This window comes from Candidatus Enterococcus leclercqii (genome assembly GCF_009933135.1).
Classification (GTDB): Bacteria; Bacillota; Bacilli; order Lactobacillales; family Enterococcaceae; genus Enterococcus_C; species Enterococcus_C leclercqii.
Genome location: NZ_MAEH01000012.1, coordinates 57,672 through 115,342, shown reverse-complemented (window position 1 = coordinate 115,342; position 57,671 = coordinate 57,672). Strand labels below are relative to the sequence as shown.

The 57,671-nt window shown below is 43.9% G+C and carries 53 protein-coding genes, 1 tRNA gene, 1 CRISPR repeat array and 1 other annotated feature (2 of these 56 cut by a window edge); of the genes, 42 read left to right on the top strand and 12 right to left on the bottom strand.

The window, feature by feature from the left end:
* The 6 genes in view from cas5c to cas2 are tightly spaced (at most 9 nt apart) and all read left to right on the top strand, a layout consistent with a single transcriptional unit that may run on beyond the window.
* Nucleotides 1-107: the 3' portion of a type I-C CRISPR-associated protein Cas5c gene (gene cas5c / locus BAU14_RS05930; RefSeq protein ID WP_161899167.1), read on the top strand. Its footprint begins 619 nt before the window's first position; the window shows 107 of its 726 coding nt (coding positions 620-726); its start codon lies beyond the left edge, outside the window; its stop codon occupies nt 105-107.
* Complete coding sequence (gene cas8c / locus BAU14_RS05925; RefSeq protein WP_161899166.1) at nt 104-1,996, top strand: type I-C CRISPR-associated protein Cas8c/Csd1; 1,893 nt, start codon at nt 104-106, stop codon at nt 1,994-1,996. The genes cas5c and cas8c overlap by 4 nt, the downstream gene beginning before the upstream one ends.
* 1 nt (nt 1,997) lies before the next feature.
* Complete coding sequence (gene cas7c, locus BAU14_RS05920) at nt 1,998-2,855, top strand: type I-C CRISPR-associated protein Cas7/Csd2 (protein ID WP_161899165.1); 858 nt, start codon at nt 1,998-2,000, stop codon at nt 2,853-2,855.
* A gap of 2 nt (nt 2,856-2,857) precedes the next feature.
* Nucleotides 2,858-3,511 (top strand): CRISPR-associated protein Cas4, encoded by a 654-nt coding sequence (gene cas4 / locus BAU14_RS05915; protein ID WP_161899164.1) that lies wholly within the window; start codon nt 2,858-2,860, stop codon nt 3,509-3,511.
* Nucleotides 3,508-4,542: a type I-C CRISPR-associated endonuclease Cas1c gene (cas1c, locus tag BAU14_RS05910; protein WP_161899163.1), complete on the top strand. Its 1,035-nt coding sequence runs from the start codon at nt 3,508-3,510 to the stop codon at nt 4,540-4,542. Before cas4 ends, cas1c begins: the two co-directional genes overlap by 4 nt.
* Nucleotides 4,543-4,551: 9 nt before the next feature.
* Complete coding sequence (gene cas2, locus BAU14_RS05905) at nt 4,552-4,842, top strand: CRISPR-associated endonuclease Cas2 (RefSeq protein WP_161899162.1); 291 nt, start codon at nt 4,552-4,554, stop codon at nt 4,840-4,842.
* A gap of 167 nt (nt 4,843-5,009) precedes the next feature.
* Nucleotides 5,010-7,752: a CRISPR direct-repeat array (repeat unit 33 nt; unit sequence GTCGCTCCCTGTATTGGGAGCGTGGATTGAAAT).
* Nucleotides 7,753-7,912: 160 nt separating this feature from the next.
* On the opposite strand, the gene BAU14_RS05900 is transcribed toward cas2, so the two are convergent.
* On the bottom strand, nt 7,913-8,491 hold the full coding sequence (locus BAU14_RS05900) for an ECF transporter S component (RefSeq protein ID WP_237580426.1): 579 nt from the start codon (nt 8,489-8,491) through the stop codon (nt 7,913-7,915).
* Between the two features lie 282 nt (nt 8,492-8,773).
* Here BAU14_RS05900 and BAU14_RS05895 point away from each other — a divergent pair, with 282 nt between their 5' ends.
* Genes BAU14_RS05895 through BAU14_RS05880 form a run of 4 tightly spaced genes read left to right on the top strand, consistent with a single transcriptional unit; the run spans nt 8,774 to nt 13,900 of the window.
* The gene (locus BAU14_RS05895) at nt 8,774-9,652 is read left to right on the top strand and encodes a methylenetetrahydrofolate reductase (protein WP_161899161.1); all 879 of its coding nucleotides are present in this window, start codon (nt 8,774-8,776) and stop codon (nt 9,650-9,652) included.
* Nucleotides 9,649-10,380: a vitamin B12 dependent-methionine synthase activation domain-containing protein gene (locus BAU14_RS05890; protein WP_161899160.1), complete on the top strand. Its 732-nt coding sequence runs from the start codon at nt 9,649-9,651 to the stop codon at nt 10,378-10,380. Before BAU14_RS05895 ends, BAU14_RS05890 begins: the two co-directional genes overlap by 4 nt.
* The gene (locus BAU14_RS05885) at nt 10,380-12,875 is read left to right on the top strand and encodes a homocysteine S-methyltransferase family protein (protein ID WP_161899159.1); all 2,496 of its coding nucleotides are present in this window, start codon (nt 10,380-10,382) and stop codon (nt 12,873-12,875) included. The genes BAU14_RS05890 and BAU14_RS05885 overlap by 1 nt, the downstream gene beginning before the upstream one ends.
* A gap of 50 nt (nt 12,876-12,925) precedes the next feature.
* The gene (locus BAU14_RS05880; protein WP_161899158.1) at nt 12,926-13,900 is read left to right on the top strand and encodes an aldo/keto reductase; all 975 of its coding nucleotides are present in this window, start codon (nt 12,926-12,928) and stop codon (nt 13,898-13,900) included.
* Nucleotides 13,901-14,356: 456 nt separating this feature from the next.
* On the opposite strand, the gene BAU14_RS05875 is transcribed toward BAU14_RS05880, so the two are convergent.
* Nucleotides 14,357-15,013: a Crp/Fnr family transcriptional regulator gene (locus BAU14_RS05875; protein WP_161899157.1), complete on the bottom strand. Its 657-nt coding sequence runs from the start codon at nt 15,011-15,013 to the stop codon at nt 14,357-14,359.
* Nucleotides 15,014-15,432: 419 nt separating this feature from the next.
* On the opposite strand from BAU14_RS05875, the gene BAU14_RS05870 reads away from it, so the two are divergent.
* Entirely contained in the window at nt 15,433-16,698 is a 1,266-nt protein-coding gene (locus tag BAU14_RS05870) for an MFS transporter (RefSeq protein WP_161899156.1), read from the top strand.
* 105 nt (nt 16,699-16,803) lie between these two features.
* Entirely contained in the window at nt 16,804-16,980 is a 177-nt protein-coding gene (locus BAU14_RS05865) for a hypothetical protein (RefSeq protein WP_161899155.1), read from the top strand.
* Nucleotides 16,981-17,125: 145 nt separating this feature from the next.
* Here BAU14_RS05865 and BAU14_RS05860 read toward each other — a convergent pair whose 3' ends face one another.
* On the bottom strand, nt 17,126-17,425 hold the full coding sequence (locus tag BAU14_RS05860; RefSeq protein ID WP_161899154.1) for a bacteriocin immunity protein: 300 nt from the start codon (nt 17,423-17,425) through the stop codon (nt 17,126-17,128).
* 832 nt (nt 17,426-18,257) lie between these two features.
* On the opposite strand from BAU14_RS05860, the gene BAU14_RS05855 reads away from it, so the two are divergent.
* On the top strand, nt 18,258-19,286 hold the full coding sequence (locus BAU14_RS05855; protein ID WP_161899153.1) for a 3-deoxy-7-phosphoheptulonate synthase: 1,029 nt from the start codon (nt 18,258-18,260) through the stop codon (nt 19,284-19,286).
* Between the two features lie 125 nt (nt 19,287-19,411).
* On the opposite strand, the gene BAU14_RS05850 is transcribed toward BAU14_RS05855, so the two are convergent.
* Nucleotides 19,412-19,984, bottom strand: a complete 573-nt coding sequence (locus BAU14_RS05850) for a hypothetical protein (protein ID WP_161899152.1) — start codon at nt 19,982-19,984, stop codon at nt 19,412-19,414.
* Between the two features lie 509 nt (nt 19,985-20,493).
* Here BAU14_RS05850 and BAU14_RS05845 point away from each other — a divergent pair.
* The 14 genes from BAU14_RS05845 to BAU14_RS05780 all read left to right on the top strand — a co-directional run bounded on the left by BAU14_RS05845 (nt 20,494) and on the right by BAU14_RS05780 (nt 33,843).
* Nucleotides 20,494-21,381 (top strand): ROK family protein, encoded by an 888-nt coding sequence (locus BAU14_RS05845; RefSeq protein ID WP_161899151.1) that lies wholly within the window; start codon nt 20,494-20,496, stop codon nt 21,379-21,381.
* A gap of 575 nt (nt 21,382-21,956) precedes the next feature.
* Nucleotides 21,957-23,201: a serine hydroxymethyltransferase gene (glyA, locus tag BAU14_RS05840; RefSeq protein ID WP_161899150.1), complete on the top strand. Its 1,245-nt coding sequence runs from the start codon at nt 21,957-21,959 to the stop codon at nt 23,199-23,201.
* A gap of 189 nt (nt 23,202-23,390) precedes the next feature.
* The gene (locus BAU14_RS05835; RefSeq protein ID WP_161899149.1) at nt 23,391-24,155 is read left to right on the top strand and encodes an ABC transporter ATP-binding protein; all 765 of its coding nucleotides are present in this window, start codon (nt 23,391-23,393) and stop codon (nt 24,153-24,155) included.
* A complete protein-coding gene (locus BAU14_RS05830; RefSeq protein ID WP_237580425.1) occupies nt 24,148-25,821 on the top strand; it encodes an ABC-2 transporter permease in 1,674 nt (557 codons plus the stop codon). Before BAU14_RS05835 ends, BAU14_RS05830 begins: the two co-directional genes overlap by 8 nt.
* Before the next feature lie 205 nt (nt 25,822-26,026).
* Entirely contained in the window at nt 26,027-26,656 is a 630-nt protein-coding gene (gene upp, locus BAU14_RS05825) for a uracil phosphoribosyltransferase (RefSeq protein ID WP_161899147.1), read from the top strand.
* Between the two features lie 165 nt (nt 26,657-26,821).
* Nucleotides 26,822-27,619, top strand: a complete 798-nt coding sequence (locus BAU14_RS05820) for an alpha/beta fold hydrolase (protein ID WP_161899146.1) — start codon at nt 26,822-26,824, stop codon at nt 27,617-27,619.
* Between the two features lie 80 nt (nt 27,620-27,699).
* Nucleotides 27,700-27,772, top strand: a tRNA-Thr gene (locus BAU14_RS05815).
* Nucleotides 27,773-28,015: 243 nt separating this feature from the next.
* Nucleotides 28,016-28,252 (top strand): hypothetical protein, encoded by a 237-nt coding sequence (locus BAU14_RS05810; protein WP_161899145.1) that lies wholly within the window; start codon nt 28,016-28,018, stop codon nt 28,250-28,252.
* A gap of 397 nt (nt 28,253-28,649) precedes the next feature.
* Nucleotides 28,650-29,852, top strand: a complete 1,203-nt coding sequence (locus tag BAU14_RS05805) for an FtsW/RodA/SpoVE family cell cycle protein (RefSeq protein ID WP_161899144.1) — start codon at nt 28,650-28,652, stop codon at nt 29,850-29,852.
* Nucleotides 29,853-29,888: 36 nt separating this feature from the next.
* Entirely contained in the window at nt 29,889-30,245 is a 357-nt protein-coding gene (locus BAU14_RS05800) for an arsenate reductase family protein (protein WP_161899143.1), read from the top strand.
* A gap of 2 nt (nt 30,246-30,247) precedes the next feature.
* On the top strand, nt 30,248-30,586 hold the full coding sequence (locus BAU14_RS05795) for a glycine cleavage system protein H (RefSeq protein ID WP_161899142.1): 339 nt from the start codon (nt 30,248-30,250) through the stop codon (nt 30,584-30,586).
* 158 nt (nt 30,587-30,744) lie between these two features.
* Nucleotides 30,745-31,021, top strand: a binding site (T-box leader).
* A 132-nt stretch (nt 31,022-31,153) separates the two neighbouring features.
* Entirely contained in the window at nt 31,154-32,188 is a 1,035-nt protein-coding gene (locus BAU14_RS05790; RefSeq protein WP_161899141.1) for a methionine ABC transporter ATP-binding protein, read from the top strand.
* On the top strand, nt 32,181-32,867 hold the full coding sequence (locus tag BAU14_RS05785; RefSeq protein ID WP_161899140.1) for a methionine ABC transporter permease: 687 nt from the start codon (nt 32,181-32,183) through the stop codon (nt 32,865-32,867). The genes BAU14_RS05790 and BAU14_RS05785 overlap by 8 nt, the downstream gene beginning before the upstream one ends.
* A gap of 121 nt (nt 32,868-32,988) precedes the next feature.
* The gene (locus BAU14_RS05780) at nt 32,989-33,843 is read left to right on the top strand and encodes a MetQ/NlpA family ABC transporter substrate-binding protein (RefSeq protein WP_161899139.1); all 855 of its coding nucleotides are present in this window, start codon (nt 32,989-32,991) and stop codon (nt 33,841-33,843) included.
* A gap of 237 nt (nt 33,844-34,080) precedes the next feature.
* Here the strand turns inward: BAU14_RS05780 and BAU14_RS05775 are convergent, their stop codons facing one another.
* Entirely contained in the window at nt 34,081-34,776 is a 696-nt protein-coding gene (locus tag BAU14_RS05775) for an SDR family NAD(P)-dependent oxidoreductase (RefSeq protein ID WP_161899138.1), read from the bottom strand.
* A gap of 159 nt (nt 34,777-34,935) precedes the next feature.
* Nucleotides 34,936-36,042 carry a HesA/MoeB/ThiF family protein gene (locus BAU14_RS05770; RefSeq protein WP_161899137.1) on the bottom strand — a complete coding sequence of 369 codons (1,107 nt, stop codon included), beginning with the start codon at nt 36,040-36,042 and terminating at the stop codon, nt 34,936-34,938.
* Between the two features lie 116 nt (nt 36,043-36,158).
* Here BAU14_RS05770 and moaC point away from each other — a divergent pair, with 116 nt between their 5' ends.
* From moaC to BAU14_RS05730, 8 genes are all read left to right on the top strand, one after another.
* Nucleotides 36,159-36,635, top strand: a complete 477-nt coding sequence (moaC, locus tag BAU14_RS05765) for a cyclic pyranopterin monophosphate synthase MoaC (protein WP_161899136.1) — start codon at nt 36,159-36,161, stop codon at nt 36,633-36,635.
* 302 nt (nt 36,636-36,937) lie between these two features.
* Nucleotides 36,938-37,360 carry a molybdenum cofactor biosynthesis protein MoaE gene (locus BAU14_RS05760; protein ID WP_161899135.1) on the top strand — a complete coding sequence of 141 codons (423 nt, stop codon included), beginning with the start codon at nt 36,938-36,940 and terminating at the stop codon, nt 37,358-37,360.
* The gene (locus BAU14_RS05755; protein ID WP_161899134.1) at nt 37,347-37,592 is read left to right on the top strand and encodes a MoaD/ThiS family protein; all 246 of its coding nucleotides are present in this window, start codon (nt 37,347-37,349) and stop codon (nt 37,590-37,592) included. The genes BAU14_RS05760 and BAU14_RS05755 overlap by 14 nt, the downstream gene beginning before the upstream one ends.
* A gap of 4 nt (nt 37,593-37,596) precedes the next feature.
* Entirely contained in the window at nt 37,597-38,724 is a 1,128-nt protein-coding gene (gene moaA / locus BAU14_RS05750; RefSeq protein ID WP_237580424.1) for a GTP 3',8-cyclase MoaA, read from the top strand.
* A gap of 709 nt (nt 38,725-39,433) precedes the next feature.
* On the top strand, nt 39,434-40,387 hold the full coding sequence (locus BAU14_RS05745) for a homoserine O-succinyltransferase (protein ID WP_161899133.1): 954 nt from the start codon (nt 39,434-39,436) through the stop codon (nt 40,385-40,387).
* Between the two features lie 242 nt (nt 40,388-40,629).
* Nucleotides 40,630-41,850, top strand: coding sequence for a MalY/PatB family protein (locus BAU14_RS05740; RefSeq protein WP_161899132.1), 1,221 nt, complete (start codon nt 40,630-40,632; stop codon nt 41,848-41,850).
* A 134-nt stretch (nt 41,851-41,984) separates the two neighbouring features.
* Complete coding sequence (locus BAU14_RS05735; protein ID WP_161899131.1) at nt 41,985-43,103, top strand: PLP-dependent transferase; 1,119 nt, start codon at nt 41,985-41,987, stop codon at nt 43,101-43,103.
* A gap of 216 nt (nt 43,104-43,319) precedes the next feature.
* On the top strand, nt 43,320-44,021 hold the full coding sequence (locus tag BAU14_RS05730; RefSeq protein WP_161899130.1) for a glucosamine-6-phosphate deaminase: 702 nt from the start codon (nt 43,320-43,322) through the stop codon (nt 44,019-44,021).
* Between the two features lie 91 nt (nt 44,022-44,112).
* Here the strand turns inward: BAU14_RS05730 and BAU14_RS05725 are convergent, their stop codons facing one another.
* The 4 genes from BAU14_RS05725 to nrdH all read right to left on the bottom strand — a co-directional run bounded on the left by BAU14_RS05725 (nt 44,113) and on the right by nrdH (nt 48,938).
* Entirely contained in the window at nt 44,113-44,970 is an 858-nt protein-coding gene (locus BAU14_RS05725) for a DUF92 domain-containing protein (RefSeq protein ID WP_161899129.1), read from the bottom strand.
* 354 nt (nt 44,971-45,324) lie between these two features.
* On the bottom strand, nt 45,325-46,287 hold the full coding sequence (nrdF, locus tag BAU14_RS05720) for a class 1b ribonucleoside-diphosphate reductase subunit beta (protein WP_161899128.1): 963 nt from the start codon (nt 46,285-46,287) through the stop codon (nt 45,325-45,327).
* Between the two features lie 135 nt (nt 46,288-46,422).
* Complete coding sequence (gene nrdE, locus BAU14_RS05715) at nt 46,423-48,585, bottom strand: class 1b ribonucleoside-diphosphate reductase subunit alpha (RefSeq protein ID WP_161899127.1); 2,163 nt, start codon at nt 48,583-48,585, stop codon at nt 46,423-46,425.
* 128 nt (nt 48,586-48,713) lie between these two features.
* Complete coding sequence (gene nrdH / locus BAU14_RS05710) at nt 48,714-48,938, bottom strand: glutaredoxin-like protein NrdH (RefSeq protein ID WP_161899126.1); 225 nt, start codon at nt 48,936-48,938, stop codon at nt 48,714-48,716.
* A gap of 622 nt (nt 48,939-49,560) precedes the next feature.
* Between nrdH and BAU14_RS05705 the strand changes: the two genes are divergently transcribed.
* Genes BAU14_RS05705 through BAU14_RS05695 form a run of 3 tightly spaced genes read left to right on the top strand, consistent with a single transcriptional unit; the run spans nt 49,561 to nt 52,371 of the window.
* The gene (locus tag BAU14_RS05705; RefSeq protein ID WP_161899125.1) at nt 49,561-50,034 is read left to right on the top strand and encodes a FeoA family protein; all 474 of its coding nucleotides are present in this window, start codon (nt 49,561-49,563) and stop codon (nt 50,032-50,034) included.
* Nucleotides 50,034-52,208: a ferrous iron transport protein B gene (gene feoB / locus BAU14_RS05700; RefSeq protein WP_161899246.1), complete on the top strand. Its 2,175-nt coding sequence runs from the start codon at nt 50,034-50,036 to the stop codon at nt 52,206-52,208. Before BAU14_RS05705 ends, feoB begins: the two co-directional genes overlap by 1 nt.
* A 1-nt stretch (nt 52,209) precedes the next feature.
* Complete coding sequence (locus BAU14_RS05695) at nt 52,210-52,371, top strand: FeoB-associated Cys-rich membrane protein (protein WP_161899124.1); 162 nt, start codon at nt 52,210-52,212, stop codon at nt 52,369-52,371.
* A gap of 228 nt (nt 52,372-52,599) precedes the next feature.
* Here the strand turns inward: BAU14_RS05695 and BAU14_RS05690 are convergent, their stop codons facing one another.
* Together BAU14_RS05690 and BAU14_RS05685 are read right to left on the bottom strand one after the other, a co-directional pair.
* Complete coding sequence (locus tag BAU14_RS05690) at nt 52,600-53,283, bottom strand: hypothetical protein (RefSeq protein WP_161899123.1); 684 nt, start codon at nt 53,281-53,283, stop codon at nt 52,600-52,602.
* 33 nt (nt 53,284-53,316) lie between these two features.
* Nucleotides 53,317-53,814, bottom strand: coding sequence for a helix-turn-helix transcriptional regulator (locus BAU14_RS05685; RefSeq protein ID WP_161899122.1), 498 nt, complete (start codon nt 53,812-53,814; stop codon nt 53,317-53,319).
* 304 nt (nt 53,815-54,118) lie between these two features.
* On the opposite strand from BAU14_RS05685, the gene BAU14_RS05680 reads away from it, so the two are divergent.
* The 4 genes from BAU14_RS05680 to BAU14_RS05665 all read left to right on the top strand — a co-directional run.
* Nucleotides 54,119-54,688: a UbiX family flavin prenyltransferase gene (locus tag BAU14_RS05680; RefSeq protein WP_161899121.1), complete on the top strand. Its 570-nt coding sequence runs from the start codon at nt 54,119-54,121 to the stop codon at nt 54,686-54,688.
* A complete protein-coding gene (locus BAU14_RS05675) occupies nt 54,685-55,155 on the top strand; it encodes an amino acid decarboxylase (RefSeq protein WP_237580423.1) in 471 nt (156 codons plus the stop codon). The genes BAU14_RS05680 and BAU14_RS05675 overlap by 4 nt, the downstream gene beginning before the upstream one ends.
* Before the next feature lie 427 nt (nt 55,156-55,582).
* Nucleotides 55,583-57,028 carry a menaquinone biosynthesis decarboxylase gene (locus tag BAU14_RS05670; RefSeq protein ID WP_161899120.1) on the top strand — a complete coding sequence of 482 codons (1,446 nt, stop codon included), beginning with the start codon at nt 55,583-55,585 and terminating at the stop codon, nt 57,026-57,028.
* A protein-coding gene (locus tag BAU14_RS05665) for a 4-hydroxybenzoate octaprenyltransferase (RefSeq protein WP_161899119.1) crosses the window boundary here: on the top strand, nt 57,015-57,671 show its 5' portion. Its footprint extends 216 nt past the window's final position; 657 of the gene's 873 nt are visible here — the first part of the coding sequence; the start codon lies at nt 57,015-57,017; the stop codon falls past the right edge of the window. The genes BAU14_RS05670 and BAU14_RS05665 overlap by 14 nt, the downstream gene beginning before the upstream one ends.

Here is a 57,671-nt window from a genome sequence, read left to right as displayed (position 1 = left end):
GTCACCTTGTTCGTACCGTGAAAAAGATGAAGGCTAAAGAATTTACGCTGTCAGACATTCAATCAGCAGAAGTCTTGTTTCAGGAGTTGGAGGTGGAGAAATCGTGACTTGGATTGCAGACTTATATGAAACCTATGAAGCAAATCAAGACCAAATTGGCCAAATTTTGATAAGAAGAAACCAACAGTTTTCTCTACTTCCAGTGGGTCATGCCTATAGAAATGTACAAATTGAGATGCAGATTACGCCAGATGGGGAATGCTTTGATGCTCGAGTTTTGAGTAAAGAAGAGATGCCGACTATCATTCCGGTAACTGAAGCATCTGGGGGAAGGACCAGCAGTCCCGTTCCGCATCCGCTCCATGATGGGCTGAAATATGTTGCAGGAGATTTTGACCAATATGTAGACGCAAAAAAGAAAAAACCGACACCTCATGAAATGTATATGGAACAGTTACGGCGTTGGTCTGATCATGACCCACGCTTGATGGGAGTATACCGCTATCTGCAAAAAAATCGATTAATCAAGGATTTGGTAGAAAAAAAGATTTTGTTCCTTGATGACAATGGCAAATTACTACCAAAATGGTCGAAAGAAATGACGGATAAACTAGGGTACAAACCGGCAATCTTTGATGTATTGGCAGGAAGTCAGGATTCAGCGATGATTCGTTTTACGATTCATGATCCACGAGGGAATAAAAATGAGCTCTTGTTATGGGAAAATCCTGAAATTGTAAAATCAGCAACTAAAGAATTCATTGGAGGACAAGAGGGTATCGATTATGTAACTGGAAAACCGATGCCTGTGACAGAATCACATGCCTCTGGATTACGCTATGGCGGCGATATGGCTAAACTGATTTCAGCTAATGACGCGACTAACTTCACTTATCGGGGCAGATTTACAGATAAAACACAAGTTGCCGGTGTCGGTTATGAAGTGTCACAAAAAGCACATAACGCGCTAAAATGGCTGATTTCTAAGCAAGGTATTATTCGTGATGGACGCGTTTATCTAGTTTGGGGAAAATCACTTCCAGAACGTTTTACACCGATGGCGGGAGGTCTTGATTTTTTTGATGAGGATGACGATCTGGAAGAAGATTCTGGAATACCTCAAACACAAGAAGAATTCGCAAAATTGCTAAAGAGTGCAATATACGGAAAAAATGAAAATTTGGCCATTGATGACAGAGTAAATATTATGATTTTAGACAATGCAACTCCGGGACGAATTGGTATTTTGTATTATAACTCTACCGATCAAAAACAATATTTAACACGTATCGAACTGTGGCAACAGCAAGCAGCTTGGCGTCATACGTATTTTGTGAACAAACAGCCGCGACATTATTATGGAGCGCCCAATTTGTATGACATCGCCAAAGCTGCTTTTGGTGAAAACGCCAATGATAGAGTCTTGAATAATGCGACAACGGCTTTATTTACCTGTGTAGTTGAAAATAAAAAGGTTCCTTACGATCTGATGTCCAAATTGGCTCATCGGGTTTCAAACCCAGCAAGTTTTGAACAAAATTGGCAGTGGCGTAAAGCTTTAGAAATTTCTTGTTCCATGGTAAATAATTACTTTTTCCGTGATAAAGGAGGATGCTCAGTGAGTCTCGATAAAGAAAGAAATGAGCGTAATTACTTGTTTGGACGCTTGTTGGCTGTTAGTCATGTACTTGAAAATGAAGTTTTGAAAAATCAGGGAGCATCTGGACGATCTACTAGCGCTGAACGTTATATGAATGCGTTTAGTATGCATCCGGTAAAAACCTGGATGATCATTCGGAAAAATTTGCAACCTTATATTGATCGTTTGCGCCCAAACCAAAAAGTTTTTTATGACAAGTTATTTTCTGAAATTATGGATCAATTTAATCCAGGAACGTATATAGATAAGTCATTAGATGGGCGTTATCTGTTAGGGTACTATAGTCAAGAATATGCAATTTATCATAAACAACCGGTCAAAGAGGAGGAAGAATAAGATGAGCTTGCAGAACAAATACGATTTCAAGGTGATTTTTTCAGTGAAAAATGCGAATCCAAATGGCGATCCATTGAACGGAAATCGGCCGCGGCAGGATTTTGAAGGGTTTGGCGAAGTCTCTGATGTTGCTATCAAACGGAAAATTCGCAATCGACTACAAGATCTTGGTGAACGCATCTTTATCCAATCAAATGACCGTGCAGATGATGGTTTTACTAACCTCAAAGATCGTGCCGAAAGCGTAGAATCTCTGAAAAAGATTCTTGGGGACAAGAAAAAAGCGGACGCTGATGCTTTTGCTAAGGTTGCTTGTGAGAACTGGTTTGATGTTCGAGCTTTTGGGCAAGTTTTTGCTTTTTCAGGAACGCAAGTATCAGTAGGTGTACGAGGGCCCGTTTCCGTTCAATTAGCCGAAAGTGTAGAACCGGTAGAAATTACTTCTATGCAGATTACTAAAAGTGTCAACTCAGTTCCTGGTGATGGGAAAGGCTCTGACACCATGGGAACGAAGCATTTCGTGAGTAGCGGTCTTTATACCTTTAATGGAAGTATTAATCCTCAATTAGCTGAAAAAACGGGCTTTACTGATGCTGATGCTGAAAAATTTTTGGAAGCTTTAAAATCTTTATTTGAAAATGATGCGTCAGCTGCTAGACCTGAGGGATCAATGACAGTGGAAAAAGTTTACTGGTGGAAACATCCGAGTAAAGCAGGCGCTTATCCCTCCGCAAAGGTTCATCGTTCCGTTAAGCTGATTAAAAAGGGTGGTGTTGATGTACCACGCTCTATTGAAGATTACGATATTGAAGTGGCTTCTTTAGAAAAATTGCCGGTTCAGGAATTTGATGGTATCTGAGCATGTATCAAGAAGAAGATTTCTTGATGATTTCGGGAATTCAGCATTTTGTTTTTTGTAAACGACAATGGGCGCTGATTCATATTGAACAACAGTGGGCAGAAAATACGCTGACTGTAGAAGGCAGCCACCTGCACGAAAAAGCAGATCAGCCTTTTATTCGAGAAAAGCGTAATGATCAATTGATTGTTCGAGCCCTCCCCATCCATTCGCGAGAGTTAGGAATAAGTGGTATTTGTGATGTAGTGGAATTCATCCGTGATGATAGCGGAGTAATGATTCCCAAGTACCAGGATCGTTTTCGCATCAACCCTGTGGAATACAAGCGTGGAAAGCAGAAGCCGGATCTCAGTGATGAAATGCAGTTGACAGCACAAGCTTTCTGTTTGAACGAAATGTTAGTTGCTGAAATCAAAAGTGGCGAACTATTTTATTTTGAAACCCGTAATCGACTGACCGTAGAAATCACTAGAGAGAAATTAGAAAAATTGCAGGAAATTACGGCTGAGATGCATGAATATTGGCGTAAGCGGTGGACGCCGACTGTGAAAATCACGAAAAAATGTGAACGGTGCTCCTTAAAAAATGTGTGTTTGCCAGTCCTTTCCAAAAAAGAATCAGTAGCATCCTACATGAAGCGGAGGTTGGCAGAATGAGAAAACTCCTAAATACAGTTTTTATTACAACTCCTGATTTATACCTTCGCTTGGATGGTGCGAATTTAGTAGTTTGGAACCAAGATGAGCGAGTGGGGCGGATACCGCTTCATAACCTAGAAGGAATCATAACCAATAACTATGTGGGGATGAGCCCCGCGTTGATGAGTGAGTGTATGAAACGAAATATCGCCATTACATTTTTGACCGCTGGCGGTAAATTTCAGTGTCGTGTTGTGGGGCCAACTTTTGGCAATGTACTTTTGCGTAAGAAACAGTATCTGATGTCGGAATCTGAACCAGAAAGCTTGACCATTGCCAAAAATTTTATTATAGGTAAACTATACAATCAACGTTGGATGTTAGAGCGTTTTACTCGAGACCATGGGTTGAGGATCAATCAAGAGTTGTTTAAGCAGGTTTCAGCTGAATTGAAAGATGGTATTGGAATAATTCGCTCTCAAGTAACTGAATTGGATACATTACGAGGAATTGAAGGGCAGCTGGCTAGCCGATATTTCTTTGTATTTGATCAGATGATTTTGCAACAAAAAGAGACCTTTCAATTTAGCAACCGCAGCAGGCGACCGCCACTCGATCCAGTCAATGCACTATTATCTCTCTCCTATTCATTGTTGACCCACGATTGTGCAGCAGCATTAGAGTCAGTTGGTTTGGATCCGTATGTTGGCTTCATGCATCAGGACCGACCAGGTAGACTATCTTTAGCGTTGGATTTATTGGAAGAACTCCGAGGAGTCTATGCGGATCGTTTCTGTCTGGGATTGGTCAATCGTAAAGTATTGACTAAAAAACATTTTCTGGAAAAAGAGAGTGGAGCCGTCTTATTGACAGACGATGGACGAAAAATATTTTTTGATGCCTGGCAGTCAAAGAAAAATGAAAAGCTGCAGCATCCTTTCCTAGGAGAACAGATTCAATGGGGCCTGGTTCCTTATGTTCAAGCCTTGCTACTTGCGAGATACTTGCGGGGTGATCTGGATGAATATCCGCCCTTTCTTTGGAAGTAGGTGCTCAAAATGATGATATTGGTAACCTATGATGTTTCAACCCTCGATCGTAAAGGTAGCAGGAGACTTCGGAAAATTGCAAAAATCTGTCAAGATTATGGAGTCCGTGTACAAAATTCAGTCTTTGAGTGCGTTGTAGATCAAACGGAATATACACAGCTAAAAATCAAACTCTTACAAACAATCGATGAGAGTGAAGATTCATTACGTATATATCGCTTGGGTAAGCAATACAAGTCTAAGGTTGAACATTTTGGTATTAAAGAAGCGATTCAAGTTGAAGATACACTGATCTTCTAAGTAACGAATGGTGCGAACCAGAGGCAAACATCTTTTTCCTATAGGTTTCGCACCTGATTTTTTTTGAAATCTTTTTTATTTGTGGAAATATCCATATGGTTGTATGCATATATTAATCATATGCACAGAAATAAACAAAAATGAGACGATATTTACTTATTTTTGCAGTCGCTCCCTGTATTGGGAGCGTGGATTGAAATTCGTTGCCAGTGTCATCTCCATTAAACATGTAGGTCGCTCCCTGTATTGGGAGCGTGGATTGAAATCGTTAAAAACTTTGATGATTTCCAGGAAGCTATTTGTCGCTCCCTGTATTGGGAGCGTGGATTGAAATGATGTTAACAGTGAAGAAGCTGAAGCTACTGGCGCGTCGCTCCCTGTATTGGGAGCGTGGATTGAAATAGAGCACGGTGGTCAATTTACGCAGGAAGAAGCTCGTCGCTCCCTGTATTGGGAGCGTGGATTGAAATACCCAACCGTGACCATACTGGCGAGTATTTGGTGTCGCTCCCTGTATTGGGAGCGTGGATTGAAATCTGTTTTCTAACGACGTGCCGCGTGCGACGCTGAACGGTCGCTCCCTGTATTGGGAGCGTGGATTGAAATCAAAAGGCATGGCAAGACGATTCAAGCAGCGCGGTCGCTCCCTGTATTGGGAGCGTGGATTGAAATAATGCGCTGGCCAAGCAAATGCTGGACTGCGGGATGTCGCTCCCTGTATTGGGAGCGTGGATTGAAATTGCAGATCAAAGTAATCCTTGTGATGCTGAGATAGTGTCGCTCCCTGTATTGGGAGCGTGGATTGAAATGGCGATTAGCTGTTCAAGTTCATGTAAATCATCCGTCGCTCCCTGTATTGGGAGCGTGGATTGAAATGCAACGGCAATCAAACAAGCTTCCATGTTGGAATCGGTCGCTCCCTGTATTGGGAGCGTGGATTGAAATTGATCTAATCCATAAGCTTGTTAGCGGCATTGCGTGTCGCTCCCTGTATTGGGAGCGTGGATTGAAATTGGCATGATACGTTGTGGTTTATGTGGAGCTGGGGTCGCTCCCTGTATTGGGAGCGTGGATTGAAATACAGATCTCGATGAATCAATCACGATTGATAGCGAGTCGCTCCCTGTATTGGGAGCGTGGATTGAAATAATTAGATAAACGCCGGTATAATAGCATTTTGAGAGGTCGCTCCCTGTATTGGGAGCGTGGATTGAAATGCCGTCAACTTGTATATATTCTTTAATCATGTTTGTCGCTCCCTGTATTGGGAGCGTGGATTGAAATACGTGAAACATTGTAAAGCAAATCATTAATAACGGTCGCTCCCTGTATTGGGAGCGTGGATTGAAATAAAACATTTAGGTATGTTTTTGAGAAAGTGCAATGTGTCGCTCCCTGTATTGGGAGCGTGGATTGAAATAAAAACTAGAATTATTGAAATTTATAACGACTTAAAGTCGCTCCCTGTATTGGGAGCGTGGATTGAAATAATTGACCATTCTTGTTGATTTGGCGCGATATTGTCGCTCCCTGTATTGGGAGCGTGGATTGAAATTTAGGCTTGGCGTTGTGGCAAGCCCAGTGTGCAAGGTCGCTCCCTGTATTGGGAGCGTGGATTGAAATAATTTGGTTTCGCTCGCCATCGATGTAAGCGAGGGTCGCTCCCTGTATTGGGAGCGTGGATTGAAATGAGAATTGCATCTAAAAGATTTCCGGCCGCTTTTTTGTCGCTCCCTGTATTGGGAGCGTGGATTGAAATTCCTCGGTAGTTGCAATCAATCGTACCCTCTTGGTCGCTCCCTGTATTGGGAGCGTGGATTGAAATAGCAATTACCACCAGTCGACATGGTAGAAATGGATTGGTCGCTCCCTGTATTGGGAGCGTGGATTGAAATTGATCGGACTTTAGTTCGGCGATATCGTCTCGGTGTCGCTCCCTGTATTGGGAGCGTGGATTGAAATAGGAATCAGAGTATATAATGTTTGACTATAAAAGTCGCTCCCTGTATTGGGAGCGTGGATTGAAATATCATTGGGAAACGGCGCAACGGGTGGGAATTCCCGTCGCTCCCTGTATTGGGAGCGTGGATTGAAATGTTTTCCGAACGAAAGACCGGTTCAAGGGGGCAGTCGCTCCCTGTATTGGGAGCGTGGATTGAAATGCGAAGGAAATGGACGACTATTGTGTCAATATTTTGTCGCTCCCTGTATTGGGAGCGTGGATTGAAATACGGTGCTTTGACTGTCCACGGCGGCATTGTCAACGTCGCTCCCTGTATTGGGAGCGTGGATTGAAATTCCAATGGATAAGCTGGCACCAAAGCTGATTCGTCGGTCGCTCCCTGTATTGGGAGCGTGGATTGAAATTCTTGCAGTGCAGCAACTTTTTCCATCGTATCCACGGTCGCTCCCTGTATTGGGAGCGTGGATTGAAATAAAATCAATGTCCTTCCATTCTAACCCGCAGACTTCGGTCGCTCCCTGTATTGGGAGCGTGGATTGAAATAAATACAAGGCTACAATCAATGACTAAGTCTACCGTCGCTCCCTGTATTGGGAGCGTGGATTGAAATACTTTGTCGGCCGAAGTGACCAATCCAGAAGTCTAGTCGCTCCCTGTATTGGGAGCGTGGATTGAAATCAGAGTTGCTGACTGTCAAAGTGGAAACAGATGAAGTCGCTCCCTGTATTGGGAGCGTGGATTGAAATGATAGCGGCTTTAGTAGCGTCAACGTCAACGACTTGTCGCTCCCTGTATTGGGAGCGTGGATTGAAATAGCAGCCCGGTACTCATCTTTCCAGACTTAAGATGTCGCTTCCTGTATTGGGAGCGTGGATTGAAATAAAAGTAAGTCTCCTTGTGGGTAGCCATTGCCAGTCGCTCCCTGTATTGGGAGCGTGGATTGAAATAATGACTATATTTCTTCAATGATTACCGGAAACGGGGCGCTCCCTGGATTGAGATACAGCCAATAGCAAACTAAGTTCTTTTTGCTGTCGCTTCCTGTATTAGGTGCGATTCAATTGAAATAAATATTTCTTTGCTCGTTATTTTAAGTAGTGATAGCAATCATGATCCCCTCTTCACGATAACTCTGTTTAATATTGGCCAGAGAATTAGGTAGAAGCTAATATTGCCCAAGGCGTGTAAGGCATCAAAGCTCAGACCGCTGATCCAGTAGGGCCAAAATACGGTCATTCCCATAAGAAAGTAATTAAAAATAGAGTAAATAAATCCGTAAACAAATCCTAGAAGACCGGAAATCACGGCTTGGAACCATAATTTGGAACCAAAAACTGGAAGACGAGTGAGTAGATAGAAAATCAGTAGGATGCCAGTGTAACTGATAAATTGTCCGATAGTCCAAATTCCAAAGCCTAAAAATAAATTCGTGATTACCAGGGATAAACCAGTAACTAATAGAGCTTCAGGAAGACTCAAAATGAGAGTCAGCATTAACAAAATTGCTGTCATAGGTTGGACGTTTGGAAGAAAGGTGAACAAAAATCGGCCTACTACACAGGCGGCAGTGAGCAAAGCCAAAAAAGCAATGCGGCGGGCTGTGAAAAAGGCAGATATGTGGTGTTTTGAAGGGTTCCGATCATTAATTAGATGATCGGTTTTTTTTTCGTGAGATAACTTATTCATCAGGAATTCTCCAGTTCGCTTTTTTTGAAGTTCGTTCAACAGGCAACGGACTCAGAGCCTGTCTTTTTATTATCAATATCGATTAGAACTCGTAAAAAACAGTCAGGTTGTGGACTGTGTGCAGTACAACTTTATCATATCTTGTGGAAGGGTGGAATATTCTGAAAATTATTTCTAATTTTTCCAAATGATAGGATAAGCATGATAAAATGTGTACAAAGTAGAACTGGTTCCTAACAACTGGTGAATCACGTTCCACAAGATGGAGGGATGTACCCAAACATGAAAATTTCAAAATTATTTGAACCAAATAAGACAGTTCTTTCTCTTGAGGTTTTTCCACCTAAGAAAGAGAGCGGATTAGGAACGATTTATGAAACGCTCCATGAATTGCAAGGGGTACGTCCGGATTTTGTGAGTGTGACATATGGGGCTGGTGGCAATGAAAGTTCCAATAAGACACTGGAAATCGCTGCGACTATCAAAAACAGATACGGAATTGAAGCGTTGCATCACCTGACTTGTGTAAACAATACCCAAAAAGAGATTCAGGCTATTCTCAAAGCGATGAAAATAGCAAAAATTGAAAATGTGTTAGCCTTGCGGGGAGATTTTCCTGAAGACAGTAAAGGACAAATGCAGGCTCAGGATTTTACCTATGCCAAAGATCTAATCTCAGAAATTGTGGTTGATCCTTCCTTTTGTGTGGCGGCGGCTTGCTATCCGGAGGGGCACATTAGCCAAGCTTTAGACGAGGAAAATTACAGTCATCTTTTGGAAAAAGAACAGGCGGGAGCAGAATTTTTCATTTCTCAGCTCTTTTTTGACAATGAATGCTTTTATCGTATGGTTGAAGGGGCACGACAGATTGGGGTGACTAAGCCGCTGGTGGCTGGAATTATGCCAATTTTATCGCAGGCCCAGGTTCAGAAAATGATTTTCATGTGTGGGTCTAGTCTGCCATCAAAATTGATAAAGCTGATTTATCGCTATGGTAATGACCCCATCGAATTGCGCAAAGCAAGTCTGGAGTATGCTTGGCAGCAAATGGATGATCTAATTCATCATGGTGTCGATGGGGTACATCTTTATACTATGAACCGATCAGAGATTGCAATCAAGACTTTTGCCCATCTACGCAAGGAGGAGAGCAGTAAATGAAGAAAGGTCTAATCCCTTTAAATAAAAAGGAAGTGCTTCGTTACTTAGGCTATAAGCGAGGGCAGGAACTTACTGGTGATATCAATGCAATTGTGGAAGAGATGATGGTCGAAGTTCAAAAAGTATCCAATGCACGATATCTCTACCAAATTTTTGATATTGAAGCTGATAATGAGGAAGAGATAATTCGTGTGTTAGATACAGAACTAGAGTTAACTGGCAAGGCTATCTGGCGGCATCTTCACAAAGCTCAGAAGGTAGCCCTTTTAGGATGTACACTCGGTATTGAAGTTGAGCAGGCTATCCGTCGCTTTGAAATCACTGATTTGACCCGGGCTTTAGTGTTAGATTGTGCTTGTACAGAATACATTGAAAAAGTCTGTGATCTTGCGGAATGTGATATCGCTGAGGCGGCATCTATGATGAGCTTTAGCGATATTTCCCAGACGCAGAAAGCTTGTCCGAACTATACATTGAACCAACGTTTTTCTCCAGGCTATGGGGATTTGCCGCTAACGATTCAGCCGACCTTTATTCAGACAATCCAGGCGGATACTAAACTTGGAATTACATTGACAGAAACGAATTTAATGATCCCCAGGAAGTCTGTTACTGCTATTATTGGTTTATTTACTGACCCCGCGGCTGCCAAACCGAGAAGAAGGGACAGTTACTGCCGAGAGTGCGATTTTAGAAAATGTGATTTCCGAATTGGAGGACAAAGATAATGAAGCGAAGCGGGCAAACGAGCTTTATCAAAAAGAAAAAGGAACAATGTGAAAATATCCCAGTCTTAAAGGCTTTACATGAAGGTTTTTTGTTGATTGATGGCGCTATGGGAACGATGTTGCAAAAAAATGGTCTGCCAACTGGGATGCAGCCAGAATTTTTCAACTTGACGCATCCTGAGGTAGTTGCAAAAATTCATGAAGAGTATGTTTTAGCTGGTGCGGATATTATTACTGCTAATACTTTTCAAGCAAACCGACACAAGATTGCAGCAGAAAAATTACCGGAGATTATTACGACAGCAGTTCAATTAGCTAGATCTAGTAACCCACGTTTTGTCGCCTATGATATAGGTCCCATCGGTACTTTGATGGCTCCTTATGGTACGTTGTCTTTTGAAGAAGCCTACGCTATTTTCAAAGAGCAGGTCGTGTTGGCAGAAGCAGCTGGTGCAGATTTAGTGATTTTGGAGACAATGAGTGATTTATTGGAGACAAAAGCAGCATTGTTAGCTGTCAAAGAAAATACCTCACTACCGGTTTTTGTGACGATGACTTACCAGGCTGACGGTCGAACTTTTGTTGGGACGGACCCGTTGACTGCGACATTGACATTACAGGCACTGGGGGCAGACGCCATTGGTCTAAACTGCTCCTTAGGTCCTAAAGAACTACTGCCGCTGGTAGATACAATCCTTGACTATGCCAAAGTTCCGGTAGTGGTACAAGCAAATGCCGGGTTGCCAGAAATGGAGGAGGGGAAGACTGTTTATCGGATTACCGTGCCGGAATATATAGAGCATGCGACAAAAATGTTGACTAAAGGAGTACGGGTAATCGGAGGATGCTGTGGCACCACCCCTGATTTTATTGCCGCACTACGGCACATTTTAGATGAAAAATTTGGTGGCCAACCACGATTGACGACACCTAAAAGTGTGACTGCTGTGACATCTGGCTCACAAACAGTAATACTGAATCACCATCTGTCTTTGATTGGTGAACGATTGAATCCTACTGGGAAAAAACGCTTAAAAGAGGCGATTCGGCAGGAAGACTTCGCTTATATCTTGAGAGAAGCAATTGACCAAGTACAGGCGGGTGCTGATATTCTTGATGTCAATATGGGATTACCTGAAATTGATGAGGCTGCAATGATGGTAAAAGCTATCGGGGAATTGCAAGGCGTGGTGAACGTGCCGCTACAGATTGACAGTTCGTCCATTCGCGCTATTGAAGCTGGGGCCAGAGTTTACAATGGTCGGCCGCTAATCAATTCTGTTAACGGCAAAGCAGAAACTATGGCTGAAATTTTTCCAATTGCAAAAAAGTATGGAGGAGTAGTACTAGGGTTAGCGCTGGATGAATCCGGTATCCCTGAAACAGCGGCTGGTCGGTTGGTAATCGCCCAACGAATTGTCGAGACAGCGGCGTCTTATGGAATTGCAAAAGAAGACGTGCTGATTGATCCGTTAGTGTTGACAGCTTCCGCGCAGCAAGACCAAGTACAAGTGACGCTCGATACATTGAAATTGTTAAAATCAGAGCTAGGTGTTCAAACGGTGGCAGGAATTAGCAACGTTTCATTTGGATTGCCAAATCGCCCACTTCTAAATACGACGTTTTTAGCAGCTTGTGTAGGAGCAGGGCTAGATGCGCCAATTATGAATCCTTTGAGTGAGCAAATGATGGCTGCTGTTCACAGCCTGCGAGTAATCAATCATCAGGATCGAGAGGCCACTACTTATATTGAAAAAAACCAAAACGTAACTCTAAATGCCATTGGAGGAGATAATAAACTTGCGGCCGTTGAGGTGAACAAAGCTGTCAATAAAGAAAAAATAATTGCTTCTGCGGAGGATTCATTAAGAACTATGATTTTGCAAGGACGAAAAGATGAGACGCCAATAAAGACCGCTCAATTATTGGAAACGACCTCACCGTTGGAAATTGTGAATCAAGAGTTCATTCCAGCGTTGGATGAAGTAGGTGCAAAATTTGAATCAGGGCAATTATTTCTACCTCAACTGATGCAAAGTGCAGATGCGGTGAAAAGAGCGCAGGCTGTTTTGAAAGACTATTTAAGTAAACACGACCAGCAAGTAGATAAGCAGGGGAAAATTCTTTTAGCTACAGTCGAAGGCGATATTCATGATATCGGCAAAAATATCGTCAAAATGATTTTGGAAAACTATGGTTTTGACGTGGTTGATTTGGGAAAGGATGTTCCGATTCAGAAAGTCGTGGATAGTATTCGCGAACAAGATATCAAATTGGTGGGATTATCGGCGTTGATGACCACCACTGTTCAAAATATGAAGGCCACCATCACTGCTGTGAAAGAGGCAGGGCTCAACTGCAGTTTTATGGTAGGAGGGGCTGTACTAAATGAGGAATATCGCGCATTCGTAGGCGCAGACTACTATGCAAAAGATGCTTTGGAATCGGTGACAATCGCACAAGCTTTTTTTAATAAACATCCTGAATATAAATGATTGGAAAAGCTGACGCATAATACAAAGCGGTGGAGTGAGGAGAAGAGACAGTGAAAGAACAGTGGCTGCAATTAAAAGGAGAAAGGCGAACATTACCAAAGCTGATCTTGGGGACAGCAAACTTTGGTGATCCGAGTCGGGAAGACCTTGCTCAAGAGGTATTTGATGCGTATGAAGAGTTGGGAGGACGCGTTTTCGACACTGCTCGAGCTTACGGTAACGGAGAAAAGGCGCTAAAACGTTGGTTGACCACAATCAACCCTGACAGTGGTCGCTCTCGCATGGCACAGCGAAATCAGTATACGATTATCACCAAATGCTGCCACCCTAAATCAGGAAGTAGTAGCCCTCGCGTGACTCCTAAGGCTGTCCGGGAAGATTTAAATGCAAGCCTGAGAACATTAGGGGTGGATTACGTTGAAGTTTTACTGTTTCATCGGGATGATGAAACCATGGCAGTGGGTCCCCTGATGGAGGTAATGGCAGAATTGTTAGCAGAAGGAAAGATTGGCGGGTTTGGTTTTTCTAATTGGAGTCAAAAACGTATAACGCAAGCTATTGCTTATTGTCGAAAAAATGGTTTGGCTACTCCAATCGCAAATAGCCCTAACTATTCGTTAGCACAAGTCAACGGGCAACGATGGCCAGGATGCCTAACAGCGGATGAAGAGATGCTTCGTTGGCATACGCAAAACCAGCTGCCACTTTTAGCGTGGTCACCGCAGGCAGAAGGTTTTTTTGTACCCCGCTATGAGTCAGAAAATGGCAAAAATCATGCGCCAACAGACTATGTAGCCGCCTATTTCAATACTGTCAATTGGCGACGCTTGGCTGCCGTAGAAAAGAAGGCTACTGAAAAGCAATTAGCACCTACACAGCTTGCACTGGCTTACGTCATGCAACGACCGGACTTTCCGGTGGCCGCCATTGTAGGGACCTCGTCTGTTACTCACCTGAAAGAGGCTTGGGAGGCACAGACCATCAGTTTGACGAATTCTGAATTGCAACAACTAGCATGTGACTAAATTTTTCTGTACCCATTATCCTACAATTGAAGCAGCGGTAACATAAGTTAGCTTGACTTACTGGTGAATGCAAGCTTCGATGAAACGTATCTTTACAGGACCGCTTTTCTTATATAAATGACTGAAATAGCTGCTTTTTCAAAGTAAAAGAATGCTGTGACAGTCGTCTAGTCACCTACCTTCGAAGCGAGCACTATCAAATATGAGCCATAATGAAAAACCAAGTCACTTCCATTAAAAAAATAGTGGGAGTGGCTTGGTTTTTCATTGTTGAAAATTTCAAACGCGAACTTTCCATGATTTTAGGAAGGAAAGTTACCGTCATCTGTACTTAGATCTAACGACGCCAAAGAAAGTCTTTCTTTTTTTGAAACCAGAAACAATGCCGAGTACATGGAACCTATTGATAGTGATAAGAGATGCCTTAAAAGAGGTTTTCTGAAAAGCAACTCTCAGTTAGAAGATAATATTGTCTTTAATCATTTCTAAGTCGTGGATTAGGATTTTTCGCTCTTTCATGCAAATCGCTCCCATCTCGCGGAGCTGTTGCAGCATGCGGCTGACTGAAGAAGCTGTTGTTATTCCACAGAAATGTGCGATTTCTTCGTTGGTAACGATAAAATCAATCAAGATTCCTTCATCAGTTGGGACGCCGAATTTCTCTTGCAGTTCAAACAGTTGGGTACAGACTGCTCCAAATTTTCCGTTCATCAACATTTGTTGTAGTTTTTTCATATTGTGAAGTAGGCGCACACGATAATAATCCTTGACATACTGCTGCAGGTCATGACTTTGATTGATATCTTTCCAAAACTGGACGCGATCAATTCGATAAAGCTCTGCGACTGGCGATTCAATACGGATGTTGAAGGGTGCGTCGATAAATTGGGAGTACTCATCTTTCAAAAGAGACACAATCTCTAGTTGATTGATGTAGCGCAGATTGAACTCGCGGCCATCCTTTGAGATGACGCTGGTTTTGATAACGCCGCTTTTCAAAATGTAAGCATAGCTGTCTTGCAAACCTTCATAAGTCAGGTATTTTTTGCGGGTCTTTTTTACGATAGGAAATTGGTGGGCAGTGAGATATTCCTGTAAGACGTGATTGTCCATCCGGTTGGGCTCCTTTGGTCTTTTCAGCTGCCAACTGTCGTAATTTTGAGGGCAATACTTGTTGGCTGATACGACAATTTAGTTAAGCTTGAAACTGTACAATTATTTTCTGAAAAGATAGTTGCCTCTATTAAAAACCTGCTGACGGCAAAAAGCAATAACAAATGTTAATAAAAAATGTTTTCAGCACATGTTGATAGCAAACTCGATTTTCCTTGATGAAAATTTTCTGTAAACTATCGCCATTAAGTATTAGCTGCCGTGAAAATCTATTAAAGGGCGCCTTGATAGATTTTTCGCAGTGAAAATATTGAAGCCGCAGCTGCTGGTGAAGGATTGCATCAGTTGGAATCAGCTGGTAATTCAGCAGTTTTTCACTTTGCTGACTGCACACAGTGGACTTATTTCAGGAGGAACCTATGGAAAATCAAGAGAAATTATTTAACAAAGGGTTTGTCAGTATCACGTTGATCAATTTTGTCGTGTACTTGGTGTATTACCTGTTGATGGTAATCATTGCAGTGATTGCCCAAGACAATTTGCATGCCACTCTCAGTCAAGCAGGGTTGGCGTCGGGAATTTATATTATCGGAACGCTGATTGCTCGCCTGCTGATGGGGAAAAAATTGGAATTGTATGGAAGAAAAGCGGTCTTGCGCTATGGCGCGTTGTTCTATTTGGCAACGACGATTGCCTATTTGTTCATACCAGGAATTGGCGTACTTTATGGGGTTCGCCTGCTGAACGGTTTTGCCTATGGGACTGTTTCTACTGCTACGAATGCCATTGTCACCGCCTATATTCCACGTTCTAAAAATGGCGAGGGAATTAATTATTATGGACTGTCTACCAGTTTAGCGGCAGCCATTGGTCCTTTTATTGGGATGATTCTGTTAAATCTCACCAATTTTTATACAATCATCATTTTCTCAGTCGTATTAATCGCTGCGACAACAATTGCTTGCTGGGTTTTCCCAGTGAAAAATATCACCTTAACACCAGAACACAGAGCTGCTTTGGACAGTCGCAGTCTCGATAGCTTTATTGAGAAAAAGGCGCTGTTTATCACTTTCATCGCTTTTTGGATGGGCTTAGCCTACTCCAGTGTGCTATCTTTCTTATCTTCTTACGCACAGGTTATCCATTTAGTCGATGCGGCTAGCTTTTTCTTTGTTGTCTACGCTTTAGTAATTACCGCCACACGACCAATGTCTGGTCGAATCTTTGATGCAAAAGGTGAAAACTATGTAATGTATCCCAGCTATCTTTTCTTAGCCGCTGGATTAGCAGCGTTGAGTTTCACTACTAGCAGCTGGATGCTTTTAGTATCTGGTGCCTTGGTGGGACTTGGCTATGGCACCTTTATGTCAAATGGGCAAGCCGTTTGTTTGAAAACTGCAGATAGCCACCGGATTGGTATTGCGTTGTCTACTTATTTTGTAGGACTCGATCTTGGTTTGGGGGTTGGACCTTACCTTTTTGGCATGTTGCGTAGCCACATGAGCTTCCAGAATATGTATTTGGCTGCCGCTATTTTGCCGATTGCTTGTGCTGTAGTCTATCGACTGTTCTATCGCCAAGCAGATGCAATGGAAGATGCTGTAGAAGAAGTGGTGGAAGAAGTTAGCGCTAAAGCAAAATCAATTGTTAAACCACTAAACTCAGCAGATGATACAGTCAAATAACTAGTTATTTGGATTGTTGTTGAAAGTATACCGTCCAACACTGACAGCTTAGTTGTCCGTAGACGGTGAAAAAATAAACGCCTTAAGGCAGGAGGTGTCCCGTGCATGGACAAGGATATGGTAAAGATCATGCAACAGACATTGAACAAACTAGACGAAATCGCCCATAAATTGGAGCATATCGAGGTCAACACTCATCATCTAGACGACCAGCAACAAAGCTTAGAAGGTGCGATGAAGCAGTTGAAACAAGTCGTTCAAAATGATAATTTTATCGGCTAATTACGGCTAAACGCTTCGATTGCAACGAAATAGGGAGAGTTCGTTTCGCACTCAGAAACAAGCAACTAAAAAACTGCTGAAAGAATCTAAAAAGGATCCTTTCAGCAGTTTTTTTACCAGCTAAGAAAAATGTGAGTAGCGATTATCAAAACCACACCGGTAGCATCATAGCGCTGATTGCCACACCTTTGTAAGCTTCGGCCTCTTTTTTGAGTTGATAAAACAAGGTCAATAGTGCTTTGGGGAAGTGGTCTTTGTTTTCCAGATAACGCATTGGAATCTCACTGCAAATACGAGCAGCGATCAGCTTTGGATTTTGGGTCTTTTCCAGTTCAGATGCGGCTTCCAAGACAAAATCCTGCAGCTCAGAAATAGCCGCTACTTCTGGATCTGAGTAAGCGGTACTCAATTGCGCCATCATGGTTGTTACTCTGTTTTCAGTCATCTCATCATCTCCCAAATCCTACTATACGCTTCCTCTAAAGGGTGTAAAGTGGGAGCCATTGAGCTTACGGTTTTGATAGTTGGTTGATGCGAAAAAGGCAATGATGAATTTTCAGAAAACTCTTGACAATTGTCGTTTAGCGCTTTATCATGTAAAAAAGCACAAAAGAAAAGCGATGATAAGAATCAGTACACTTGAGACGAAGGACAGAAAGCAGCCGGTAGATGAGAGGCGCACGAAGTCAAAAGTGGAATTCCTCTTGGAGCTTCCCGTTGAAGAGCAGTAGGCGGTGACGGATGTGGCCTTCGTTAACAGGCCGGGGTATCAGTAGGCAGCATTCTCAGTTTCAGTCTGAGTTTGAGATGGCCGACAGCGTACCTGTCAAGGTGTACGGTGTGAGCCGGACACAAAAAAAGGTGGTAACACGAGCATATAGCTTCGTCCTTTCCCAGATTGGGAAGAGGGCGGAGTTTTTTTATTTTATCGTTCTTGGAGGAATAGCGGTTGCTGCTATTTGTGCCAAGAAGGCAGGTGTGAATGTACTCAAGGATAGGAATTTTCCAAAATGAAAGTACCGAAAAACAAGTTTTGAGGCCAGGTGTCTAAACAAGATCCGCGCCGTCACTCAAAGCAGATGTTTTCAAGAGTCCTTTTTGAAAACAGAAAATCTACACTAAAAACTAAAGCACCGAAAAACAAGTTTTGAGGCCAGGTGTCTAAACAAGATCCGCGCCGTCACTCAAAGCGGACGTTTTCAAAAGTTCTTTTTGAAAACAGAAAATCTACACTAAAAACTAAAGCACCGAAAAACTTCAAATTGGGGGAATTTAAAATGAGTTTCAAACAATTGAGTCAGCGTATCAATACAGAGACGGTAAAGGCGGTTACAAAATTGGATCCGGAGGTGGCTGCCAAAAAGGCTGCCCGGGATGCCGAATTGGAGAAAATTATCACGGGTGAGGACCAGCGTATCCTTTTGGTGATTGGGCCGTGTTCTGCCCACGATGAAGAAGCTGTGATGGAATATGTCCGTCGTTTGGCCCAATTACAGACGGAAGTCGCTGATAAGGTCTTCATGGTTCCTCGTATTTATACCAACAAGCCGCGGACCAACGGCGATGGGTACAAAGGATTGTTGCATCAGCAAAAGTTGGATGAAGGGTCCAATCTGATTCGAGGCATTCTGGCTGTTCGTAAATTGCATAAAAGAGTCATTACCGAAACGGGGCTGACAACTGCTGATGAAATGCTTTACCCGGAAAATCTGGAGCTGGTGGAAGATCTGGTGAGTTATGTGGCGGTGGGGGCACGTTCGGTGGAGGATCAACAACACCGGTTTGTAGCTTCAGGCATCGATCAGCCAACAGGGATGAAAAATCCAACCAGCGGCAATTTGACAGTGATGTTCAATTCGCTATATGCGGCACAACAAAAGCAGGAGTTCATCTACAATGGCGCCGAAGTGGAGTCTAGTTCGAATCCACTGGCTCATGTAGTCTTGCGGGGAGCATTGAACGAGGCGGGAAAAAATGTACCCAACTACCATTATGAAGATTTGATGGCCGTTGCTGACATGTATAAGAAGGGGACTTTCAAAAATCCTTTCATCGTTGTCGATACCAACCATGACAATTCTGGAAAACAATGGGAGCAACAGGTTCGAATTGTCAAAGAAACGATGAACAATCGCGACTGTCAAGCTGACTTAAAGACTATGGTCCGCGGATTCATGATTGAAAGCTACTTGGAAGATGGCCGTCAAGAACCAGATGGACAAGTCTTCGGACAATCCATTACCGACCCTTGCTTAGGTTGGGAGAAAACAGAACAACTGGTCCGCTGGATTCACGCCAACGCTTAGAGAAATGATTTTTGATAAGCTATTAATGAAGCTTCTTTCTTTTAGAAAACGCGAAAAGTAACTAAAAAAACCGATAAACCCAAATCTCAATGAGTCGGGTTTATCGATTTTTTTAGTTAAGCTAGTTATTGCAGCAATGAACGAAAGCGGGGTTCTTGCAGCTCGTGTCCTAGATAGCGATAGACAGGATAGTTCTCTCCATTTGGCAACTGGAGAAGTTTGACTCTAAAACTGTAAAGAATCGTTGGCAAAGTGTTGCAGTGCTGCTGTACATAAGAAATCACTCGGTGGTCCCAATCACAAGCAACAGTAAATGTATCTTTGAAGACCCGTTCATCTAAAGCTTTCGTGATCCTTTGAACCAACGCCGGCTGATCGTTTTCCGAGGTATGCTGCCGGAGATCATAAAGCAGCTGATTTTTATTGGGAATTCGACAAAAATTGTTGCGATGGAGGGTCACTTCCTCCCAATACTCTTGTTGGTAGTGCTGTAGCTTATTCAGTATAGTGAGCAGGTCCGACTGCTGACTGCTGTATTGGTGTAGATCTTCCAAAAGAGCAATGGGTAGTTCATTGACCGGCGTATGAGCCTGCCTCCATTCAAGAATCAGCGCTTCGTTCCAGCGGGTCTCGTGATAAAAGTGGGTCGCAGAAACTGTCAAATTATGTTCGATGAAGCGTTGGATCGGATATTTCATGATATTCCTTCTTTTGCACAGCAGCAGATAGCGTAAATGGCAACAATCACAGATGGATTTCACATTATCGGAGAATAAGAAAAAGAGACAAAGGCAAACTAGAAGTTTCTTTCTATCTTCTAATGATAGCACAATCGAAATGAAAGCGTAATCAAAAAGTAAGATAGTTCACAAAGCTTTTGAAAGCATATGATCTTTTGAATTCTTGGATTTGGTTGTGATGACTCTGTAAGAGGAAAAACGCCTGTTAGATTCCCTAAGAAGCTCCAAAAGAGTTTGTACATCAATCATTAGATAAATTTGTTATTTTTCCCATGATAAGGTGGCTTCATTTTCGGCTAAAAAGTGATACAATAAGAACAAGGTCTAGACCTGTAAGCGTTTTGCTGAAGGCAGGCAAAAGGCAGCGGCAGGCTTCGAAACAATCCATAAGAGGGAAGCAACTTCCTCTAGCATAAAACGTTTTCGAGGCAAACTGGCTGCTCAACCAATCTCTAGGAGGAAATACTATGAAATTAGCAGTATTTGATATCGGCGGCTCAGCTGTAAAATATGGATTATGGGAAAATCGTGAAATTAGTCACACTGACAAATTTACAACACCTGCCAGTTTCGATGAGATGAAGGCAGAAATGAAAAAAGTAGTCGCTGGCTTTGGCGAGGGAATTGAAGGCGTGGCAATCAGTGCACCGGGGGCAGTCAACGTACCTGCTCGCCGGATTGATGGTATCAGTGCCGTGGAATATATCCATGGTCGACCTATTTACGATCAGTTGGAAGAACATTTGGGATTGCCTGTGACTATCGAAAATGATGCCAACTGTGCCGGCATCGCCGAAGTTCAGATGGGGGCCGGAAAGGATGCTGAGAATGCTGTCTTTGTAGTAATCGGTACCGGTGTGGGAGGTGCGATCTTCATCGACCGCAAACTTTACAAAGCCTCTCACCTTTTCGGAGGTGAATTCGGTTTGATGAAACCGCGCGGCGATCGGACCTTGAGTCAAGTGGGAACTGGGGTCAAAGCCGCACTACAGTATGAACAAATCACTAAAAAAGAAATTGATGGCAAGGCGCTCTTTGAACTTCAAGAAGCCGGTGATAAGACTGCAGATCTGGTTTTGAAGGAAATGTATGACAATATCGCAGCTGTTTTGTACAATATTCAGGTTTCCATTGATCCAGACGTCGTAATTATCGGTGGTGGCATCTCTGCCCGCGCTGAATTACCGGAAGAGTTGGGTAGTCGTTTGTACAAAACATTGGCAGAAGAACGGGTCGAAGAAATCATGCCCGTGATTCGCAATTGTGAATTCCAAAATGACGCCAACTTACTAGGAGCCGCCTTGAACTTTGAATTATTGCACAAAGAGCTGCAAGACAAAACCTTGCGGGACTAATTGTCGATTGGCAATCGTTAATCACTGGTAACAAATCAGAATAAGGTGCTCTGGTGTCAAAAAAGATACCGGAGCACCAATCAGACGGATAGTCGGTAAAACGCCGAGCAGTAAAGACAATGGGGACTAAAAAACGGTACTTTGCCTAACAAGGCAGCTGCGTTCAAAAAGGCTGTTACCAAGAAACAGTTGTTGAAGGTGGCTTAAAACGCAACTACCGTAAAGAAAGCAGCTGACATTCCCCCTCCCCCAGTTCTTTTGCCTGCAAGGTATTTTGCCGCTTTTTTATATTGCAGAGCTTCTGAGTGGCTGGACTTAAAAAGTCAAATTATTTTGAAAGTTCACAGAAAATATACGGCTATTTGTGTTACAATGCCATTAAATAGTAGAAGAATCGCCATAATGTTCGGCTTTGAAGGAAAGAACAGTGGCTCACAAGCGGTTGGGTTGCGGAGTTTTCCTGCTTCTGCTACTCTCAAATTGGCATTGCGGCTTTTTCGTAGGCAAAAGACGAAGAATCGCAGCAAGCTGAAAAATGTTTTAGAGCTATAAATAAGGCGAAGGGGTGTTTTTGTATGACGTATCGTGATTTTGATCCGGATCTATGGCGTGCTGTGGATCTCGAGCTGAACCGGCAGCAAAATAATTTGGAGCTGATTGCTTCTGAGAATATCGTTTCTGAAGCGGTCATGGCAGCACAGGGCAGTGTCTTGACCAATAAATATGCTGAAGGCTATCCGGGGCGCCGCTATTATGGTGGTTGTGAATTTATTGATGTAGTAGAAAACCTAGCGATTGATCGTGCCAAGGAACTTTTTGGTGCCAAATATGTCAATGTTCAGCCTCATTCCGGCTCTCAAGCGAATACAGCGGCTTATCTGGCTTTAATCGAAGCAGGAGACGTTGTGTTGGGGATGGATCTTTCCGCTGGCGGACACCTGACGCATGGTTCACCGGTGAACTTTTCTGGTAAAACCTATCACTTTGTCAGCTATGGGGTCGATCCTACCACTGAAGTTATCGACTATGATGTCGTTCGAATCCTTGCCCGCAAGCATCAGCCAAAATTGATTGTAGCCGGTGCCAGTGCGTATTCCCGCACCATCGATTTTGCGAAGTTTCGTGAGATTGCAGATGAAGTCGGTGCCAAATTGATGGTGGATATGGCCCACATCGCTGGATTAGTAGCTGCTGGTCTGCACCCATCACCGGTTCCTTATGCTGACATCACCACCACGACTACCCACAAAACATTACGGGGACCACGGGGCGGGATGGTCTTGACTAACAACGAAGAACTGGCTAAAAAAATCAATTCTGCGGTCTTTCCGGGAATTCAAGGGGGACCTTTGGAGCATGTAATTGCAGCGAAGGCTGTTTCTTTTAAAGAAGCATTGGCTCCTGAATTCAAGGACTATGCCCAACAAGTCATTGACAATGCCCAAGCGATGGCCCGTGTCTTTAATCAGGCACCAGAAGCCCGGTTGGTATCTGGAGCAACTGACAATCATCTGCTTTTGATTGACGTTCGTGGTTTTGGGCTGAACGGCAAAGAAGCCGAAACAATTTTGGACAGTGTCAGCATCACCGCCAACAAAAATTCGATTCCTTTTGAATCACTGAGTCCATTCAAGACGAGTGGTATTCGAGTTGGGACACCAGCAATTACCAGCCGCGGCTTCAGCACAGAAGATGCAGTTGAAGTGGCCAAATTAGTGGTGCGGGCCTTGCGAGAACGTGACGACGAGGCAGCTTTGGATCAGGTTCGTTCTGAGGTAAAAGCACTGACTGAAAAATATCCATTGTATCCTAATTTGTAATTTTATTACCCAATAAATATTGTTCTGACAAAGAATTCCGTAGTCCAGATGGGCTGCGGTTTTTATTTTAAATTTTCTGACAACATAGACAGAGGTATGCAAAGGGAGTACAATGATGGAAATTTGAAAAGTGAGCTGTAACCCAGCTGTTACAAGATAATGACTGGGCTACAGGAAAGTGGGGATAACATGATTGAATTTCAACAAGTGACAAAAAAATATGGCAACAACACAGCTTTGGATCGGCTGGACCTTCAGATTAAAACCGGAGAAATTTTTGGTTTTTTGGGACACAATGGTGCCGGAAAATCCACTACCATCAAGAGTTTGGTTTCAGTGATTGAACCCACCAGCGGCAAAATCATTGTCGACGGCAAAGAGCTGAGTGCCAATCGTTTGGAGATTAAAAAGCGGATTGGCTATGTTCCGGATACACCAGATTTGTTTTTGCAGTTGTCTGCCGGTGAGTATTGGGATTTGATTGCGGCTGCCTATGAATTGCCAACTGACAAGAAAAAAGAGCGTTTAGAGGAACTGGCAGGCTTGTTTGATATGTTGTCGCACCAAGAAGAAGCTATTGGTAGCTTTTCCCATGGGATGCGGCAAAAGGCGGTTTTGATTGGCGCCTTGTTGCCAGATCCGGATATTTGGGTGTTAGACGAGCCTATGACCGGACTTGATCCACAAGCTGCTTATGATTTGAAAGAGATGATGAAGCGGCATGCGGCACGGGGCAATACGGTGATTTTTTCGACTCACGTTTTGGATACCGCACAACAGTTGTGTGATGAACTGGCGATTTTGAAAAAAGGCGAGTTGATTTACAATGGCAATACTGATGACTTGTTGGCGCAATCACCGGGGGAATCACTGGAAGCAATCTATTTGAAGATGGCCGGCCGGCAATCAGATGGCAACACCTTAGCAAGATTGGAGGGTGAGGCCCATGAATAGACAAAAATTGGGGGCATTGATTCGTACATCGCTGCGTTATGCCAATCCTCAATATACCGAGAAGGCTCGCAAAAAAGGAAAAAGCGGGGCTAAATTGACCCGCTCGCTAGTTTTGCAGTTTGTCTTTCTGGCAGCTTTGTTTACAGTGTTATACGGGGGAATCCTCTTTTTGACTGATTTTTCTCGTATGCCGGGTTATTTTACGATGTATGTCGGTCTTTTCGGAATCTTGGCCTTGTCCCAGGGAATTTCGGTAATCTACAATGTCTTTTTTGAAAGCAAGGATCTGGGAGCTTACTTGCCGCTGCCGTTTCAGCAGGCGGAAATTTTTCTTTCAAAAATCCTGGTCGTTATGCTGACAGTAGTACCTTTTGTGTTGCCGTTGTTGGTGTTGTTTGCACTAACGGCATGGCAATCTGGCAGCATGATTGTGCTAGCCGCCGTTTTGGGAATCGTGGGCTTTCTACTATTTTTAGGCGTCATGTTGTTCTTGTGTGCCTTGATTGTATTGGGTTTGACCCGGACCAAGCTGTTTCAAAAGCATAAGAAGCTGATGACGACGGGTTTGATGGTTTTGTCGACTGGAATTGCGGTTGTGGGTGTACTCGTGATGCAAAACTCTGGTCATGTGGACTATTCAGAAGCCTCGGAAGCTTTGCCGGATCGAGGGGCACTGGTGCCGTTTTTGCCAGTCTATTGGGCCATGAATCGTCCATTTTCGCTGCAAGGACTTTTGGGATGGGCAATCTTGATTGGTGTCTTTTTGATTTTGGCTCTGGTCATCAAAGTGTTTTTCTTGCCTAAACTCTATGAACAATTGACTGAGATTTCGACTGCCCAAGCAGTGGTCAAGCGCAAACGCAAAGACGGTCAAAGCCTGAATCAATTGCTGCGGGCCTATAACCTCCAATTAATCAAAGATCCAAATCTGGCAATGCAGGTGCTATCCAGCTCGGTCATGATGCCGCTGGTGATGTTGATCTCTTCTGGCGGAGCGGTTCGCAGTACCCTGACAGACGGTTTGCCTGCTCAATTAGCTGGGGTGGCGTTTGCTGCAGGCTTGTTATTGTCTTTTCTGTCTTCCAATCCGACGTCTTTTGTGGCTAATATCATTTCTTTAGACCGAGAAAATTATGACTTTATCAATACGCTGCCTATCTCTAAGAAAGACTATTTGAAGCAAAAATTTCTCGTAGGTTATCTGATCCAAGCAGTGATTGCAATTTTGATGGCGGTGGTAGGTGGCGTGATGTTCAAGCTGTCACCACTGTTGATTATCTCATTAATTTTGGGCACTTTAGTGGGCAGTTTTGTAATGAGTCTGTTTTATTTTGCCAGAGATCATCGACTGCTTTTGACTAACTGGACCAGTGTCACACAGCTTTTTCAACGTGGCGGTGGGACTTGGCTAATGGTAATCGTGATGTTTTTGGGAATCTTTTTAGGATTTATTGCTATTGGTGTGTATGCAGTTGCGGCGCTATCGCTACCTTTTGTACCACTGAATATTTTAGTAGTAGGCGGACTGCTGTTGATCTGTGGCGGCGTGATTGTTTACTTCAAAAAACAATTTTGGGACAAGCTGGACACACTGGACTGGCAGCGACGAATTTCTTTAAATAAAGGCGAAGGTCCTCAAAAAATTGGACCCAAAAAATTTCGCTAAACAAGAAACTCCCCCATAACGGCGGGAGTTTCTTGTTTAGCAGATGAATGCAAATTGTTGTTGGAATCTTCAAAAAAAGAAGATATTTTCAGCAATTCACTTTGTCAGTTGTGAGAATCGATATCTTGCATTACAATAAAAGAAAACTGCGCCAGTGGATCGGGAAGCTTTTCCGATGCAAGGTGACAATCAAGGAGTGTACGTAATGGGCAAATTTCAAGTGATCGACCATCCGTTGATCCAACACAAACTGACCATCATTCGGGATAAAAACACCGGAACTAAAGTATTTCGCGAGGTAGTCGATGAAATCGCCATGCTGATGGCTTATGAAGTTTCACGAGACATGCCACTGGAGGACGTTGAAATCGAAACACCGATTGGCCGCTCTACCCAAAAAATGCTTTCCGGTAAAAAAGTTGCTGTGGTGCCAATCTTGCGTGCCGGTATCGGAATGGTGGATGGAATTTTGGAATTGATTCCTGCTGCTAAAGTGGGCCATATCGGTATGTATCGGGATGAAGAAACATTGGAACCTCATGAGTACTTCTTCAAGATGCCAGATGATATCGCTAGCCGTCAGCTTTTTGTAGTGGATCCTATGCTGGCTACTGGTGGCTCTGCAATTATGGCCATTGATTCATTGAAGCAACGGGGTGCTTCAAACATTAAATTCGTCTGTTTAGTAGCCGCTCCTGAAGGTGTTAAAGCATTGCAAGACGCTCATCCGGACATTGATATCTACACGGCTGCCTTGGACGATCACCTGAATGAACACGGCTATATCGTGCCAGGTCTCGGGGATGCCGGTGACCGTTTGTTCGGTACGAAGTAAACGCCGGAAAATTAATGATAGAAAGCCGAGGGGAAATTTTCCAATCGGCTTTTTTTTAAGGGTAAAAGAAAATGGTTCTTGAATCTGACCGTTGAAATTGGAACAACTTACTTATGCTGCTACCCTGTTGAAAAAATGACTGAAAAAGTATTGGGGACTAGAGTGATGAAGTTGAAATTTTTCGAAGGAATGCATGACCGAATGTCGTATGTTTTACAAAAGGGGGAAAGTGGCCGACCGCTGCTGGTTTTTATGGCTGGCTTTGGCACGACGAATAATTACTTGGAATTGAAGAATATTGCTAGGAGAACCGATAGTACTTTTTCAAAATTATTCATTGATCGCTTGGGTGTTGCCAGAAGTGATGAGACTTCGGCACCCCGAACTTGGCAGAATATTGTCGCTGAACTGCATGAATTGATTCGTACTTTGCATGAGGGCCTGATTCTTTTCTTTGCACATTCCGCTAATGGCCCAATTTCATTGGCATATGCTCTAAGTTATCCTGATCAGGTCACAGGATTGATTTTAAATGAACCAACCACTGTCAAAGCCGTAGAATTTTTCACTACTTCGAGTTATCAAAAAGCAAATGAGTGGCTTGCAGAAATGACCCCGGAAGAGCGTTATGAGGCAACAAAGGATCAGGAGTTAACACCGCAAGAGGAACAATTATTGGAAGCGTCAGAGAGGGCATTTTCTGAAGGCACAACGATTTTTTCCGAATATCTGGCTTCTGAGCAAAATTTAAGGGAAATTAGCGCCATTGCCAAAGCCACAACTTCTCTACCGCCAATACTACTATTTGCTCAGCCTTTTAGAGAACAGGAGTACCGAGATTCTGAGTACGCCGGAGAAAAGACTAAGCTGTGTCTTATAAAAGGACACCATGCGCTCTATTTGGCTCAGCCGGATTCGGTGGCCACAGCTATTAATGACTGGTTAAAAAGCCGGCCGATTTAATTCAAGAAAAAAACGGTTTTTACTTTACAAATGGCTGTTTTTTCACTATACTCTTATTCGTTGACATTGCTTCAACGAATGCCGACTTAGCTCAGTTGGTAGAGCAACGCACTCGTAACGCGTAGGTCGTAGGTTCGATCCCTATAGTCGGCATTTGAGAAACCTTGAGTAATCAGGTTTCTTTTTTTTTACTGTAAAACACGACGATGGCCTGCGAAAATAAGAACAAAAACGATGCTGAACAGTCCTGGACGATGCGTGGAAAAGGATTCTTGTGGTGATTTTCGTGAGCCAATTTTTGAAGAAAAGTTAAAGCTGAAACTGTGAAAAAAATGATTTCCTGAAAAATTTCACAAAGTGTGCTATAATGAATGATATAAAGGGAGGTTTTTTATTGTGGCTACTTTTGGAAAATTTGATGCAACAGTCGTCCCGTCAGATCTCGGTAAGAAATTCAAACCCGAGACACATGTGAAATTTTTGATCTATGGTCAACCGCAAACCGGTGTGGTCACCAAACAGCTGAAGAATTCAGCAGTGGTGGAACTGGATCAGACTCCTGAAAATCAGCAGTTGATGGTTCAGAGCAATGGTGTCATGATTATCAATTATAAAAAAATGCAGAAAGTCTGAAGAGACTGCCAATAGCCTACTAGCCCAAAGTCGTTGCTTAGTCAGCGGCTTTTTTTGCAGAGTTTTACTAAGTACAGCAAATATTACAGAGAAACTTTCTTCGTCGTATCAATTTGACGGGATACCTGGCACAACGATCATCGTAAAAGGGACTGTTGGTTTTAATACAGATGTATGCAGCTTTATCCCTAGAAGAGCCTACGGAAAACTCTGTGAGAGGGTATTTTTCTTAAGATTCTTTACTGTTGGTTAGGGCCGGACTTTCTTTTCCTGACGAAACCCTCTATAATGTATCAGTGTATCTGAAAAGCGCCCAGCAGTTGAATCCTTCGTTTTTACTGGCTGTGGAATGGACTTTTCGGAGTAGAACGAAATTGTCGGAGAAAAGAGTGACTTGATGGAGAACAGACTTTCCCAAAAGAATGACCGGGCGTTGCGTGACAGCCGTATCGACTACGGTGTCATCCTACCCGTTTTTTTATTGTGTATGATTGGCTTGGTTTCTTTGTATTCCGCCTTGTCCCATGACCCCAGCGGTCGTTCTGTGGTTCGCGGGGTATTGATGCAAAGTTTGTGGTATGGTGTCGGTACAGTAGCAATCGTAATTATCATGCAGATGAAGTCCAAATGGCTTTGGAAGCTAACCCCGGTGATTTACGGACTAGGTTTAGCAGTAATGGCGGCTTTATTGAAATTTCATGATAAGCAGCTGGCGATAGAGACGGGTTCAAAAAACTGGTTTCGTGTGACCTCTAACCTGACGTTTCAGCCTTCTGAATTAATGAAAATCGCCTATATTATGATGATGGCGCTGGTGGTAACTTCCCATAATGTGAAATATAAGGCTCGTACCTTACGTTCAGATTGGCTGTTGATTGGCAAGTTGATGCTGGTCACCTTACCCACAGTCGGCTTGGTTATTGCCCAAAAAGACTTAGGGACGATGTTGGTGTTTCTGGCAATCTTCGGTGGCGTCTTTTTAATGTCAGGTATCAGTTGGCGCATCATTATACCGGCTGTAGCAATTGCTGTGATTATCGGCGGTGGGCTGATTTTCTTAGTCATGACGGATTTTGGTCGTGAGCTGTTGTCTCATGTGGGTTTTCATCAGTATCAGTTCAAACGGATTGACTCTTGGTTAAATCCATTCCATGATATACAAGGGGATTCGATGCAACAAGCTTATGGCATGATGGCAGTCGGTTCCGGCGAAATGTTTGGGAAAGGGTTCAATGTCTCCGATATTTACGTGCCGGTACGAGAGTCAGATATGATTTTTACCATGATTGGTGAGATGTTTGGCTTTGTCGGCAGTGCCTTTGTGATTTTGGTTTATTTTGTTCTGATTTATCAAATGGTAAAAGTCTGTTTTGATACCAATAACGAATTTTACACATATATTTCAGTGGGGATCATTATGATGATCTTGTTTCACGTTTTTGAAAACATCGGTGCTAATATTGGTCTTCTGCCTTTGACGGGGATACCACTGCCGTTTATCAGTCAAGGGGGGTCATCAATCTTGTGTAATATGATCGGGATCGGGCTGATTTTATCCATGCGTTATCAGGCAGGAGCTCCAAAGGACAGCCTGTCATAAAAACGGCGGTCTCGACCGCAGCATAAGGAGGACAAAATGTACACATTGTATTGGTACCCGAAATGCGGTACATGTAAGAAAGCCAAAGCATGGCTGGATTCACAACAGGTAACGGTCCAAACCGTCGATATGGTCCAGAATCCTCCCAGTGCAAATCAGTTGTCCGAGTGGATGACCCAAAGTGGTTTACCAATTCGGCGCTTTTTCAATACCAGTGGCATGAAGTACCGAGAGCTGGGATTGAAGGACCGCGTGGCTGATTTAACGAAGGAACAGGCTTGTGCATTGTTAGCTACGGACGGCATGTTGATCAAACGTCCGATTTTAGCAAAAGATGGTCAATTTTTGGCTGTCGGCTTTAAAGAAACAGATTATGAAGGAGCAGTAAATTAATCATGGAAAAGAAATGTTTGAAAACAAAGGATAATTTGTGGATTTTGTTTAACGGAGCGGAGTATGTGATTGGCCTGAGTGCCCAAGCACAAGAAGACTTGGGAAAAGTGACTTTTGCTAACTTGCCTAAGCCTGGAGCAAGTGTGAAACAAGGGGAACCAATGGTCGAAGTTGAAGCTGAAAAAGCGGTTCAAGAATTCCCAGCACCATTGTCTGGTACGATTTCTTCAATCAATGATAAGATTGCTGAAAACATCGACGTCTTAAATGACGAAGATGAAATGAATGCTTGGCTGGTTGCGTTAAAAGACGTGGACACAACCGAGTTTGACAATCTTTAAAATCAGCCAATAACAGCAAAAAGTCGCCGCCGCAATTGTCGGCGGTTTTTTACTGTTTCGAAGCTGCGGAGCCTTTTTTACAAGAGTGAAAATTTCTGAAAGTTTCTGGTTGACAGTCTTAAATCAGCTTGCTATAATCATCATCAATAACAACACAACTGAAAGCTTTGAAAAGAAGAGTACGTTTCGGAGCCGTTTGCAGAGAGCCCGGTCAGCTGAAAAAGGGTAGCGGAGAGAAGAAGCGGAAGATGGTCTTTGAGCAGATCAAGTGAGCAACTGCAAGCTTGATACGGGAACGCCCGTTATAGCGTCACGGTATGCAGCTGCACATCAGAAACAAATCTGAAGAGCTTAAGTACCGGATGAGGTTATTATTGAGAAATAATAGCGAACCAAGGTGGTAACACGAAATGATAAAGTCGTTTCGTCCTTTGCAACAGCAATGTTGTATCGTGACGAGACGGCTTTTTATTTGTATACTGACAAGGTGAGTACGCTTGTGGGTTAAACAACAGACAACGGACAGCCACATTTTAGATTTAACGCAAAAGAATGGAGAAAAGTACGATGGCATTGATCCAATTGAACAACGTCAAACGAACCTTTGACGTGAAAGGAAAACAGATCCGTGCAGTGGACGATGTAACACTGGCAGTGGAAAAAGGCGATATCTACGGTATTGTTGGTTATTCCGGCGCTGGGAAAAGTACCCTGGTACGGTTATTGAATGGTTTGGAACTACCCACAGATGGAGAAGTAGTTGTGGACGGGGAGAATATCTCTGCCCTCAGCAAAAAAGGGCTGCGAGATTTCCGTAAAAATATCGGTATGATCTTCCAGCATTTCAACTTATTGTGGTCTCGTACGGTTTCGGAAAATATCCAGTTTCCTTTAGAATTGTCGGGAATGAAAAAAGCCGAACGGGTACGCCGGGCCGAAGAACTCATGCAGTTGGTTGGTTTGGAAGGCCGCGGGGATGCCTATCCAAGCCAACTCTCTGGCGGACAAAAGCAGCGGGTAGGGATTGCGCGAGCATTGGCAAATAATCCGAAGATTCTCTTGTGTGATGAAGCGACGAGTGCGCTGGATCCCCAGACCACGGATGAAGTGTTGGATTTGCTGTTGGATATCAACCAACAGCTGGACCTGACCATTGTGCTGATTACCCATGAGATGAACGTCATTCGAAAGATCTGTAACAAAGTAGCTGTGATGGAGCTGGGAAAAGTCGTGGAAGAAGGTTCGGTGGCTGAGGTATTCCGCAATCCTCAACAGGAAGTCACCAAACGATTTGTACAACAAGACTTAAAACCAAGTGAAGATCCGGCAGAAGTGCTGACGGAATTCATCAAGGAAAATCCAAACGGCACACTGTTGACGCTGACTTTCAAAGACGACAATGCCAATGAACCGGTAATCAGCCAAGCCATCCGGCAATACGACGTGGATGTCAATGTCGTTTATGGCAATATTCGACAGGGCAAAGAGGGCTCTTTTGGAACCTTGACCGTCCTTTTGACCGGAGATGCCACCGCTATTCGTCAAGCGACTGCGTTCTTCAGTGCCCAAGAAGTAGGAGTGGAGGTGTTGCACCATGGATAAGAGTTTTTCTGAGATCTATCTGAATTTTGATAAGGTCAACTGGGATCGCATGAAAGAAGCCACCGTAGCAACACTGGCAATGACGGTTTTCTCTTTAATCGTTGTTTTGATTTTAGGCTTTTTACTAGGACTTGTGTTGTACAGCCTCAGTCGTAAAAAAGGCTTAGCTTACACACTTTTGTACAATGTCGTTTCGGTGGTCAGCAATATTTTTCGCTCGACACCATTTATGATTTTGATGGTGTTGATTATGCCTTTTACAAAAGCAATCGTTGGGACCATCATTGACTGGCCTGCAGCTTTGCCGGCGTTAATCCTTTCAGCGGCACCATTTTATGCACGTATGGTGGAGATTGCCTTACGGGAAATTTCACCAGGTGTTATTGAAGCTGCCAATGCAATGGGTGCCAACAGTTGGCAAGTCATGTACAAAGTATTGATTCCGGAAAGCCTGCCCGCGCTAGTTTCTGGTTTTACCGTAACGGCGGTGTCTATGATCGGCTTTACCGCAATGGCTGGTGCTATTGGAGCAGGTGGTCTAGGATCATTAGCCTGGTCAGAAGGATTCCAGCTGAACAATCAGACCGTGACGTTGGTTGCCACAGTCATTATTTTGGTTATTGTTTTTATTGTCCAAGGATTGGGCGACTTTCTTACCAATAAATTGGATAAACGTTAAATGGCTTTTCGACAACATTTGGGCTTTCGCCGCGGCTAATTTAAAAGGCGGCTTTGAAAATAAGGAGATTTTACCAGAAGCGGTCTGAACAAACCGCTAAAAAGAAAAAGGGGAAATGGACATGAAAAAGATTATTGGACTCGCAGCAACATTCTTATTGGCATTCGGCGCATTGGCCGCTTGCGGAAACAACGACAAAGATACCGCCGATAGCTCAGCAAATAGCGGCAAAGACGGTGAAACCACGTTAGTAGTGGGTGCTTCACCAAGTCCCCACGCTGAAATCTTGGAGGCAGCTAAACCTGTCCTGGAAAAAGAAGGTATCAAACTGGAAGTAAAAACCTTCACTGACTATGTAATGCCAAATAAAGCGTTGGCTGAAAAAGAAATAGATGCCAACTACTTCCAGCATATTCCTTATTTTGACAAACAAGTGAAGGAATATGATTATGATTTTGCAAACGCAGGTGCTATTCATATCGAACCGATGGGGATTTATTCCAAAAATATCAAGAGTCTGGAGGACATCAAGGAAGGCACTCAAGTGATTACTTCAAACTCTGAGTCCGACTGGGGCCGTATTCTGACTATCTTGGAAGATGCTGGGTTGATCAAATTGAAAGATGGCGTGGAAAAGACAACAGCAACATTTGATGACATTACCGAAAATCCTAAAAAATTAGTCTTCAAGCACGACATCGATCCAGGGGTCTTAATTCCAACCTATGAAAATGAGGCTGATTCATTGGTAGCTATCAATGCGAATTTTGTCTTGAGTGCTGACATGAATCCGACGAAAGACTCTCTTTTGTTGGAAGCTGATAACTCACCATATGCCAACATCATTGCTGTTCGTGCAGGTGATGAAAACAAAGACAGCATCAAAAAACTTGTCGCTGCTCTTCACAGTGACGAAGTGAAGAAATTCGTTGACGAAAAATGGCAAGGTTCCGTTAAAATCGTAGACGCTAATTAATTGATATTTTGAAAAACATGGGCCGTGCTTGTTGAGATACGGCGGGTTATGAGACAACTTCTATAATAAATGGAAAAACGAACAATGGGCGCCAATTTTGGCGAGACCATTGTTCGTTTTTTATAACTCTTATCTGTAGTCATCAGTCAAATACCTATGGACTATGGTTTCTTGTTGATTAGATGTAGCAGTTATCAAGAAGCTGATTTTGCAAGCTGGTAATTTTGCTTTGTGGACCTACCAGCCGATTAAGCCATTGCGATCTTGGAAGGTGCCAGTAGGACCATTTTGATCCAGTGTGGCCAGGCGGAAGATCGCATCAGTTCCTTCTGTGACCGATTGGCGGCCGCGATTAAAGTTGCCGCCGGTATTGGTGGGCCCGGGATCAGCAGCATTGATGCGCATGTTTGGCAATGCTTTTGCATATTGAAGAGTCAGCATCGAAAGAGCCGCTTTGGAAGAAGCATAGGCGGGTGAAATGACTTTTGATTCTAAGGTAGTGTCATCTGTCTGTTTGGCAAAGGAACCGACACCGCTGGAGACGTTGACTATCACCGGATTATGCGAGCGTTGCAACAATGGTAAAAAGGCCTGTATGACCCGAAGGCTGCCAAAAACATTGGTGGCAAAGACTGATTCCAGCAAAGCCGCATCAACTGCTTCAATGGGGCGCCGCTCGCCAGGAATCCCTGCATTGTTGATCAGGACATCCAAAGAGTCTTCGCGGGTTTGGTATTGGAGGAATGCTTGTTGGACCGAAATTTCGTCGGTTATGTCCATTACCAGAAATTCACAGCCCAGCTTTTCAGCAGCAAGACGTCCTCCTTCAACACTTCGACTAGTAATATAAAGTTTATGGCCGACTGCTAAAAGTCGCTTGGCAGTTTCAAAGCCAAGGCCGGTATTGCCACCGGTAATCAAAATTGTACTCATAAAGTCCCCTCGTTTCTTTTTGACAACTGTACCGCAAAGCTGCTGAAATGAACAGCAAACAGGGTAGTTGTCAGCAGCTGATGGCTAGGGTGCGAAATCAGCCAAGACGCCATTTGGGACAAGAAAATAGTGTGTAGATAGGAAAGAAGAGCAAATTCTTTAAAAAAGAGATTGTGGTGGCGACTGCAACAATTCATAGAGTTGTGCGGCAAATGCTTCATCAGGAAAATCATAAAACAGCGCACGACCATTTCGAAAGATAGTGATGCTGGGAAGTTTCTCTTCTTTTACAGCGTGTGATTCAGAATCGGCTGTTTGGGTATCTTGAGAGTGCCCTCCATTTTCTTGTACCAATTGGCGTTCAGTTGAAGTTTTTGAGTGAAGCTGAATCAGCAACGCCAGCTTATTTTGCCGGCAGGGCCAACCGGCTGCAGTAGAGATGGCTGCCAGTTCTGACAGTGAAACCGGTGCTGCCAATTGACCTTGGTAGATATGGCCGCAGACTTTTTTCAGGGGACGTTTAATTTGTAAATCAGTTTTTTTGCCACAGCTTGGGCACTCTTCTTTTTTGCGAATCTTGAAGCGCTGTAGTTCGCCTGACCAGACATCTGTCACTAAAAGTGTCTGCCAGTCCATTTTTTCTGGTTCTAACAGGCAGCGATAAGCTAGTCCTACTTGTAGTGCACTTACCAAGGGAATCAATGGGGTAATAACACCGATTGTCTCACAACTTTTTTCTGTCAACTCAGCCATCTGAGGAAAGACACATTGCAAGCAGGGTCCGTATGCTGGCTGAAGGGCCATCACTTGTCCGCTAGTCCCCCCGCAAGCAGCAAAGATAAAGGGTAGTTTTTTTTCAAGACAGAAGCTGTTGATGCTTGTACGGACAAGAAAATTATCGGTACAATCCAACACCAAATCCAATTTCCCTAACTCTTGAAAAAGCGCCTGATCAAAAGTCATGGCTAACGGCGTGACTTTGATAGCGGGATCGATGGCTGACAATGCTTCAGCACAAGCGGTTACCTTGTGTCGTTTGGCCTGGACATCGGCTACGGTAAAGAGCGTTTGGCGTTGGAGATTAGTCAGATCGACGGTATCAGGATCGACTAGAATCAATTCACCAACCCCGCCACGAACTAATTGTTCGGCGGCATAAGTCCCTAATGCTCCGCAGCCCACCAATAGCAGTCGACTATTATGTAATTTTTGTTGTCCAGTTAAGCCGATTTTGCTGACTCTAATCTGACGGTCGTAACGATTCATGGTAAAATCCTTCCAATCTGTTAAAATGATGGGGATGAGGTTCCATTATTATCTATCGGAACCAGCACAAATGAAATAAGTTAATTCTGTTAAAAATGAGACACGGGGGTAAAACAATGGACGAATTGACACATTTTAATCACCAACAACGGGCGAAGATGGTAGATGTTACGGATAAAGCTATCACCTTTCGTGAAGCTGTAGCGACTGTCAAAGTCATCATGGCACCAGAAACGCTGCAACGGATCCATGCCGGACAAATCAAAAAAGGGGATGTTCTGGCTGTGGCCCAAGTAGCTGGCATCATGGCGGCTAAGAAGACGAGTGAATTAATTCCTATGTGCCATCTGCTGCCACTAAATGGTGTGGACATCAGCTTTGAAGACGATGGTCAGACTACCCTCGTAATTACTGCTGTCGCTAAGGTCAGCGGCAAGACAGGCGTCGAGATGGAAGCACTGTGTGGCGCACAAATCGCTGCACTCACGGTTTATGATATGTGTAAAGCTATGGACCGCGGGATGGTGATTACAGATTGCCACCTAGTAGAAAAAAAAGGCGGAAAGAGTGGCCATTTTGTTTTTGGCGAATAATCACGGCCGTAAAACAATGAGAACTACCAATTTTACCTGATATTTGGCGGGTTCTCACTCAGAAATTAGAGCCTTACTAAGAAACAGAGCCTGCGTTGTTGCGCAGGTTTTTTTGTTGCCGAGTTTTCAAGTCGAAAAAGTACCTAAGCAAAAGCTTGTCGGAAAGTCATTTCCAAGCTTCCACCAAAGTTTATTCCATAATTTTCATTAAAGCAACTGTATTTAGAAAGGGCTTTCGTATATAATGAGTTGGAGCATTAAAATTATTCATGATATCTAAAAAATAGTAAGAAGGTAAAGCCATGGCATTCATCAAATTACAAACCGAACCCATCGACGTTGCTGCTTGCTACGCACGTTTGAAGGCACCTCAATATGGCGGGATTGTGACGTTTTGCGGCACAGTACGGGAATGGACCGGTCCGCTGCAGACTACTTATATTGAATACACTGCTTATGAAGACATGGCGGTGAAAGAATTGGAAAAATTGGCTGCTCCTGTTGAAGCTGCTGGCGGACAAGTGGTGATTGTGCACCGCTTAGGGCCTTTAGCCATTGAAGACGAGGCCGTGTTTATCGGCGTGGCCACTGCCCATCGCGGGGCCGCTTTTGATGGCTGTCGACAGATTATCGATCAGTTGAAAGTTAACGTACCTATTTGGAAAAAAGAAATCAATCACAATGGTCAGCGCTGGGGAGGAGAGATGGCAAATGAAAGAGCTTAAGCTGTTTGCCTATTTGGCAGAGACTCTCGGTGATACGATTACCCTGCAACTGCCACCGACATTTGATAAAGAACAAATTTTACAGGTAGCAGCTGCGGCTTACCCATTGATGAAAGCCGAAATTATGACCTGTAATGTAGCAGTGGACCAAGAGTTTGCCGCTATAACAGATACATTTGTCAGGGAGGAAGTTGGCGAGATCGCATTGATCCCACCGGTGAGCGGAGGTTGAACAAATGACAAAAAGAATGGCGCCAGCACCGGGCTTGGCACAAGCTCCGGCGACTGAAAGAATAAAAGAAAAACAACAACCGCAAGAAGTTGGCAAACGAGTACCTTCTCAGACAGAGGATGTGCTTTCTAAACGTCAAGGATTAAGGGACCCTTATGGCCGGTTGCATGATTATGTACGCATTTCTGTGACAGATCGCTGCAATCTCCGCTGTGTCTATTGTATGCCGGAAGAGGGGCTGCCGTTTTTCCCTACAGATAAAGTGTTGAGTGCAAATGAAATCATACAGTTAGTGGAGAACTTTGCCCAGTTGGGAATCACTAAAATCCGTTTGACTGGCGGGGAACCATTGTTACGAAAAGATATTCTCGATATTGTACGAGGTATCAGCAATGTGGCGGGCATTAGAGATTTGTCAGTGACGACAAATGGTTTGGCATTGCCACGACTAGCCGGTCCACTATGGGAAGCCGGTGTCAAACGGCTCAATATCAGTTTGGATACTTTTGATCCGGAACGGTATAAAAATATTACTCGTGGCGGCAATCTCAAGCGGGTATTACAAGGTCTTGAAGCAGCAGCAGCTTTGCCCTTTGAGCAGATCAAATTAAACACTGTCGTCATTCGTGGACAAAACGATGACGAGTTAGCTGATTTTCTCCGTTATACCTTCGATCATCCGGTGAATGTCCGCTTCATCGAATTTATGCCAATTGCAGCAGATCAGGACCAGTGGGAAAAACAATATTTTGGTATCGAGAGTGTCTTTGACGTCTGTCGAGAAGAGGGCTGGGACTATGAACCTATCGAATTTGCTGGCAATGGTCCTTCAGAAAACTTCCGTATCCGGGGCGCTCGTGGTAGCTTTGGTTTGATTCATCCTGTTAGTTGCCAATTTTGCGAAGGCTGTAATCGGCTACGAGTGACAGCTGATGGATGTTTGAAATCTTGTCTGTTTTGGGATGATGAAGACAATATCCGCCCAGAAATTTCTGATTTTGCCGCTTTTTCCGAAAAAGTTCACCGAGTTTTAGCAACTAAGCCGAAAAATCATGAAATGGCTCTTGATCGCCAAGAAGAAGTCAAAGATAAGCGGCCTACTTGGCGTCATATGAGCCAGATTGGTGGGTGAATAACTCACTATTTGTTGCGGATTTTAGAGGTTCTTTACTTCTTAAAATGGGAAATCACTCGCCAGATAAGCTCAAAAAGCGGGTACATTTTTTTTCGTTGGATTTGAGAGTGAGTTTTATTGGTTCGCAAGCAGGTGTCAGCGACTGCTTGCGGGCTTTTTTCATTTATTATTGTGGAATTTAACTTTTGACTGGGTGGTGAATAGAGCCGACTTTCCGCTGAGTTGGACTATGGGAGCTTTCCTTCAAAATTATTGCCGCTTTGTGGTATCTTTTTTCGATTGACAAACACACGTAAATCAAATACAATAACACCAATCATATAAGCGACTGCTTTGAAAAGAAGAGTACCGATCATGGATTTTTACAGAGAGCTCCGTTTGGTGGAAAGGGGCATTTGAAGTGTTTGGGAAGATGGTCTTTGAGCAGACGGGTGCGAACCTTGTTAAGGAGTGATCTAAGGCAAGGACAGTGCTCGACGGGAGCGCCCGATATAGCGCCACGGTCTTGCAGGGCCAGATTCTAAACTGCTTTTGGAATCTGTGAGCTGTTGCAGTACTTGGTGAGGTTGTTGCAGTGATGCAGCAGCGAAAAAAGGTGGTCACACGATACGTCGTCCTTTCATACATTTTTGTATGGAAGGACTTTTTTTGTACCCGCGATGAGCTGACAACCACGAGAAAAATCACAATAGGAGGAGGTTTTCCTATGCCTATCAAATTGACGGAAGGTTTTCCCGCAAAGGCAGTGTTGGAAAAAGAGAATATTTTTGCCATTGATTCGAAGCGAGCTCGCAGCCAAGATATCCGTCCTTTGCGTTTGGCTATCTTGAATCTGATGCCACAAAAAATGGATACAGAAGTCCAGCTGTTGCGTTTGATTTCCCAAAGTCCACTGCAGATCGATGTGGATTTTTTGAGAATCGCGACTCATGAACATAAGCACACGAGTCTGCATCATTTGAACAAATTTTACCAGACATTTGAGGAAGTGGCAGAAAAGCGCTATGATGGGCTGATTATCACTGGTGCACCGGTGGAACAGTTGCCTTTTGAAGAAGTGGATTACTGGGACGAGTTGATAGAAATTCTAGATTGGGCCAAAAACCATACCACCAGTACGCTGCATATTTGTTGGGGGGCGCAGGCAGCCTTGTATCACCATTACGGGATTGCTAAAGTTCCCTTGGAAAAGAAATTATTCGGAATCTTTGCTAATCGCTCGGTAGGCAATCACCGTTTGATCAGAGGCTTTGATGATTATTTTTATACACCGCAATCTCGTTATACCAGCGTAGATGAGCAGCAATTGGCTGAGTGTGAGCAGTTGAAGGTGATTGCTCGCAATCCTGAGATTGGCTCTACCATGATTGTCAGTCGCGACCACCGGGAAGTTTATGTTATGGGACATTTTGAATATGCGACTGAAACCCTGAAGAAAGAATATTTTCGTGATCAAGATCGTGGGCTGGCTACAGAACTACCGGAAAATTATTTCCAATACAATTACCCTACAGACAGCATTCGTAATACTTGGCGGGGACACGCCTATCTTTTTTTCCACAATTGGTTGAATGATGTCTACCAGGTAACACCCTATGCAATCCAGGAGGTAGGTAGCAAATTAACGCTGCCAGAACTAGAAAAGCTTCCAGACAGCTGAAACTGTGACAAATGGAAGTACCGGTAAGAAAAAGTAAGAATAAAGGAATATCTGGGGCAGGAAAACTTGCCCGAGAGGAACCAGGGAAATGGCGATTGGACACCGCCAAAAACAAGTGATTGCCTGGACAGCAGTCACTAATGTCACCCGCAGTGGCGATAAAAATAACCTGTCTTCTAGAGATTAGCAGGCAGACTTATACACAGCAAGATAAAGGATGACTGAGGAAAGAAGTGGAAGTTATGGACATACAGACATTTATCGAAACTTACGCAGTGGCGCGCAAAGGCAGTGACTGCCTCAAATGGGACGCGCTGCAGGAACGTTTCGGTGCAGAAGATCTGCTGCCTTTATGGGTGGCGGATATGGATTTCAAAGCGCCGCCGGCTGTTGAAAAAGCCCTCATTCAGCGCGTTCGTCAAGGAGCTTTTGGCTACTCACAAAATCTACCAGATTATTTTTCAGCTTTTGCTGCTTGGCAGAAAAAGCGTCACGGAATCACCCTTGAGTCGAATTGGCTGCGTTTTTCAAAAGGGGTGGTGGAATCCATTTATCATCTGATTCAAATTTTTACGGCTCCCGGCGATGGTGTTTTGATCCAGCCACCAGTTTATTATCCTTTTTTTAATGCTGTTCGAGAAACTGGTCGCAAGCTAGTAGAAAATCAATTGGTGCAGTCAGCAGACGGCAGTTGGCAAGTGGATTTGGCAGCTTTTGAAAAACAGTTGGCCACTGGCAATGTTCGGTTGTTTCTGCTTTGTTCCCCTCACAATCCAGTGGGACGAATTTGGCGGGAAGCAGAGCTGCAAGCACTGTTTGCACTTTGTGAAAAATACGATGTCTTAATCTTAGCTGACGAGATTCATCAAGACTTTGATTTCAGCGAAACAGGGTTTGTTTCTGCGTTGCAGGTAGCAGAAGGCCATTTTCAAGAAAGATTAGTCGTCGTCAATGCCCCATCAAAAACTTTCAATTTGGCCAGTCTGCTTCATGGGCATATTCTTATTCCAAATCATGAGTTGCGGGAATGCTTTGATCAGAAAATCAAACCCTTGAGTCAGTCAGAAAACAATCTTTTGGGGCAAATAGCCGGTGCAGCAGCCTATCGTGATGGGGAAGACTGGTTTGACGCCGTAAAACAAGTGATTTGGGAAAACTACCGCTATTTGCGAGATTATCTGGTCAAAACAACACCTAAAATTCAGGTGAGCCAGTTGGAAGGAAGTTACCTCGTTTGGTTAGATCTCAGTGGACTCGGTCTTACTGATGCCCAAACGGTCGAAAAATTCATCAAAGAAGACTGCCAGCTGGCGGTGGATTTTGGCAGTTGGTTCAGCGCCGAAAGTAGTTCTTTCATCCGTTTGAATCTGGCTTGTTCACCAGCTGTGATCAAACAGGCGTGTGACCGTTTAGCAACAGGAGCTTTAAAGCGACAACTGTCTGCAAAGAGGCAAATCAAGTGAGAAGCAAGGGATAAAAGCACTTCATTTGCAGGAGCGGTATCTTTTTAGAAAAGGCAACCAGCTGATGGGATTACAAAAAGGCAAAAACCGCTAGCTGCCGACAACCTACATGAAATTGAAAGAAGGAATTTTCCATGACCAAAGAAAAAGTGACGACCTTTTTAGCGCAAATCGGTAATCAAAAAGATCCTTATACTGGAGCAATTTCTGCACCAATTCATCTTTCTACAACGTATTCCCACCCGCATCTGGGGCAATCGACAGGTTTTGATTATACCCGCACAAAAAATCCAACTCGTTCAATCTTGGAAGAAGCACTGGCAAAGTTGGAAGAAGGCAGCTTAGCCGTAGCGACGAGTTCTGGAATGGCAGCAATCCAACTAGTCTTGGGACTGTTGCCACAAGGTGCGCATATTTTGGCGGGACGTGATCTTTACGGCGGCAGTTATCGGTATTTCAACTTTTTAGAAGAACAGGGAGTTGCTACCTTCGCTTATTTTGACAGCCAGGAGGAATTTGAGACTCTGTTAGCAGATACCCCAGAAGTAGCAGCGATCTTTTTAGAGACCCCCACCAATCCTTTGATGCACGAGTTTGATATTGAAACGATAGCTGACAAGACCCATGAGCACGGGGCGCGTTTGATTGTGGACAACACATTTTTAACCCCACTTAGACAAAAGCCGCTGACATTAGGTGCAGACTTTGTCGTTCATTCCGGTACAAAATTTTTGTCTGGTCACAATGATTTATTAGCAGGAGTGGCTGTGGCTAAAAGTCAAGAGGATGGGGAGAAACTCTCTTGGCTAGCCAATACGACAGGTGGTACGTTGGCACCTTTTGATTCGTGGCTGTTTATCCGCAGCTTAAAGACACTGTCACTGCGCTTGGAGCGACAAGAGGAGAATGCCGGAAAATTGGCTGCACAGCTTCGAAAGCTTCCTCAGGTGACGGAAGTTCTTTATCCGGGAATCGGAGGGATGATTAGTCTGCGGGTTACTGATCCCCAAAAAATTCCAGCCTTTCTTGAAAGTTTGGAGCTGTTCACTTTCGCAGAGAGTCTGGGGGGCGTAGAAAGTTTGGTGACTTACCCCACAACTCAGACCCACGGCGATATTCCGGTAGCAGTACGGGAAGCCTATGGACTGACACCAGATTTGTTGCGACTGTCGATTGGAATTGAGGATGCAGAAGATCTCTTGGCCGACTTGGTTCAGGCCTTGGAAGTATTTCCCACGGCCAAGACTCTTTAAGAAACGCGGTAAATCAGATACCAACAAGAGGTTCAACAAAATCTTTTACTGACAAATAGCTGCAGCCAGGGGAACTAAAGCAATGTTTGGATGCAGTCGGCAGCATGCGCAATAATTTTTTATAAAAAATCTGCTTTTTGTGGTCTAGACGTTTGCCAGCTATGCTAGATGGTGCTATAATCGGACTATACCAAATACAAGAAAGCAGGGCTGAGCATGGAAATCATCCGCGTGAAAAATGCTGAAGAAGGCGGCAAAAAGGCATTTGAATTGATCAAAGAAGGTATGGCAAACGGCGTAAAAACACTAGGACTGGCAACAGGCAGTACTCCGATTCCATTGTATAATGAAATGACAACAAGCGATCTGGACTTTTCTGAGATGACCTCTGTCAACTTAGATGAATATGTAGGTTTAGGCGGCGACGACGAACAAAGCTACCGTCATTTTATGAACACGAACTTATTTGATAAAAAGCCTTTCAAAGCTACTTATGTACCAAATGGCAAAGCGGCAGATTTGGCAGCTGAATGTGGTCGCTATGATGAAGTCATTGCTTCTAACCCAGTAGATATCCAAATCTTGGGTATCGGCGTGAACGGTCACATTGGGTTTAACGAACCTGGTGCTGACTTAGAAGGCAAAACAGCTGTCGTAGAATTGACAGAATCAACAATTGAAGCCAATAAACGTTTCTTTGACAAAGTTGAAGATGTGCCGACACGAGCGATCTCTATGGGAATCGGCTCTATCATGCAAGGAAAACAACTGATCTTGATGGCCTTTGGTGAAAACAAAGCAGATGCAATCAAAGGAACAGTTGATGGACCAGTAACAAACCATCTACCAGCTTCTGTTTTACAAAATCATCCCAATGCAATCATTATCGTGGATGATGCAGCAGCTTCAAAATTATAAAAAAAAGACCGGAAGTAGCGTCCGAATGACGCCACTTTCGGTCTTTCTTTTTACCAAATTTAGAATCAGCGGCAAACACGATTAGCACTACTCAGAAAAGTACCTGCCACAAATAGGCCAGTCCCAATGTTAAGAGGCCGCTGAAAAAGTTGACGGTATCATTGTTGAAGCCGATAATACCACTGATTTTTTGCGTAGCTGCCCCATGATGCTGCTTTTTTTCGGTAATCCGGCCGCAAATTTGACAACGGTATTTTTGTTGCAGTGTTGCTCCTAATAAGCTGTCAATCCATGTGGCAGCAAACCCACAAAGGGCCGGTAACCAGAAGGTGAGTCCGTTGGTCATTTGTGGAAATAGCCGCTGATTAGGCAACCACCAGGCAGCGGCAATTATTCCGGCCGCTGCTATTCCAGCGCAAGTTCCTAACAAGCTGACACCACCAGATAGACCGGCTGCTAAAGGACGTCCTGTCAGTAGTGAACGAGGCGGTCGTCGGGAAAGCACACCAATCTCAGATGACCAAGTATCAGCAGCAGCACCAGCAATTACAGCAATTTGACAATATACGAGACGAGGATCACCGCCGGCTAGTTGTTGCCAAAGTAATGCAATTAACAAAGGGCCACAGTTTGCAACCACCTGCCAACCATCTCGAGCATGACTTTTTGCAATACGTTCATCGGAATCAGCAAGCTGCCCACCAGTGGTCAAAGCTGTTACCTGTGATGGAGCTTTCCGAAAGTACTTTTTCAATCCTTGGACTAGATAACTCATAGCAAAAAACAGAGCTAGATAACCTGCCATCACCGGTGAAAGAGCAAAAATAGCTGTGCCCATCACAAGTAAGAGCAGGGCCCCAGAAACATCTAGCCAATCACAAGCCAGACTGAAGACAGCAAGCAAACTACAGCCAATCAACCCTATCACAGCTAGGTAAAATGTGATCATCGGTTTTTCTCCTCGTTTCATTGATAAAGTAAAGGTAAAACTAGCATCAGCCAGCGAGCCCTCATTTTACTGCAACAACCCATCGGTAACAAGGCCTGGATGGAATTTGCCAATAATTTGCCGATTTTTTACAGTGTTCGATCAAAGGCTTTGAGCAGTGGCTGTAATTGAAATTTCAAATAAGAGGAAGTCTTGCTTGATTTGTTTCATTCCAGCACATAAAAAGGATACCAAAGCAAAAAGACGCTTTTATAGCTATCAATTGATAATTTAACAAAAAAGCCAACCAGCAGTAGAATTATCCACACTACTGCTGGTTGGCTAAAAGTCGGTGTTGGGAAATTTGCAAATTACTTACATACCGATAAGATAATCATCATCTTGCATTGCTTCTACGGTTCCCAATAGATAACCATTACCCACTTGTGAAAAGAAATCGTGGTTTGATGTTCCGGTGGAGATCCCGTTCATGACAATTGGATTGACATCATCAGCAGTGTCGGGAAACAGTGGGTCTTGACCGAGGTTCATCAAGGCCTTATTGGCATTGTAACGCAAAAAGGTTTTAACTTCTTCTGTCCAGCCAATTCCGTCATAAAGTTCTTCGGTGTAACGCTCTTCGTTTTCATATAATTCGTAAAGTAAGTCGTACATCCAATCTTTCAACTGTCCTTGCTCTGCTTCAGGCAGTTCATTGAATCCTAACTGGAATTTATAGCCGATATACGTGCCGTGGACACTTTCATCGCGAATAATCAGCTTGATAATTTCTGCTACATTGGCCAGCTTGTTGTTGCCAAGATAATACAGTGGGGTATAAAAACCTGAATAAAATAAGAAGGTTTCCAAAAAGACGCTGGCAATCTTTTTTTCTAAAGGCGTGCCGTTTTTGTAAATTTCATTGATCCGTTCGGCTTTTTTCTGGAGAAATTCATTGGTATTGGTCCAGGCAAAAATTTCTTCGATTTCAGCAGTGGTGTTCAATGTTGAAAAAATCGAGGAATAGCTTTTTGCGTGGACAGATTCCATGAATTGAATGTTGTTGAGGACGGCTTCTTCGTGGGGCGTGCGAACGTCTTTGCGGAGCTGATCCATCCCGCTTTCTGATTGCACCGTATCCAACAAGGTCAAACCACCGAAAACTTTGCCGACCAGGTCTTTTTCCGCAGGAGTCAGCTTGCGCCAATCGTCAAGGTCGTTGGATAAAGGAATCCGAGTATCCAGCCAGAATTGCTCCGTCAGTTTTTCCCATGTCGATTTGTCGATGATGTCTTCGATCTCGTTCCAGTTGATCGCTTCATAATAGGTATTGGTCATAATCGTTCCTCCATTGTTCTTTGTTGGGGACCAAGAAGAGCTGTCCGCAACAAGCTGCTGACAATCGTGTTCAAAATACGTCAAATGAAAATCGCAAACAGCTCGTCGCGGAGGGCTAATTCAAACTTTAAAAAATCAGATGACACAGCTTTCGCACTGGTTGGAGCCGATTTCTTCATTGTCGTCAGTAAAGGTGCGGACATAATAAATGGATTTGATGCCTTTGTTAAACGCATAGTGACGCAGAATATTTAAATCACGAGTGGTTTGCTTGTTCGTGTCTGTCTTCCATTCGTAAAGACCCGCAGGAATTTCTGAACGCATGAACAAGGTCAAACTCATTCCTTGATCGATGTGTTTTTGAGCTGCGGCATAAACGTCAATCACTTTGCGCATATCCATGTCATAAGCAGACTTGTAATAAGGCAAGGTATCGTTGGACAGGTAGGCTGCAGGATAATAGATCTTACCGATTTTTTTCTCTTGGCGTTCCTCAATCATACGAGTGATTGGGTGCAGACTGGCGCTGGTATCATTGATATAAGAAATCGAACCGTTGGGTGCAACCGCCAAGCGATTTTGGTGATATAACCCATCTTTTGCGACGGCTTTTTGCAATTTGCGCCAATCTGCAGCCGTCGGAATGAAAATCCCGGCAAAAAGTTCTTTGACTTTTTGTGAACGAGGGACATGTTGACCGGCTGTATAGTCGGCAAAATAGCTGCCGTCTGCATAAGCTGATTTTTCAAAGCCGTCAAAAACAATCCCCCGCTCCCGAGCAATCAGATTGGATTCTGTCAATGTCCAATAGTTTAACAGCATAAAGTAGATATCGGTGAATTCAATAGACTCAGCCGAGCCGTATTCCATGTGGTTTTTAGCAAAATACGTGTGTAGGCCCATCGCGCCCAATCCGATGGTGTGGGCTTCCTGATTGCCTTTTTCAATAGAAGGAACCACGTCAATGTGGGAATGATCTGTCACGTAAGTCAGCGCTCGAGTCATGGCTTTAACGGAGCGGCCAAAGTCAGGACTAGCCATCAAATTCACGATATTGGTGGAACCCAGATTGCAGCTGATATCAGTGCCTAAAACCTCATATTCCTGCTTGCCATTGATGAGTGAGGGTTTTTGCACCTGTAAAATCTCAGAGCAGAGGTTACTCATGATAATCTTGCCGTCAATTGGATTGGCCCTGTTTGCGGTGTCGATGTTGACGATATAAGGGTAGCCGGATTCTTGTTGCAGTTTGGAAATTTCGTTTTCCAAATCCCGGGCTTTAATCTTCGTTTTTTTGATTCGAGGATCGGCCACCAGCTTGTCATATTCAGCAGTGATATCCAGATAAGAAAACGGCATTCCGTAGACCCGCTCTACGCTGTAAGGAGAAAATAGGTACATATCTTCGTTTTTGCGGGCAAGTTCATAGAATTTGTCCGGGACGATGACACCTAAAGACAAGGTTTTGACCCGAATCTTTTCATCGGCATTTTCCTTTTTCGCTGACAGGAAGTTAATAATATCTGGGTGGAAAACGTTCAAGTAGACGACGCCTGCTCCTTGTCGTTGCCCCAATTGGTTGGAATAGCTGAAGCTGTCTTCAAAAAGCTTCATGACTGGCATCACGCCGCTGGCTGCCCCTTCGTAACCCTTAATAGGAGCGCCTGCTTCCCGCAGATTACTCAATGTAATACCGACACCACCACCGATACGAGAAAGCTGCAAAGCACTGTTAATTCCACGACCAATAGCGTTCATGTCGTCTGTGATTTGAATCAGAAAACAAGAAACCAGTTCACCACGACGTTTACGGCCAGCATTCAGAAAAGAAGGGGTTGCCGGTTGGTAGCGTTGGTGAATCATCTCATCTGCCAATTGCAGCGCCAGCTCTTCGTTGCCTTCTGCAAAATAAAGGGCATTGACGGCGACGCGATCTTCGTAGCTTTCCAAATAATACTCTCCGTCATTGGTCTTCAAAGCGTATTGCGAATAGTACTTGTAAGCTGCCATAAACGACTTGAAGCGAAAGTTTTGAGCGGTTAAAAAATCATACAATTTTTCCAAAAATGCCGGAGTATACTGCTGCAAAAATTCAGCCTCTAAGTAGTCCTGGGCTACCAGATAAGCCAGCTTTTCATGGATATCTTTAAAGACCATTGTATTGGGAATGACATTTTCTTCAAAAAAGGCTGCCAAAGCTTCTTGGTCTTTGTTCAATGGAATCTGTCCGTGTACCGGGCGGTTGATCTCATTATTCAATTTATAATAGCTGACATCTTGCAATGTTTTTAAACTCATAGGGATCCTCCTCATTGAAACTGTGATTGCGGCCACCGCAGTTCAAGCTGGTGGGCGGTAAAAAAGGACTTGCCGACCCTGGTGGCTGGCAAATCCAAAGTGCCGAAAGTTCGTGTTTGGCATGTGTGTTAAGAAGCCAATTGGCGCAATTGATCCGGGCGGAAACCGACGATTGCAGATTCCGCACCCAAGATCACAGGAACAGTTTGAAAACCCTCCGCCTTCAAGCGGTCTACCGCCTCGGGGTGTTCGTCAATATTGATTTCAGTAAAGGCAATCTCGTTCTCTGTCAGGAAACGTTTCGCCATCTTACATTGCATGCAGTTATTTTTTGAGTAAAGGGTAATGTTCATCTGCTGATCCTCCATGTCTTCTGTTGGTATTTTCAGTATAGCGGATGACTGTAGTAAGTCAACGGTTTTGCTTTGCTCAGACACAAGATATAGTATTCGAGATTGTTATCAGTCACTACAGGTTGTGTTTGTCTGTAGGAGTATTGAGAGGTAAAAAATCATGGAATCGGTTCTTTTCGTCGAAAAATCAGTAGAAATTGAAAAGAATTATTTTGACTTTAATCAGTGACCAATTTTTAACTACCTGTTATCTCCATCAGACAGTTATAAGAAACAATCCTGCCAGCAAAGGGTCTTTTCGCCAATCATTCAAAGAAGTTGGAATACTGCCAGCTTGTTTTAACACTTACGGGATTTTTTTGAAAAATGCTGCTGAAGGGCTTTGTAAAATGAAAACGAAGTATCCGCTTTCATTCAATTAATTCCTGCGTTTTGAAGAGTTTACAACAAAGGTTCAAACAAAAAAAGTTTTCCATGTGAATTTTATTACAAATTGCAAAATCTCGTTGACTTACAAGGGAAATCCCTTTATTCTCAGAAGTAGAAAAGCATTGAGAATAATTCTCATTCGCAACGGGGAATTGCGAATGAGTCCAATAAAGTGAAAGTCGGGGGAACTATCATGGGGAATCTAACAGAAGCAATACCGCACAAAAATTATCAGGTAACCAGCATTCCTGAAGAGCCGCAAATTAAGCAACATTTGCAAAATTTGGGGCTGATTCCAGGCAGTGAAGTCATCTTGCTAAAGACGCAAGGGAAAAACGGCATCGTTCTTTTGCACAATAGCCGCATTGCTTTGGATCAAAGTATTCTTGAAAAAATCCTCGTAACGGATGCTCAGACGGAAAAAGAAATCCTTTCTCTAGATCAATTAGCCGTGGGAGATAACGGCAAAGTGGTCTCAGTCTTCGGTGAAGGTGCAGTGAAACGTCGTTTGATGGACATGGGGCTCACAAAGAATGTGCAAGTTACCGTTAAAAAATTGGCGCCATTAGGAGATCCTATCGAACTGTCTTTGCGGGGGTACTCCCTTTCTCTGCGTAAAAATGAAGCGGAGTATATTTTAGTAGAGAAGGAGGCCGCGGCATCATGATGAAAAAAAGACAGCTGCAGATTGCACTGGCAGGTAATCCCAACAGTGGAAAGACCAGCACTTTCAATAATCTAACCGGCTCTTTGCAATACGTGGGGAACTGGCCGGGTGTAACAGTGGAGCGTAAAAGCGGCAAACTGAAAAAAGACAAGAATATTACTATTCAGGATTTGCCTGGGATTTATTCCATGTCTCCTTATACACCTGAAGAAGTCGTTTCTCGTGACTACCTGTTGAGTGGTCAACCAGATGCCATTTTGAATGTTATCGACGGCTCCAATATTGAACGCAACCTTTACCTGTCCACTCAGTTGATGGAATTGGGGTTACCGATGGTAGTCGGGGTCAATATGATGGATATCGTCAAAAAGTCCGGTAAACGTATCAATCTGGAAAAATTAGCTTATGGATTGGGTGTTGAAGTTGTCGGGATGAGCGCACTTAAAAAACAAGGGCTGGATCAGGCGATTCAAAAGACTGTGGAAACTGCCGAAGCCGCGCAACTGCCTCATTATCCTTCTTATGATGATCGTTTAGAAGCTTCTATTTCTGAAATCATTGACGTTTTAGGTAACACAGTACCGGAAAAGCAAGCCCGTTATTATGCCTTGAAGCTTTTTGAAAAGGATTCGCTTGCCCAAGCACAATTGGATCTTTCCAAAATTCAGCAAAAAGACATTGCTGAAATTATCGCCATTACAGAAAAAATCTTTGGTGACACCAGCGATGCAATCTTAGTTAATGAGCGTTATGAGTTTATTGCCCGCTTGATGAAGCTATGTATGACTGACGAAGGGGATCTGCGACTGTCGGTTTCTGACCGAATCGATCAGGTGGTCACAAACCGGATTTTGGCACTGCCGATTTTTGCCTTGGTGATGTGGGGTGTGTATTATATCTCCATTCAAACGATTGGGGTAATGGGAACCGACTGGGTCAATGATGTGTTGTTCGGGGAACTGGTTCCCAATCATGTGGCGGGCTGGCTTGAGGCAGGCAATGTTGCTCCTTGGATGCAAGATCTCTTGTTGAACGGGATCATTGCCGGTGTCGGCGCGGTAATTGGTTTCTTACCACAGCTGTTGGTTTTGTTCTTCTGTTTGGCTCTTTTAGAAGACTGCGGGTATATGTCACGAATCGCCTTTGTCATGGACCGAATTTTCCGTAAGTTTGGCTTGTCAGGAAAATCATTCATTCCTATGCTGATTGCTACTGGCTGTGGGGTTCCCGGAGTCATGGCCAGTCGTACTATTGAAAATGAAAAAGACCGGCGCATGACGGCTATGATTACGACCTTTATGCCTTGTGGTGCCAAACTTCCTATCATCGCATTGATTACCGGTGCCTTTTTCCCTGAAGCTAGTTGGGTAGCTCCCTCTGCTTATTTCGTCGGAATCGCAGCTATCGTGTTGTCAGGCATTGCGTTGAAAAAGACGCGTTTGTTTTCTGGTGATCCGGCGCCATTTATTATGGAATTGCCGGCGTACCACCTGCCACAAATTCGTGGCGTCTTTCATCAGGTGGCTGATCGTGGGATGGCCTTTGTCAAAAATGCGGCAACGATTATTTTCGTTTCCAGTATCGTGATCTGGTTTACTTCTACCCACAGCTTTACGTTCCAGAGTGTGAGTGAAGACGGCAGTATTCTGGCTGCCTTTGGTCGTTTGATTGCACCACTGTTTGCGCCACTAGGCTGGGGCAATTGGCGAGAAACCGTTGGAGCTATCACCGGTTTGATCGCCAAAGAGAATGTTATCGGAACTTTTGGTGTCCTGTATGGTGGACTGGACGAAGTGGCAGAAAATGGCGCAGAAATCTGGGGCGCCTTATCAGTTGCTCTGACACCGGTAGCTGCCTATTCTTTCTTGACCTTCAACTTGCTTTGCGCACCGTGTTTTGCAGCAATCGGGGCTATTCATCGGGAAATGGGCGATATCAAGTGGACCATGCGAGCAGTCGGATACCAATGCGGGCTAGCTTATGGAGTCAGCTTGGTGATTTATCAATTCGGACATATCATCTTTGAAAACGGCACAGTTGGTATCGGAACCTTTGCAGCAGCAGCTGTTTTGGCCTTTATGATTTGGGCGGTTCTTCGTAAAGTTGATGTGAAGAAAGCTGACGGGTTTGTTTTGACATTGCCGGACGCTGTTGTAAAAGAAGGAGCGAAATAATATGTTTTGGACTATTGTTTTGAGCATTGCAATTTTTGGAGGTGCCGGGTGGGTCGTTTTCAACAAAGTCACCGGTCGTTCGTCAAAATGTGAAGAGTGTAATTGCGGCTGTAGTGTCAAAGACAACAAGTTGATGCAGCAACAAAACGCTTCAAAAAATTGAACATTGTTAAAAAGGCTGTGACAATCAACTAGTCACCGTCCTTCAAAGCGAACCTTACCAAACGTGAGTCCACAAAAGCCAAGTCCCTTCCATTGTTTAATGGAAGGGACTTGGCTTTTTAATTTAAAAAATTTAAACACAGACTTCTCTTTAAAACTGGGGGAGTGTTCTTGCTGGGGCTTTGACACGAGGGTTGTCGTATCTATTTTCTTGCATATAGTTGCTTGCTCAGTTGATGAAACCCATCAGACACAATAAGAACATGGTTGTGGTAACAATAGCAATCATAATTAATTCCAACTGTGTCGGTGTAGCGGCTAATTTTGATGGATTTCCTTGGATAACCGCAGTGTTTGGCCAATGGGTGGTAATGTATTTTTCATAAGGCATGGCCTGGGGTGTCAATGCGACAGTGACATCTTGGGAATTTTCAGCTAATTTCTTCTTCAATTCATCAAAGGTCACCACAGTCCAGTAAATGGTGGGATAGTCTCGCATCAATTGACGTAGGCTTTCATTGCTAAATGCTGCCTGGCGCTTTTCTGAGGGGAGCCCGCGGACCGTAAGCTTGGGGCCTTGTGCCACCAGATAACCGGTGGTCCGACCCAATACCATTCCCTTAGGTGCCATCATGTAAAGAAATTCATCCCGATCAGGAATTATGATCTTTAACTGCGGATTCAGATCCTTCAGTGTTTTGGCAAATCGCTCTGAGACTGGGGGCAGTGCGGCAGCTTGATAAAGGGTGAGATCAATTTTTTTCAAATCATAACCAGGAACAATCTCCCATTCATATGCCGGATAGGTGACTTTCAAATAATTCATAAGGCGAGGCAGGTACTGCTGGTCTTGCCAAGTCCATTGCAGCGCATTGTTCTGCTGGCGGCTAATGGTAACGACGATGCCTTTCATAAAAAACTCCTCCTCTGGTGATGAATGTGAAACTTACGGATTGATATAACCTTGAAATCCTATCGCTGCCAAGATCATCATATAAGTGAGGGCCCACAAGATAATCGCTGGGTCATACATATTTTCACCTTGACCATACACATTGGCTCCGCGGTTAGTTTTTATCAGGTAGCGCCAGGTTTGGATAAAGCATAGAAGGCTGTAAAAAAGAGGAATCAAAAAGCCTGATGGTTGAAAAATAATCTGGCAGATCAATGCGGTCAAAGATAAAAAGACAAAACTAGTGAGAAAGCGGTGAGCAATGAAAAATTTTGGTTTTTGTTTGTCCGGCAGCTTCTGATCCTGCAAAAGCTCATCTAAGGAAAGGTGATAGAGCTCACTGAGCAGGATCAGGTTTTCAATATCCGGCTGTCCTTTGCCATTTTCCCAGTTGGAAACACTCTGACGAGAGACAAAAATAGCTTGGGCCAACTCTTCTTGAGTCAATTGGTGTTCTAAGCGTAATTCTTTTAAGTGACGACTGATATCCATAATGAAGCACCTGCTTTCTTGAGTTCAAGTTCGAAAATACTGGCAATGGTTAGACTTTTAGTCAATGAGAGGTAAACCTGACTGAGAACAACAAAACGATGGAAAAAAGAATTTTGCTCAGGTACCTCTGATACATTCATCATAGCAGAGCTTGAGTAAAACTGAACTGATTTCTGGAATATTTCAGTGTCAAAATCAGTTGACATGGCTTTAGAGCGGGCTTTTTTGCTGCTGGATATGCTATAGTGAATGAGAGAAAACGTCCGGTTTACTATAAATCGGAATATGTTGGAGGAACCTGTTTATGAAAAAAATCATCGTTGCCATCACCGGAGCATCCGGCTCAGTCTATGCAGTGGACTTGTTGAAAAAATTGAAAAGTCGTCCCGATGTGGAAGTCCATGGAGTAGTGAGTCGCTGGGCCTGGGAAAATCTTCGTTTGGAGACGTCATTGACGCAAGAAGAAGTCATTGCCTTGATGGACGTCTATTATGAGGAAGAAAACCTAGGTGCTACAATTGCCAGTGGTTCTTTTCTTACTGACGGCATGGTTATTGTGCCGGCCAGCATGAAGACGGTAGCGGGAATTGCCCACGGTTTTTCAGAGACCTTGATTGGACGAGCGGCGGATGTCATCTTGAAAGAGCAGCGACGTCTGGTGATTGTCCCCCGGGAAACGCCGCTGAGTGTGATCCATTTGGAAAACCTTACTAAACTGGCGCGTCTGGGAGTAGTCATTGCGCCACCGATGCCGGCTTTTTACACACAGCCTCAGACGATTTCTGACCTGGTAAATCGTCAGACTGATCGGCTGCTGGATTTATTGGGATTGCCACAAGCCGATGCTGTGCGCTGGCAGGGGGAGGAAAAATGACGTTTTTACGAAAAGAATTTATGACGACTCAGGCAGAGTATACAATGGAAGCAGAAGTGACGATTATCAACGAAGATCTTGTGGTGCTCTTGACTGGTGGAGATGTCCCACATGTGGGAACTGTGACTGAAACGCTGGCTGAAGGGGTGCAGGTAAGCATATCGGCTACTAATTTTGAGTCCGAGTTTTACGCTTCGAAAAAGACGGCTACTGATTACGGTACTCTACGTTTTCCCAGTCATTCTGGACGCTTTCATAAAGACGATGTATTGGCGGAATCTTTTTTGAAAGCACTGTCCTTAGCACCAGAAAAAAAAGCTGTTGTCATCGCCGGTGTGCATGTGGACGGCATCACAAAAGAGCAGATTGCAGTTTCCTATCAAATGGCAGCCGCACTGGGGACGCAGGCGAAAAACTGGCTGACAACAGTGGCTCCTGAGACTCGTGCCCCTCGCTATTACGATTGAAAAGTAGGCACAAATGGCCTTAAAAAACCTTAACAAAAAGGGGCGATGTCAATAAAGGCGATCGTCCCTTTTTAATGAGCTCTTTTTAAAAACAGCATAAAAAGGCAAAACGCTTTCTGATAAGCGGGACTTGAGTTTGCAGCAGAAGTAACAAAAAGAAAGTTTTATTTTAGCAAGTTAGCTTTTGTCACAGCCGTTTTTGCTTGAATTAAATAATGGTGAAAAGCAGCACAGACATTTTATTTTTCGGTGGGTTAGTGTTAGAATAAGCATGTTTGTTTTTGTGATACAAACTACAAAGACTGCTGTAATGTTGAGCGCGTCCTTAAAGACGACTCAAAAGGAGAACAATACAAATGAGCACTGTTTTCAGACGGCCGTTGTTTGAGCGAATAGTGCGACGTATTCATATAGAAGGGAACTGTTTATGGCTTATAAAAATCTGCAAGAATTTATCCGCAGGCTGGAGAAAGATGGGGAATTGAAACGAGTCAAGTCACCGGTCTCAGCTGAATTGGAAATTACTGAAATCACTGATCGTGTGTCAAAAGCCCACGGACCAGCCTTGTTGTTTGAAAATGTAGTTGGTTCAGAATTTCCGGTACTAATCAATGCGATGGGGTCAGAAGAACGAATGGCATTGGGACTAGGCGTCGACAACTTGAACGAAGTCGGTGAACAGATCGCAGACTTGATCAATATGGCCAATTATGCCGGTTGGCTCAAAAGTGCGGCACAACTGCCGAAACTATCGCGGATGGCGGCGGTTTTTCCTATTAAAGTGAAAAACGGCGCTTGCCAAGAAGTGGTGATGACCGACCCTGATCTGACAAAACTGCCTATTTTGCAATGTTGGCCACAAGATGGCGGGCCATTTATCACCTTACCGCTAGTGATGACAAAAGACCCAGACACCGGTCAGCAAAACACTGGCATGTATCGGATGCAAGTATATGATAAAAAAACGACCGGGATGCATTGGCACTGGCACAAAGATGGTCGGGAAATCTATGAAAAGTATCGCAAATTAGGGGGCAAAATGCCGGTTTCAGTTGCCCTTGGTGGCGATCCTGCAATCACTTATGCAGCCACCGCACCCTTGCCGAAAATGATTGATGAAATGATGTTGGCGGGCTTTTTGCGCAAGCGACCGGTGAAAATGGTCAAATCCATCACAAATGATATCTATGTGCCGGCAGAATCTGAGTTTGTCATTGAAGGCTATGTGGATGTGACAGAGCCATTGCGAGAAGAAGGGCCTTTTGGAGATCATACAGGTTATTATTCTTTAGAAGACATGTACCCGGTATTTCATGTGACTGCCATCACCCACAAAAAGAATGCCGTGTATCCTACAACGATTGTCGGGCAGCCGCCGATGGAAGATGATTACATGGGATTGGCTACCGAGCGGGTCTTTTTACCTTTGCTGAGGATGATGGCACCTGAAATCGTGGATCTGGCCATGCCTTTTGAAGGAGTCTTTCACAACTGTGTGATTGTTTCTATTAAGAAAAAATTCCCTTATCACGCCCACAAGGTGATGAATACTTGCTGGGGAATGGGCCAGATGATGTATACCAAGATGATTGTTGTAGTAGAAGAAGATGTCGATCCTCACGATTTCTCCAAAGTTGCGTGGAAAGTCTTCAATAATATTGACGCCAAACGTGACCTGGTCATGAACGAAGGGCCGCTGGATGCCTTAGATCATTCCTCGCCAAATGCCTTTTTTGGCACACGCTTGGGAATCGATGCTACTCGGAAATGGCCCGAAGAAGGACATACCCGTCCTTGGCCAGACGATGTAACGATGGATGAGACAACGAAAAACAAAGTGACGAAACGGTGGGCTGAATATGGCCTGGATTAAAAAGTTAGGACAAAAACTGCATGCATACGGTGTGTTGGTGATGTTCCAACACACGATTTTTTCCTTTTCTTTTGGAATTGTCTCGCTGCTCTTGGCTTCTAACGGTCAATTTCACTGGCGTAAGATTCTCTTATTAGTCATCGGCCTTTTGGCGGCTAGAACTGGCGCTAATGCAATCAATCGAGTAATTGATGCTGACATCGATCAGGCCAATCCTCGAACAGCGGTGCGACAGATTCCGCAAGGGAAAATGAGTAAAAAAGAAGCGCTGTGGTTTGCGATTGCCTGCTTTATAGTCACAGTGATTGTGGCGGGCCTTTTGGGACCAGTGACACTGGCATTGTCGCCTATTGCATTGTTCTTTATGGTCTTCTACTCTTACACAAAGCGTTTTACGGCATTGTGCCACCTGGTATTGGGTTTCACTTGCGCTATGGCGCCGGCGGGAGCTTGGATTGCCATTACCAACAGTTTCTCTTGGACAGCCTTCTTTTTGTCCGGAGCCAATATGCTGTGGGTCGCAGGTTTTGATATTATTTATGGTTCACAAGATGTGGCGTTTGACCGCAGTCACGGCATCCATTCGATTCCAGCAGCTGTGGGTGTCAGAAATGGACTCTTGATTGCACGATTCTTTCATGTC

Coding starts and splice junctions, on each gene's coding strand:
- BAU14_RS05755 (WP_161899134.1), top strand. CDS start 37,347: ATGAAAGAGCTTAAGCTGTTTGCCTATTTGGCAGAGACTCTCGGTGAT.
- BAU14_RS05680 (WP_161899121.1), top strand. CDS start 54,119: ATGAAAAAAATCATCGTTGCCATCACCGGAGCATCCGGCTCAGTCTAT.
- cas7c (WP_161899165.1), top strand. CDS start 1,998: ATGAGCTTGCAGAACAAATACGATTTCAAGGTGATTTTTTCAGTGAAA.
- BAU14_RS05705 (WP_161899125.1), top strand. CDS start 49,561: ATGGGGAATCTAACAGAAGCAATACCGCACAAAAATTATCAGGTAACC.
- BAU14_RS05745 (WP_161899133.1), top strand. CDS start 39,434: ATGCCTATCAAATTGACGGAAGGTTTTCCCGCAAAGGCAGTGTTGGAA.
- BAU14_RS05770 (WP_161899137.1), bottom strand. CDS start 36,042: ATGAATCGTTACGACCGTCAGATTAGAGTCAGCAAAATCGGCTTAACT.
- nrdF (WP_161899128.1), bottom strand. CDS start 46,287: ATGACCAATACCTATTATGAAGCGATCAACTGGAACGAGATCGAAGAC.
- BAU14_RS05850 (WP_161899152.1), bottom strand. CDS start 19,984: ATGAAATATCCGATCCAACGCTTCATCGAACATAATTTGACAGTTTCT.
- upp (WP_161899147.1), top strand. CDS start 26,027: ATGGGCAAATTTCAAGTGATCGACCATCCGTTGATCCAACACAAACTG.
- BAU14_RS05740 (WP_161899132.1), top strand. CDS start 40,630: ATGGACATACAGACATTTATCGAAACTTACGCAGTGGCGCGCAAAGGC.
- nrdH (WP_161899126.1), bottom strand. CDS start 48,938: ATGAACATTACCCTTTACTCAAAAAATAACTGCATGCAATGTAAGATG.
- BAU14_RS05805 (WP_161899144.1), top strand. CDS start 28,650: ATGGAGAACAGACTTTCCCAAAAGAATGACCGGGCGTTGCGTGACAGC.
- BAU14_RS05780 (WP_161899139.1), top strand. CDS start 32,989: ATGAAAAAGATTATTGGACTCGCAGCAACATTCTTATTGGCATTCGGC.
- BAU14_RS05735 (WP_161899131.1), top strand. CDS start 41,985: ATGACCAAAGAAAAAGTGACGACCTTTTTAGCGCAAATCGGTAATCAA.
- BAU14_RS05830 (WP_237580425.1), top strand. CDS start 24,148: ATGAATAGACAAAAATTGGGGGCATTGATTCGTACATCGCTGCGTTAT.
- BAU14_RS05730 (WP_161899130.1), top strand. CDS start 43,320: ATGGAAATCATCCGCGTGAAAAATGCTGAAGAAGGCGGCAAAAAGGCA.
- BAU14_RS05695 (WP_161899124.1), top strand. CDS start 52,210: ATGTTTTGGACTATTGTTTTGAGCATTGCAATTTTTGGAGGTGCCGGG.
- BAU14_RS05885 (WP_161899159.1), top strand. CDS start 10,380: ATGAAGCGAAGCGGGCAAACGAGCTTTATCAAAAAGAAAAAGGAACAA.
- BAU14_RS05685 (WP_161899122.1), bottom strand. CDS start 53,814: ATGGATATCAGTCGTCACTTAAAAGAATTACGCTTAGAACACCAATTG.
- nrdE (WP_161899127.1), bottom strand. CDS start 48,585: ATGAGTTTAAAAACATTGCAAGATGTCAGCTATTATAAATTGAATAAT.
- feoB (WP_161899246.1), top strand. CDS start 50,034: ATGAAAAAAAGACAGCTGCAGATTGCACTGGCAGGTAATCCCAACAGT.
- BAU14_RS05760 (WP_161899135.1), top strand. CDS start 36,938: ATGGCATTCATCAAATTACAAACCGAACCCATCGACGTTGCTGCTTGC.
- BAU14_RS05775 (WP_161899138.1), bottom strand. CDS start 34,776: ATGAGTACAATTTTGATTACCGGTGGCAATACCGGCCTTGGCTTTGAA.
- BAU14_RS05835 (WP_161899149.1), top strand. CDS start 23,391: ATGATTGAATTTCAACAAGTGACAAAAAAATATGGCAACAACACAGCT.
- BAU14_RS05870 (WP_161899156.1), top strand. CDS start 15,433: ATGGAAAATCAAGAGAAATTATTTAACAAAGGGTTTGTCAGTATCACG.
- BAU14_RS05690 (WP_161899123.1), bottom strand. CDS start 53,283: ATGAAAGGCATCGTCGTTACCATTAGCCGCCAGCAGAACAATGCGCTG.
- BAU14_RS05860 (WP_161899154.1), bottom strand. CDS start 17,425: ATGACTGAAAACAGAGTAACAACCATGATGGCGCAATTGAGTACCGCT.
- BAU14_RS05865 (WP_161899155.1), top strand. CDS start 16,804: ATGGACAAGGATATGGTAAAGATCATGCAACAGACATTGAACAAACTA.
- BAU14_RS05900 (WP_237580426.1), bottom strand. CDS start 8,491: ATGAATAAGTTATCTCACGAAAAAAAAACCGATCATCTAATTAATGAT.
- BAU14_RS05785 (WP_161899140.1), top strand. CDS start 32,181: ATGGATAAGAGTTTTTCTGAGATCTATCTGAATTTTGATAAGGTCAAC.
- glyA (WP_161899150.1), top strand. CDS start 21,957: ATGACGTATCGTGATTTTGATCCGGATCTATGGCGTGCTGTGGATCTC.
- cas4 (WP_161899164.1), top strand. CDS start 2,858: ATGTATCAAGAAGAAGATTTCTTGATGATTTCGGGAATTCAGCATTTT.
- BAU14_RS05800 (WP_161899143.1), top strand. CDS start 29,889: ATGTACACATTGTATTGGTACCCGAAATGCGGTACATGTAAGAAAGCC.
- BAU14_RS05855 (WP_161899153.1), top strand. CDS start 18,258: ATGAGTTTCAAACAATTGAGTCAGCGTATCAATACAGAGACGGTAAAG.
- BAU14_RS05790 (WP_161899141.1), top strand. CDS start 31,154: ATGGCATTGATCCAATTGAACAACGTCAAACGAACCTTTGACGTGAAA.
- moaA (WP_237580424.1), top strand. CDS start 37,597: ATGACAAAAAGAATGGCGCCAGCACCGGGCTTGGCACAAGCTCCGGCG.
- BAU14_RS05725 (WP_161899129.1), bottom strand. CDS start 44,970: ATGATCACATTTTACCTAGCTGTGATAGGGTTGATTGGCTGTAGTTTG.
- BAU14_RS05845 (WP_161899151.1), top strand. CDS start 20,494: ATGAAATTAGCAGTATTTGATATCGGCGGCTCAGCTGTAAAATATGGA.
- BAU14_RS05895 (WP_161899161.1), top strand. CDS start 8,774: ATGAAAATTTCAAAATTATTTGAACCAAATAAGACAGTTCTTTCTCTT.
- BAU14_RS05875 (WP_161899157.1), bottom strand. CDS start 15,013: ATGGACAATCACGTCTTACAGGAATATCTCACTGCCCACCAATTTCCT.
- BAU14_RS05795 (WP_161899142.1), top strand. CDS start 30,248: ATGGAAAAGAAATGTTTGAAAACAAAGGATAATTTGTGGATTTTGTTT.
- BAU14_RS05820 (WP_161899146.1), top strand. CDS start 26,822: ATGAAGTTGAAATTTTTCGAAGGAATGCATGACCGAATGTCGTATGTT.
- cas1c (WP_161899163.1), top strand. CDS start 3,508: ATGAGAAAACTCCTAAATACAGTTTTTATTACAACTCCTGATTTATAC.
- BAU14_RS05675 (WP_237580423.1), top strand. CDS start 54,685: ATGACGTTTTTACGAAAAGAATTTATGACGACTCAGGCAGAGTATACA.
- cas2 (WP_161899162.1), top strand. CDS start 4,552: ATGATGATATTGGTAACCTATGATGTTTCAACCCTCGATCGTAAAGGT.
- moaC (WP_161899136.1), top strand. CDS start 36,159: ATGGACGAATTGACACATTTTAATCACCAACAACGGGCGAAGATGGTA.
- BAU14_RS05670 (WP_161899120.1), top strand. CDS start 55,583: ATGGCTTATAAAAATCTGCAAGAATTTATCCGCAGGCTGGAGAAAGAT.
- BAU14_RS05890 (WP_161899160.1), top strand. CDS start 9,649: ATGAAGAAAGGTCTAATCCCTTTAAATAAAAAGGAAGTGCTTCGTTAC.